57 protein-coding genes (2 of these 57 only partly in view) are annotated in these 55,566 nt (G+C 63.3%); 30 read left to right on the forward strand and 27 right to left on the reverse strand.

What is annotated here, in order from left to right; genetic code table 11:
* A protein-coding gene (locus H3V53_RS09080; RefSeq protein ID WP_336597670.1) for a LysR family transcriptional regulator crosses the window boundary here: on the forward strand, positions 1–592 show its 3' portion. 335 nt of this gene lie to the left of the window's left edge; the window shows 592 of its 927 coding nt (coding positions 336–927); its start codon lies off the left edge, out of view; the stop codon is at positions 590–592.
* A gap of 106 nt (positions 593–698) precedes the next feature.
* Positions 699–1,250 carry an RrF2 family transcriptional regulator gene (locus H3V53_RS09085; protein ID WP_336597671.1) on the forward strand — a complete coding sequence of 184 codons (552 nt, stop codon included), beginning with the start codon at positions 699–701 and terminating at the stop codon, positions 1,248–1,250.
* Between the two features lie 96 nt (positions 1,251–1,346).
* Here H3V53_RS09085 and H3V53_RS09090 read toward each other — a convergent pair whose 3' ends face one another.
* The 4 genes from H3V53_RS09090 to H3V53_RS09105 form a co-directional block, all read right to left on the reverse strand.
* Positions 1,347–2,015: an FMN-dependent NADH-azoreductase gene (locus tag H3V53_RS09090; protein WP_336597672.1), complete on the reverse strand. Its 669-nt coding sequence runs from the start codon at positions 2,013–2,015 to the stop codon at positions 1,347–1,349.
* A 503-nt stretch (positions 2,016–2,518) separates the two neighbouring features.
* The gene (locus H3V53_RS09095; protein WP_336597673.1) at positions 2,519–2,965 is read right to left on the reverse strand and encodes a DUF3331 domain-containing protein; all 447 of its coding nucleotides are present in this window, start codon (positions 2,963–2,965) and stop codon (positions 2,519–2,521) included.
* Positions 2,966–3,303: 338 nt separating this feature from the next.
* Positions 3,304–3,735, reverse strand: coding sequence for a cupin domain-containing protein (locus H3V53_RS09100; RefSeq protein ID WP_336597674.1), 432 nt, complete (start codon positions 3,733–3,735; stop codon positions 3,304–3,306).
* A 313-nt stretch (positions 3,736–4,048) separates the two neighbouring features.
* A complete protein-coding gene (locus H3V53_RS09105) occupies positions 4,049–4,771 on the reverse strand; it encodes an SDR family oxidoreductase (RefSeq protein ID WP_054923932.1) in 723 nt (240 codons plus the stop codon).
* Between the two features lie 206 nt (positions 4,772–4,977).
* Here H3V53_RS09105 and H3V53_RS09110 point away from each other — a divergent pair, with 206 nt between their 5' ends.
* A complete protein-coding gene (locus tag H3V53_RS09110) occupies positions 4,978–6,219 on the forward strand; it encodes a YbfB/YjiJ family MFS transporter (RefSeq protein ID WP_336597675.1) in 1,242 nt (413 codons plus the stop codon).
* Between the two features lie 193 nt (positions 6,220–6,412).
* The gene (locus H3V53_RS09115; protein WP_336597676.1) at positions 6,413–6,919 is read left to right on the forward strand and encodes a hypothetical protein; all 507 of its coding nucleotides are present in this window, start codon (positions 6,413–6,415) and stop codon (positions 6,917–6,919) included.
* 19 nt (positions 6,920–6,938) lie between these two features.
* On the opposite strand, the gene H3V53_RS09120 is transcribed toward H3V53_RS09115, so the two are convergent.
* Positions 6,939–7,832, reverse strand: coding sequence for a LysR family transcriptional regulator (locus tag H3V53_RS09120; protein ID WP_336597677.1), 894 nt, complete (start codon positions 7,830–7,832; stop codon positions 6,939–6,941).
* A gap of 90 nt (positions 7,833–7,922) precedes the next feature.
* On the opposite strand from H3V53_RS09120, the gene H3V53_RS09125 reads away from it, so the two are divergent.
* The 3 genes from H3V53_RS09125 (at position 7,923) to catC (ending at position 10,471) form a co-directional block, all read left to right on the forward strand.
* Positions 7,923–9,086: a muconate/chloromuconate family cycloisomerase gene (locus H3V53_RS09125; RefSeq protein ID WP_336597678.1), complete on the forward strand. Its 1,164-nt coding sequence runs from the start codon at positions 7,923–7,925 to the stop codon at positions 9,084–9,086.
* A gap of 92 nt (positions 9,087–9,178) precedes the next feature.
* Positions 9,179–10,081, forward strand: a complete 903-nt coding sequence (gene catA, locus H3V53_RS09130) for a catechol 1,2-dioxygenase (RefSeq protein WP_054923936.1) — start codon at positions 9,179–9,181, stop codon at positions 10,079–10,081.
* A 99-nt stretch (positions 10,082–10,180) separates the two neighbouring features.
* On the forward strand, positions 10,181–10,471 hold the full coding sequence (gene catC, locus H3V53_RS09135; protein WP_054923937.1) for a muconolactone Delta-isomerase: 291 nt from the start codon (positions 10,181–10,183) through the stop codon (positions 10,469–10,471).
* 105 nt (positions 10,472–10,576) lie between these two features.
* On the opposite strand, the gene hmpA is transcribed toward catC, so the two are convergent.
* Positions 10,577–11,758 (reverse strand): NO-inducible flavohemoprotein, encoded by a 1,182-nt coding sequence (gene hmpA / locus H3V53_RS09140; RefSeq protein ID WP_336597679.1) that lies wholly within the window; start codon positions 11,756–11,758, stop codon positions 10,577–10,579.
* A gap of 125 nt (positions 11,759–11,883) precedes the next feature.
* Between hmpA and norR the strand changes: the two genes are divergently transcribed.
* From norR to H3V53_RS09180, 8 genes are all read left to right on the forward strand, one after another.
* Complete coding sequence (norR, locus tag H3V53_RS09145) at positions 11,884–13,503, forward strand: nitric oxide reductase transcriptional regulator NorR (protein ID WP_336597680.1); 1,620 nt, start codon at positions 11,884–11,886, stop codon at positions 13,501–13,503.
* An 83-nt stretch (positions 13,504–13,586) separates the two neighbouring features.
* Positions 13,587–14,024, forward strand: coding sequence for a MarR family transcriptional regulator (locus H3V53_RS09150; protein WP_054923940.1), 438 nt, complete (start codon positions 13,587–13,589; stop codon positions 14,022–14,024).
* 151 nt (positions 14,025–14,175) lie between these two features.
* On the forward strand, positions 14,176–14,613 hold the full coding sequence (locus H3V53_RS09155; protein WP_336597681.1) for a MarR family winged helix-turn-helix transcriptional regulator: 438 nt from the start codon (positions 14,176–14,178) through the stop codon (positions 14,611–14,613).
* Positions 14,614–14,651: 38 nt separating this feature from the next.
* Positions 14,652–16,160, forward strand: coding sequence for an efflux transporter outer membrane subunit (locus tag H3V53_RS09160; protein WP_336597682.1), 1,509 nt, complete (start codon positions 14,652–14,654; stop codon positions 16,158–16,160).
* Between the two features lie 34 nt (positions 16,161–16,194).
* Positions 16,195–17,526: an HlyD family secretion protein gene (locus H3V53_RS09165; protein ID WP_336597683.1), complete on the forward strand. Its 1,332-nt coding sequence runs from the start codon at positions 16,195–16,197 to the stop codon at positions 17,524–17,526.
* A gap of 71 nt (positions 17,527–17,597) precedes the next feature.
* Entirely contained in the window at positions 17,598–19,157 is a 1,560-nt protein-coding gene (locus tag H3V53_RS09170) for a DHA2 family efflux MFS transporter permease subunit (RefSeq protein ID WP_336597684.1), read from the forward strand.
* A gap of 612 nt (positions 19,158–19,769) precedes the next feature.
* Positions 19,770–22,364: a bifunctional lysylphosphatidylglycerol flippase/synthetase MprF gene (gene mprF / locus H3V53_RS09175; protein ID WP_336597685.1), complete on the forward strand. Its 2,595-nt coding sequence runs from the start codon at positions 19,770–19,772 to the stop codon at positions 22,362–22,364.
* The gene (locus tag H3V53_RS09180) at positions 22,361–23,638 is read left to right on the forward strand and encodes a virulence factor family protein (protein ID WP_336597686.1); all 1,278 of its coding nucleotides are present in this window, start codon (positions 22,361–22,363) and stop codon (positions 23,636–23,638) included. Before mprF ends, H3V53_RS09180 begins: the two co-directional genes overlap by 4 nt.
* Before the next feature lie 95 nt (positions 23,639–23,733).
* Here the strand turns inward: H3V53_RS09180 and H3V53_RS09185 are convergent, their stop codons facing one another.
* A complete protein-coding gene (locus tag H3V53_RS09185; protein WP_336597687.1) occupies positions 23,734–24,042 on the reverse strand; it encodes a hypothetical protein in 309 nt (102 codons plus the stop codon).
* A gap of 163 nt (positions 24,043–24,205) precedes the next feature.
* On the opposite strand from H3V53_RS09185, the gene H3V53_RS09190 reads away from it, so the two are divergent.
* Both H3V53_RS09190 and H3V53_RS09195 read left to right on the forward strand, forming a co-directional pair.
* Positions 24,206–26,512: a xanthine dehydrogenase family protein molybdopterin-binding subunit gene (locus H3V53_RS09190; protein WP_336597688.1), complete on the forward strand. Its 2,307-nt coding sequence runs from the start codon at positions 24,206–24,208 to the stop codon at positions 26,510–26,512.
* Positions 26,500–26,961 carry a (2Fe-2S)-binding protein gene (locus H3V53_RS09195; protein ID WP_336597689.1) on the forward strand — a complete coding sequence of 154 codons (462 nt, stop codon included), beginning with the start codon at positions 26,500–26,502 and terminating at the stop codon, positions 26,959–26,961. The genes H3V53_RS09190 and H3V53_RS09195 overlap by 13 nt, the downstream gene beginning before the upstream one ends.
* 28 nt (positions 26,962–26,989) lie before the next feature.
* Here the strand turns inward: H3V53_RS09195 and H3V53_RS09200 are convergent, their stop codons facing one another.
* The gene (locus tag H3V53_RS09200) at positions 26,990–27,355 is read right to left on the reverse strand and encodes a BON domain-containing protein (RefSeq protein ID WP_054923949.1); all 366 of its coding nucleotides are present in this window, start codon (positions 27,353–27,355) and stop codon (positions 26,990–26,992) included.
* 217 nt (positions 27,356–27,572) lie between these two features.
* On the opposite strand from H3V53_RS09200, the gene H3V53_RS09205 reads away from it, so the two are divergent.
* The gene (locus tag H3V53_RS09205) at positions 27,573–28,745 is read left to right on the forward strand and encodes a 4-hydroxybenzoate 3-monooxygenase (RefSeq protein ID WP_336597690.1); all 1,173 of its coding nucleotides are present in this window, start codon (positions 27,573–27,575) and stop codon (positions 28,743–28,745) included.
* On the opposite strand, the gene H3V53_RS09210 is transcribed toward H3V53_RS09205, so the two are convergent.
* From H3V53_RS09210 to sapR, 7 genes are read right to left on the reverse strand one after another with little or no spacing between them, the layout of a single operon-like run.
* Positions 28,742–29,500, reverse strand: coding sequence for an ABC transporter ATP-binding protein (locus H3V53_RS09210; protein ID WP_336597691.1), 759 nt, complete (start codon positions 29,498–29,500; stop codon positions 28,742–28,744). The two genes, H3V53_RS09205 and H3V53_RS09210, sit on opposite strands and share 4 nt — an antisense overlap.
* Positions 29,497–30,378 carry an ABC transporter ATP-binding protein gene (locus H3V53_RS09215; protein WP_336597692.1) on the reverse strand — a complete coding sequence of 294 codons (882 nt, stop codon included), beginning with the start codon at positions 30,376–30,378 and terminating at the stop codon, positions 29,497–29,499. The genes H3V53_RS09210 and H3V53_RS09215 overlap by 4 nt, the downstream gene beginning before the upstream one ends.
* A gap of 1 nt (position 30,379) precedes the next feature.
* Positions 30,380–31,294 (reverse strand): nickel transporter permease, encoded by a 915-nt coding sequence (nikC, locus tag H3V53_RS09220; RefSeq protein ID WP_054923964.1) that lies wholly within the window; start codon positions 31,292–31,294, stop codon positions 30,380–30,382.
* A gap of 58 nt (positions 31,295–31,352) precedes the next feature.
* On the reverse strand, positions 31,353–32,423 hold the full coding sequence (locus H3V53_RS09225) for an ABC transporter permease (protein ID WP_336597693.1): 1,071 nt from the start codon (positions 32,421–32,423) through the stop codon (positions 31,353–31,355).
* 13 nt (positions 32,424–32,436) lie between these two features.
* Positions 32,437–34,041: an ABC transporter substrate-binding protein gene (locus tag H3V53_RS09230; RefSeq protein WP_336597694.1), complete on the reverse strand. Its 1,605-nt coding sequence runs from the start codon at positions 34,039–34,041 to the stop codon at positions 32,437–32,439.
* A 57-nt stretch (positions 34,042–34,098) separates the two neighbouring features.
* Positions 34,099–34,665: a D-alanyl-D-alanine dipeptidase gene (ddpX, locus tag H3V53_RS09235; protein WP_336597695.1), complete on the reverse strand. Its 567-nt coding sequence runs from the start codon at positions 34,663–34,665 to the stop codon at positions 34,099–34,101.
* Between the two features lie 5 nt (positions 34,666–34,670).
* On the reverse strand, positions 34,671–35,549 hold the full coding sequence (gene sapR, locus H3V53_RS09240; RefSeq protein ID WP_336597696.1) for a sap1 transcriptional regulator SapR: 879 nt from the start codon (positions 35,547–35,549) through the stop codon (positions 34,671–34,673).
* Positions 35,550–35,918: 369 nt separating this feature from the next.
* Here sapR and H3V53_RS09245 point away from each other — a divergent pair, with 369 nt between their 5' ends.
* Positions 35,919–37,382: a catalase gene (locus H3V53_RS09245; RefSeq protein WP_336597697.1), complete on the forward strand. Its 1,464-nt coding sequence runs from the start codon at positions 35,919–35,921 to the stop codon at positions 37,380–37,382.
* A 117-nt stretch (positions 37,383–37,499) separates the two neighbouring features.
* Here H3V53_RS09245 and H3V53_RS09250 read toward each other — a convergent pair whose 3' ends face one another.
* Both H3V53_RS09250 and H3V53_RS09255 read right to left on the reverse strand, forming a co-directional pair.
* A complete protein-coding gene (locus tag H3V53_RS09250; RefSeq protein WP_336597698.1) occupies positions 37,500–37,988 on the reverse strand; it encodes a GAF domain-containing protein in 489 nt (162 codons plus the stop codon).
* A gap of 135 nt (positions 37,989–38,123) precedes the next feature.
* Positions 38,124–38,795, reverse strand: a complete 672-nt coding sequence (locus H3V53_RS09255; protein WP_336597699.1) for a nitroreductase — start codon at positions 38,793–38,795, stop codon at positions 38,124–38,126.
* 190 nt (positions 38,796–38,985) lie between these two features.
* On the opposite strand from H3V53_RS09255, the gene H3V53_RS09260 reads away from it, so the two are divergent.
* Positions 38,986–39,642: a hypothetical protein gene (locus H3V53_RS09260; RefSeq protein ID WP_336597729.1), complete on the forward strand. Its 657-nt coding sequence runs from the start codon at positions 38,986–38,988 to the stop codon at positions 39,640–39,642.
* A gap of 314 nt (positions 39,643–39,956) precedes the next feature.
* Here the strand turns inward: H3V53_RS09260 and H3V53_RS09265 are convergent, their stop codons facing one another.
* Positions 39,957–40,715 (reverse strand): TSUP family transporter, encoded by a 759-nt coding sequence (locus tag H3V53_RS09265; RefSeq protein WP_054923969.1) that lies wholly within the window; start codon positions 40,713–40,715, stop codon positions 39,957–39,959.
* 75 nt (positions 40,716–40,790) lie between these two features.
* Between H3V53_RS09265 and H3V53_RS09270 the strand changes: the two genes are divergently transcribed.
* On the forward strand, positions 40,791–41,684 hold the full coding sequence (locus H3V53_RS09270; protein WP_336597700.1) for a LysR family transcriptional regulator: 894 nt from the start codon (positions 40,791–40,793) through the stop codon (positions 41,682–41,684).
* Between the two features lie 2 nt (positions 41,685–41,686).
* Here H3V53_RS09270 and H3V53_RS09275 read toward each other — a convergent pair whose 3' ends face one another.
* The 3 genes from H3V53_RS09275 to H3V53_RS09285 all read right to left on the reverse strand — a co-directional run bounded on the left by H3V53_RS09275 (position 41,687) and on the right by H3V53_RS09285 (position 44,645).
* Complete coding sequence (locus H3V53_RS09275) at positions 41,687–42,352, reverse strand: lytic transglycosylase domain-containing protein (protein ID WP_336597701.1); 666 nt, start codon at positions 42,350–42,352, stop codon at positions 41,687–41,689.
* Positions 42,353–42,469: 117 nt separating this feature from the next.
* A complete protein-coding gene (locus tag H3V53_RS09280) occupies positions 42,470–44,044 on the reverse strand; it encodes a phospholipase D family protein (protein WP_336597702.1) in 1,575 nt (524 codons plus the stop codon).
* A gap of 130 nt (positions 44,045–44,174) precedes the next feature.
* Positions 44,175–44,645 (reverse strand): response regulator, encoded by a 471-nt coding sequence (locus H3V53_RS09285; protein ID WP_336597703.1) that lies wholly within the window; start codon positions 44,643–44,645, stop codon positions 44,175–44,177.
* A 381-nt stretch (positions 44,646–45,026) separates the two neighbouring features.
* On the opposite strand from H3V53_RS09285, the gene H3V53_RS09290 reads away from it, so the two are divergent.
* Both H3V53_RS09290 and H3V53_RS09295 read left to right on the forward strand, forming a co-directional pair.
* Positions 45,027–45,245 carry a hypothetical protein gene (locus H3V53_RS09290; RefSeq protein ID WP_054923971.1) on the forward strand — a complete coding sequence of 73 codons (219 nt, stop codon included), beginning with the start codon at positions 45,027–45,029 and terminating at the stop codon, positions 45,243–45,245.
* A gap of 438 nt (positions 45,246–45,683) precedes the next feature.
* The gene (locus H3V53_RS09295) at positions 45,684–47,195 is read left to right on the forward strand and encodes a methyl-accepting chemotaxis protein (RefSeq protein WP_419539466.1); all 1,512 of its coding nucleotides are present in this window, start codon (positions 45,684–45,686) and stop codon (positions 47,193–47,195) included.
* Between the two features lie 130 nt (positions 47,196–47,325).
* On the opposite strand, the gene H3V53_RS09300 is transcribed toward H3V53_RS09295, so the two are convergent.
* Entirely contained in the window at positions 47,326–48,225 is a 900-nt protein-coding gene (locus H3V53_RS09300; RefSeq protein ID WP_336597705.1) for a hypothetical protein, read from the reverse strand.
* Positions 48,226–48,435: 210 nt separating this feature from the next.
* Between H3V53_RS09300 and H3V53_RS09305 the strand changes: the two genes are divergently transcribed.
* From H3V53_RS09305 to H3V53_RS09320, 4 genes are all read left to right on the forward strand, one after another.
* A complete protein-coding gene (locus H3V53_RS09305) occupies positions 48,436–48,969 on the forward strand; it encodes a carboxymuconolactone decarboxylase family protein (RefSeq protein WP_336597706.1) in 534 nt (177 codons plus the stop codon).
* A 154-nt stretch (positions 48,970–49,123) separates the two neighbouring features.
* Positions 49,124–49,528, forward strand: a complete 405-nt coding sequence (locus H3V53_RS09310) for an FKBP-type peptidyl-prolyl cis-trans isomerase (protein ID WP_054923976.1) — start codon at positions 49,124–49,126, stop codon at positions 49,526–49,528.
* 161 nt (positions 49,529–49,689) lie between these two features.
* Entirely contained in the window at positions 49,690–50,343 is a 654-nt protein-coding gene (locus tag H3V53_RS09315) for an arsenate-mycothiol transferase ArsC (protein WP_336597707.1), read from the forward strand.
* Positions 50,344–50,466: 123 nt separating this feature from the next.
* Entirely contained in the window at positions 50,467–51,300 is an 834-nt protein-coding gene (locus tag H3V53_RS09320; protein ID WP_336597708.1) for a CHAD domain-containing protein, read from the forward strand.
* A gap of 38 nt (positions 51,301–51,338) precedes the next feature.
* Here the strand turns inward: H3V53_RS09320 and H3V53_RS09325 are convergent, their stop codons facing one another.
* The 3 genes from H3V53_RS09325 to H3V53_RS09335 all read right to left on the reverse strand — a co-directional run bounded on the left by H3V53_RS09325 (position 51,339) and on the right by H3V53_RS09335 (position 52,553).
* Positions 51,339–51,530 carry a DUF3562 domain-containing protein gene (locus H3V53_RS09325; RefSeq protein WP_336597730.1) on the reverse strand — a complete coding sequence of 64 codons (192 nt, stop codon included), beginning with the start codon at positions 51,528–51,530 and terminating at the stop codon, positions 51,339–51,341.
* Between the two features lie 234 nt (positions 51,531–51,764).
* Positions 51,765–52,097 (reverse strand): hypothetical protein, encoded by a 333-nt coding sequence (locus tag H3V53_RS09330; RefSeq protein ID WP_336597709.1) that lies wholly within the window; start codon positions 52,095–52,097, stop codon positions 51,765–51,767.
* 36 nt (positions 52,098–52,133) lie between these two features.
* Positions 52,134–52,553 (reverse strand): secondary thiamine-phosphate synthase enzyme YjbQ, encoded by a 420-nt coding sequence (locus H3V53_RS09335; RefSeq protein ID WP_054923979.1) that lies wholly within the window; start codon positions 52,551–52,553, stop codon positions 52,134–52,136.
* Between the two features lie 164 nt (positions 52,554–52,717).
* Between H3V53_RS09335 and H3V53_RS09340 the strand changes: the two genes are divergently transcribed.
* Both H3V53_RS09340 and H3V53_RS09345 read left to right on the forward strand, forming a co-directional pair.
* Positions 52,718–52,984, forward strand: a complete 267-nt coding sequence (locus H3V53_RS09340; protein ID WP_054923980.1) for a cupin domain-containing protein — start codon at positions 52,718–52,720, stop codon at positions 52,982–52,984.
* Between the two features lie 110 nt (positions 52,985–53,094).
* Positions 53,095–53,958 (forward strand): oxidoreductase, encoded by an 864-nt coding sequence (locus tag H3V53_RS09345; protein ID WP_336597710.1) that lies wholly within the window; start codon positions 53,095–53,097, stop codon positions 53,956–53,958.
* A 12-nt stretch (positions 53,959–53,970) separates the two neighbouring features.
* Here H3V53_RS09345 and H3V53_RS09350 read toward each other — a convergent pair whose 3' ends face one another.
* The gene (locus H3V53_RS09350) at positions 53,971–54,645 is read right to left on the reverse strand and encodes an antibiotic biosynthesis monooxygenase family protein (RefSeq protein WP_336597711.1); all 675 of its coding nucleotides are present in this window, start codon (positions 54,643–54,645) and stop codon (positions 53,971–53,973) included.
* A gap of 26 nt (positions 54,646–54,671) precedes the next feature.
* Entirely contained in the window at positions 54,672–55,064 is a 393-nt protein-coding gene (locus H3V53_RS09355) for a RidA family protein (protein ID WP_336597712.1), read from the reverse strand.
* Between the two features lie 190 nt (positions 55,065–55,254).
* Between H3V53_RS09355 and H3V53_RS09360 the strand changes: the two genes are divergently transcribed.
* Positions 55,255–55,566 carry the 5' portion of an outer membrane lipoprotein gene (locus tag H3V53_RS09360; RefSeq protein ID WP_336597713.1) on the forward strand. It continues 165 nt past the right edge of the window, so 312 of the gene's 477 nt are visible here — the first part of the coding sequence; its start codon is at positions 55,255–55,257; its stop codon lies beyond the right edge, outside the window.

The following is a 55,566-nucleotide window of genomic DNA, read 5'->3' on the forward strand; positions in this document are numbered from 1 at the left end:
GTTCATGAGCCTGAATCCGCAGGTGCAGGTGTCGCTGCTGTTGACGGATGGTGTCGTCGATCTCATCGATCAGCATCTGGACCTCGCATTGCGCAACGGGCCGCTGATCGATGCGCGCCTTAAGGCGCGGCTGCTGTTGACCGGGCCGCGCGTGGTGTGCGCCGCGCCCTCCTATTGGGCGACGCATGGCAAGCCGACGCATCCGTCGCAACTGGCTTCGCACAACTGCCTGATCCTCGCGCCGCCTGATTCGCCGTTTGCCAACTGGCCGTTCGTCATCGATGGCAAGCAGATCGTGGTGCGCGTGTCCGGCAACCGTATCGCAAGCGACGGCAGCGTGCTGCGCGAATGGGCCGTCAACGGATACGGCGTGATACTGAAGAACCGCTGGGACATTTACCACGAACTGCAATCGGGCGCACTCGAAACGGCGCTGGACCCGTTCATCGGCGAGCGGGTGGATCTCTTTGCCGTGTACGCGGGCGCCATGCCCAGCCGGCGCGTGGGCGCGCTGATCGACTTCATCGCGCACGAGCTTTCCGTCGACGATTCGCTCGAACTCCATTCGCTCGACAGCATCCGTCCAATCTAGCGCGATACGCATTGGTTAGACCTTAATGGGGCGTGAATGGCGGGCCGGTTGCGAGCCTGGTCGAAAGCGGGTAGCCTAACTCCGATTGATTGTGTCGGAGTGGACTATGTCTCATATCAGTGCAGGCGTCGAATACGGACTGCATTGCCTGCTTTACCTGACGGAGGCCGCACCGGGCGGCGTGCCCGAGGCCAGCGTGCGGGATCTGGCGGCGTTACAAGGCGTGCCCGCCGATTACGTCGCGAAACTATTTACGAAATTGCACAAGGCCGGGCTCGTCATCGCAACGGAAGGCGCGAAGGGCGGGTTCGCGCTTGCGCGGCCGGCGAGCCAGATCTCGGTGCTCGACGTCGTCACGGCAGTCGACGGCGACAAGGCGCTGTTCGAATGCCGCGAAGTGCGTACGCGCTGCGCGGTGTTCGGCGACGCCGCGCCGACATGGGCGACGAGCGGAGTGTGCTCGATCCACGCCGTGATGCAGAACGCCGAGAAGCGAATGCGCGAGGCACTTGCGTCGCAATCGCTGGGAGATCTGGCCGTGCGCACATCGGCAAAGGCGCCTCGTGCGTTCGGGCCGCAAGTCGTGAAGTGGCTACGTGGGCGCGCGGCGGGCAGGCGGCGCGATCGCGGCGGTTCGCCTTCCGGCGCGCGTTCGTGAACGCGAAGCCACATGAAAGATTGAAGGCCGCGCACTGCGGCCTTTTTTCTGGCAGGCGGCGCTGACTCATTCCCGTTTCCGGCTTCGCGCGGACGCTTATGCCGTCTCGGCCTCCACACTGCCCACGCGCGCGAGTTCCGATGCGGCCCAATCGGCGGCCACGTCGGCGAGTTCCGTGTGTGCACGCTTTAACGCCTCGTTGCGTGCTTGCTGATCCGAAAACTGCAGCGGCTGCGCATCGACGAATCGCGGAGCGCTGACGCCGATAAAACCAAATGCCGCCCTGAGAGCGGGCGTCAGTGCGTCCATCGACGAAAACACATTGCCAGGGCGCAAATCGGCGCCGCGCGTGGTAATGAAGAGTACCTTCTGGCGATTCAGCTGCCCGACGATGTTTCCATTTTCGTTCTTGTAGGTGATGCCGGGACGCGTCACGCTGTCAATGAACGCCTTGAATGCCGACGGCATCGACCAGTTGTACATCGGCATGGCAAAGACCAGCGCATCGGCTTCAAGCAGACGCTTGCACAACGCGTCGGAGGCGGTCAAAGTCGCGCGCATCTCGTCGGTGCGCTCGTGTTCCTGGTGATACGTGGCAATCGCGAACGCCTCTGTCACATGCGGCGGGGTATCGACGGTGACATCGAGATAATCGACTTCGACATCGACGCCTTCGCGGCGCAGGTTCTCAATGAACTGGCGCGACAGCGCGCGGGAATTGGAACGCTCGCGCTTGGCGCTTGCATCGACGTGAAAGATCTTCATCTCGATTCTCCGTAACTAGGACTACATATGTCGTAGTTGTGAGGATAGTGAGTTTGCGAACGCCGCGCAACCGAGGGGACACTTGCGAACGCCCGCACAGAGTCCCGCGCACACAATGGTGCAGATCGCTGTGAGCCTTTTGCAGAAAGGTGGGAAGGCAGTCGAAGGCCGAATGCAAGGTCGCTATGCGCCGAATGTGAGACAAAGTGTTTCGCTTGCGGTACACGCGCATGACAAGAAGTGATATGCCGCGTCGTGACAATGACATTCCGGTTGCGACGTTCTGCTGAATGGTCGCGATGTGGGTGACACCGTCAATAAGAGGCGCGCGTTCCTATTCAGAGGCTGAATAGAAAAAGTCACGCGTGTGACAGTCCGACGCACGTGTCCAACAGGATGCGCAGAGGAAAAAGCGCCGGAACCTCACGGCCCGTGGCGCTTAAGCTTTGTTCAGATTGCGGGCGCGCAGGCAGGCGCGCGTATGAAAGGTCGCGAGTTCGAAACTAGTCGAGCACGATGCCGCTTGGACACGACGGCACGGCCGACGCGAGAATCATCCGGTCGCGATTGGCAGGGAAGTAGCTTTCGCATGCGCGTGGACGGAACACCGGGTCGCCGCGTCGGATCGGCATCCCTGTCAGCACGCAAAACGAATCCATACGCGCAAGGCCGATTCGCCATACCTGATCTGCGTAGTGGCCCGAACGTGGGTCGCTCCAGCAGACGCTGAGTGTCTTTGACGATAGTTGTTCAAGGATTGAAATATGCGCCGGCGGCGGCTCGACCTCGACGGGTTCGAGCGCTTCGGGAGGCGGTCGCTTTGTCATGCGGAATTTTTTCTTGGGACCGTATTGTGCTTTCCGGGTCGATTCAAGTGTATTGGGTGTGGGCATCAAGACGCCCACCAATGCGCGTCTAACGATATCTTCTTCAACCGGACGAGTCATCATTCACCTCCGTCACAGAGTTTGGCTGGCGGCACGCCCTGACGCGGCCGAGGTGCTGCTGCTGACGTGAACAGTGTTGTTCGGTGTGGCTCGCAAGGCAGTTCGAACGACTTGCCTGCATGGCGCATCGGCGCGTGAATTGGTTTTGCGCCATCAACGCGCCGTGGACTCTATATTGGACGTTCAGGCGCCCATAGAGCAAGTTAAGCGTTGTTAACCGGAATGTGCAATGGAATCTTGCAGCGCTTCAGGTTGCTGAATTGCACGGATGCTGAAGAAGAGCGCCAGGCTTGCCTGGTCGCCGCCATCAACGTTGCCGCCGCCTTAAACATGTACTGCCGTTACTTCTTGTCCCATGTGACGAGATCTTTGTCGTTGTCGTCAGCGACAAAGATGGCGAGCAGTTTCGCGGGCTTCGTCTTGCTCGCGTTCTCACTGACCCTGTGATGCACGCCGGGCGCTTCCGTCCAGCTTTCACCCGCGTGATACACCCGAGCCTCGCCGTCGTCGACCTTGCTGCGGATCTCACCTTGCAGCACGTAGCCAACGACGAAAGCCTGACCATGACGATGCGATGGCGAGACGCCACCCGGTTTGTAGTCGACGACGATGCCCGTCATGGTCTTGCCGGACACATTGGCAATGGGCGTCGCGAATGCCCGGCTGATCTGTTCGCGCGGACCGTCGACACCATGCGCATGCGCCGCGTGAGCAGCGCCCAGCGCTATGCAGGCGGCTGCCGTGGATGCCAGAACGGCATGGAAAAGATTCATCTTCAACTCTTCGAAAAAATATCGGCATGGCGTGGCGCCTGACGGCAGTACAAGTCAGAACGTCACGACTGCCTCGATGCATCACGCTGCTTTTAACTGCGACTATAAAAGTCGTAGTTTGAGAGTAACCATTTTTTAGCGGCCATGCAACGGAACGGGCAGGCGCGCGATGAAACGACGCAGTCAACGTCCGGCAGCGCAAAGCGATGAAGGGGAGAGCGAGCGGTTCTGCGTATTGGTATGAAATAAGCGCCCGGCAATTCGCGCGGGCGCGCCCGTTGCGCATGAGACGGTCCGGGCGCGGCGGCAAAGATCAGATCGCGGCTTTGCCGATCGAAGCGCCGCCGTCGACGAACAGCGTCTGTCCGGTGATGAACCCGGCAGGCTCGGAAAGAAAGAATTCGACACTTGCCGCCAGTTCGTCCGGCTTGCCGAAGCGCTTCATCGGTACGAGCGACAGAAAACGGCGTTCTGCTTCGCTGCCAACGGGCGTGTTCGCGCGGAACATTTCAGTTTCCGTCGGTCCCGGCGCGACCGAGTTCACGGTGATGCCGGTCTCCGCCAATTCGAGGGCCCACGTGCGCGTGAAGCTGATCATCGCGCTTTTCGCGGCGGCGTAAGCGCTGCGTTGCGCGACACCCAGCACGACAAGACTCGACAGATTGACGATGCGCCCCCAGCCCTTTTCCTTCATCTGCGGTAGCAGCGCTTGCGTCGTTTGAACGGTCGGGATCAGGTTGCTGCTGAACGTGCTGTCCAAGTCGTCGAGGTCGATCTCACCGAGCCGCGCAAGCTTGACGAAGCCGACATTGTTCACGACGCCGTCGAACGAGAAGCGCGACGTGAGTTCGCGCAGAGCCTCCGCCGTCGCGACGCGGTCGCTCAAATCGATGGAGACGAGCGTTCCCGGGAAGGTCGCGTCGCCGGTGCGGCGTGCGACACCGACCACATGATGGCCCGCTCGCGCGAGGCGTTCGGAAAGCGCGCGTCCAATGCCCCGGCTCGCGCCCGTGATCAGAAAAGTACGTTGTGTCATATCGGTTCCTTCATGCCGAAAAGTGGAAATGCGCGGTTTGCGCGCGAATGCGGATCGCCGTTCTTGCAACGAAACCGGAATGGGTTCTTGCTATCTTTGTCAGGCATGTCTAGAATGCGCGTCATTGACACAATTGTCAAGAATCGCGGGGCGAAACGCCTGGCAAACCGTCGTGCGTTGCACGCGCTTATGCGGAACCTTCAATCATGTCCACCGATGCATCTCTGCTGTCGACCGCCAACGCGGGCCGAGTCGCCGTGTGGCGGCATATCTTCGCGGGCTTCGCCGCGAGCCTTGTCGGGATCGGGCTTGCGCGCTTCGCATACACGCCGCTGATTCCGCCGCTGATCCAGGCACACTGGTTTGCCGCTTCCGACGTCGTGTATCTGGGCGCGGCCAATCTCGCTGGTTATCTGCTGGGCGCGCTGCTTGGCCGTCCCGTCGCGCATCGCGTAACGAATGTCCGCACGCTGCGCGCGATGATGGTGCTGGTGACGGCGGCCTTTTTTGCATGTGCGTTTCCCGTCTCCATTGCGTGGTTCTTTTTCTGGCGGCTGCTGTCGGGCGTCGCGGGCGGCGCGATCATGGTGCTGGTTGCGGCGACTGTCCTGCCGCACGTGCCCGCCGATCGCAAAGGCCTCGCGAGCGGCGCGATTTTTCTCGGTCTCGGTGTCGGCATCGCGGCGTCGGGCACGATCGTTCCGCTGCTGCTCAACCTTGGTTTGCGCGACACGTGGACCGGCATTGGCGTTCTCGCCGCCGCATTGACGCTTGCTACATGGCGCGGCTGGCCGCACGCGGCGAAGCCGCAAGCACCAGCGGCGCATGCGGCCCCGGCCGTGCGCGCACGCAGTGCGTCGACAGTGCGTGTGCTGTATGTCGAATACGCACTCATGGCGCTTGGCCTCGTTCCCACGATGGTCTTTCTCGTCGACTTCATTGCGCGCGGACTCGGCGCGGGCGCGCACGTCGGCGCTGCGTACTGGATTCTTTATGGCGTCGGTGCGATTTTCGGCGCACCCGTTTATGGCCTCATTGCCGATCGATTCGGCGGGCGCTTCGCGATACGCGCGTTGTCGTCGTTGCAGGTGCTGGTTGTCGCCGCGTTTGCGATGTCGGGCAATCACGTTGTGATCGGCGTGTTGACGCTTGTGATCGGCAGCTTTCCGCCTGGCATCGTGCCGATGATGCTCGCGCGCGTGCATGAAGTCGTGCCGCACGATCACGCGAGGCAGCACGCGGTCTGGAGCCGCGTGACGACGACCTTCGCCGCATGTCAGGCGATTGCAGGCTATTCGTATTCCGCGCTCTTTAATTCGAGTGGCGGAAACTACCGCCTGCTCTTCGTTATCGCTGCGGGCGCACTCGCGCTCGTCGTGATCGCCGACTGCGTGAGGCCGTGGCTGGCGCGAGAACGGCAAGCGCAACGGGAGACGAAGAACGGATAGTGTGTGCTCGCGTGCTGGTCAAAGGTGCCGCTCCTCTGCATTGAAAAGCGCAATTGGCGGAATCGTTTAACGAGGATGCCGCGCCGCGTTGCAATGCGCGTTAACAAGGATTAACTTCCACTCGCGCGCCCGGCGATCGACAATGCTGATATCCAGTTTTGCATGACGCCCTCATGCAGCTATCGACGCGGAGGTGTCGAACGTGAAGGCCGAAGCGGACCGTTCGTTCCGGAACGCCATGCGCGATGCAGACTCGCAGCGCGCGCACGGTACGTCGCTGCCGCAGGTGCAACGGGCCGCCGTGCAGCTCGCGATGACGCCACGTGTTCTGATTCTCGGCGTATGCGGATGGTCGCTGATCGAAATTCCCGCGGAGTTCGATCCGGCGGCGGGCGAGATGGGCATTGCGGCGCTCACGCTGGCGAAGCTGGCATGGACCGTGATCGGCATCGCGGCCGTGCGCGGAATGAGGCGCGCGCAGTGGATCTTTTCGTTTCTGTGCGGCTTGAGCCTGGTTGCGATCGTGCCCGCGTTGCCTGTCGAGCTGAGTGAGTCGGCATCCATCTTCACGCAGTCGCTGATCGAATGTGTGCTCAAGGCGGGCGCCCTGCTCGCGTTGTGCCTTCCGCGCGTTGCACGTCCCGCAGCGATGCAAACCGTCGCATGGGATGACGACGACAGCGAAATCCAGAAGCCTTGAAACCGCCGCGCTAGCGCCGTTATACGGTTAGCGGACGCTTGAACAGATCGCGCGCAATCGAACAGAACAGATCGGTGGTCGGGCTCTGGTCCTGTAGGCGCCGGCTCATGATGATGGGCGACGACACGTTCGTTTCGTCGATCGACCGGTACGTCACGCCGCGCGCTCTCAACCCCCTGACGCTTTCCGGCACGAGACATACGCCCACCTGCGCGGCGACGAGCCCCAGTGCCGTTTGCAGTTCGCGCACTTCATGAATCGCGGCCGGCTCGACGGCATGATCGCGAAAGGCCGACAGCTGCTGGTCGGCATAGCTGGGACGCGGCGTGGACGGGTAGATGATGAGCGTTTCTTTCGACAACGCTTCGAGCGTCAGCCGGCTCGCGTCGGCGAGCGCATGGCCCGCAGGCAACGCCGCGATCAACGGCTCCTCGACGAGCACTTCGCGCGCGAGCTGCGATTCGTCGAAACGCAGCCGTCCAAAACCGACATCGATACGGCCGCCCTTGAGCGCACTGAGTTGCTCGATCGTGAACATCTCGATCAGCGAAATCTGGATCAGCGGTGCCGCCTCTCTGAACGCGCGGATCACGTCGGGCAGCGGGCCATATAGCGTCGAAGGCACGAAGCCGATGACGATGCGCTCCGCCAGTTGCGCAAGGCGCCGGGTGAGCGGCAGCAACTCGTCGCTTTCTTCGATCAGCCGCTTGGCCTGCGCGTAGAACACGCGGCCGGCTTCCGTCAGCTTCAGCGGACGCGCGCCGCGTTCGAACAGCGCAAGGCCCACGCTGTCTTCGATTTGCTGGATCTGCCGCGACAGCGGCGGCTGCGTCATGTTCAGGCGCTCGGCGGCGCGGGTGAAGTTCCGTTCTTCCGCGACGGCCACGAAATAGCGAAGTTGACGCAGTTCCATCTATGCCCCGAAGGTATGGAAATAGACTCAATCGGTCTTGGACGGATTTCGCCTGCATCCCTAGTATGGGCACATCAGCAGGAGAGCCGTATGATACCAAGTCCCGTCCAGATACAAGCTGTAGAGACCATTCTCGTCGATGTTCCGACGATTCGCCCGCACCGCCTGTCGGTTGCGACGATGAATTGCCAAACGCTCGTGCTGGTCCGCATTCAATGCGCGGACGGTATGACGGGCTGGGGCGAAGCGACCACGATCGGCGGTCTCGCTTACGGCGAGGAAAGCCCCGAGAGCATCAAAACCAATATCGACACCTATTTCGCGCCGATGCTCAAGGGCATGGACGCGACCCGTCCCGGCCAGGCCATGGCGAAGATGCGCGAGTGCTTCCAGGGCAACCGCTTTGCGAAGTGCGCAATCGAAACGGCGCTGTTCGATGCGCAGGCGCAGCGCGTCGGCGTGCCGCTGTCGGAATTGTTCGGCGGCCGCGTGACGGACTCCGTCGAAGTGGCATGGACGCTCGCGAGCGGCGACACGGGCCGCGATATCGACGAGGCGCATCTGATGCTGGAAAAGAAGCGCCATCGCGTGTTCAAGCTGAAGATCGGCAGCCGCGCGCCCGCCGACGATGTCGCGCACGTCGCCGCGATCAAGGCGGCTGTCGGCGATCGCGCCGAAGTGCGCGTCGACGTGAACCAGGCGTGGAGCCAGAGGGAAGCGATCTGGGCGAGCGAGCGGCTCGCGCACGCGGGCTGCAATCTGATCGAGCAGCCCATCGCCGCCGACGATCGCAATGGGCTCAAGCGCCTCACGCGTCTGTCGAAGGTGCCCATCATGGCCGACGAAGCGCTGCACGGTCCCGTGGATGCATTCGACGTCGCCAGCGCGCACGCGGCCGACGTATTTGCCGTGAAGATCGCGCAATCCGGCGGTTTGACGGGCGCGGCGAGCGTGGCGGCCATTGCGCTCGCGGCGGGCGTCGATCTGTATGGCGGCACGATGCTCGAAGGCGCGGTCGGCACGATTGCTTCCGCACAGCTGTTCAGCACGTTTCGCGAACTGAAGTGGGGCACTGAACTCTTTGGACCGCTGCTTCTGACGGAAGAAATTCTGATCGAGCCGCTGCGCTACGAGAACTTCGCATTGCAGTTGCCGCAAGGACCAGGACTCGGTATTCAACTCGACCTCGACAAGATCGCGAGATTGCGCCGCGATTCGAAACACGGCGCGGGAGTAGTGAAAAGTTCGCTATGACGGTGCTGATGTAGCAGCAGCCTCGTAAAGCACATTTTGCATCGTCGTCAGTGATTGAAATGTCAGTGATTGAAATAAATGGAGACATCCCCATGGACATCAAAACCATCGACGCCCTGTTGAACAAGATCAACGAGAGTGCCACGCATGAAGGCAACGCCCGTACGAAGCAGGTGGTCAACCGCATCATTCGCGATCTGTTCATCACGATCGACGAACTCGATGTGACGCCGAACGAATTCTGGTCGGCGTTGAATTATCTCGGCGAGGCGGGTCAAAGCGGCGAACTCGGCCTGCTGGCAGCGGGTCTCGGCTTCGAGCACTTCCTGGACGTGCGTCTCGACGAAGCGGAGAAGAAGGCAGGACTCGGGGGCGGCACGCCGCGCACGATTGAAGGTCCGCTGTATGTGGCGGGCGCGCCGGAATCGACAGGCCATGCGCGCCTCGACAACGGCAACGAGCCGGGCGAAACGCTGGTGATGCGTGGCCGCGTACTGGGCGAAGATGGCCAGCCGCTGCGCAATGCGCTCGTCGAAGTGTGGCACGCGAACCATCTCGGCAACTACTCGCATTTCGACAAATCGCAGCCCGAGTTCAATCTGCGCCGCTCGATCCGCACCGACGAAAACGGCACATACAGCTTCCGCAGCGTGGTGCCCATCGGCTATAGCGTGCCGCCGGAAGGCAAGACGCAGCAACTGCTCGATCTGCTCGGCCGTCACGGCCATCGTCCGGCGCATATTCACTTCTTCGTGTCGGCGCCCGGCTATCGCAAGCTGACCACGCAGATCAATATCGAAGGTGATCCGTATCTGTGGGACGACTTTGCGTTCGCGACGCGAGAAGGTCTCGTGCCTGCCGTGAAGAAAGAAGAGGGCGCGGCGGGCAAGCCTTACGGTATCGACGGCAACTTCGCGTTGATCGATTTCGACTTCAGCCTCGTCAAGGAACGCAGCGACGTGCCGACGAGCGAAGTGGAACGCGTGCGTGCGTAAAGCGCTAAAAGTATGAACGCGGCTGCCATATCAGGCGGCCGTTTGCACGATCGAGCGGCAATCGACATACACGCCGCACAATCCTTAGAGAGAATCCAAATGCTTTTTCACGTGAAGATGATCGTCAAGTTGCCGCCCGACATGCCTGTCGAACGTGCCGACGAATTAAAGGCCAAAGAAAAGGCGATGGCGCAGCGTCTGCAGAAGGAAGGCATCTGGCGCCATCTTTGGCGCATTGCCGGACTGTATGCGAACTTCAGCGTATTCGATGTGGAAAGCCCGGCGCAATTGAATGATCTGCTAATGCAATTGCCGCTGTATCCGTATATGGAAATAACGGTGGATGCGATGTGCCGGCATCCGTCGTCGATTCATGAGGATGATCGCTAAGCTGTCTGGCGAAAAAAAGGAAGAGCGGTTAAATGAACCGTCTCTTCCAAAGCACTACCAGGGTAGCCCTAACAGACAACAACAACCACTAACAAAAGCGCACTATCAGTCGAGTGCCGAAGCCGGACCGAAGAACTCGAAACGGCTCTGTTTTTCCGGCACGCCGATCGCCTTCAGATGTCGCTTCACTGCCTTCATGAACGGCTTCGGTCCAAGGAAGTACACGTCGACATCGCGGGTCGCGGGCATCCATTCGATCAGACGCGCTTCGTCGATATAGCCTTCAGCGTGATGCGCGTCGTCGTCGTGACGCGGCTTCTCGTACACATAGAAGCGCTTGAGTTGCGGATGACGGTCCGCGAGTTCGTCGATGACGTCGCGGAACGCGTGCACGCCGCCGTGACGCGTCGCGTGAATGAAGTGAATGGGGCGCGACGTCTGCAGCGCTGCGTTCAGCATCGCGAGCGTCGGCGTGATGCCGACACCGCCGCTGATCAGCACGAGCGGCTTGTCGTTATGCTCCAGCGTGAAATCGCCTGACGGTGTGAACAGATCCAGCGTCGCGCCTTCCTGTACTGAATCGTGCAGATAGTTCGAAGCCTTGCCGTTCGGCTCGCGCTTCACGCTGATCCGGTATTCGCGGCCATTCGCCGCAGCCGACAGCGAGTAGTTGCGGCGAATCTCTTCGCCGTCGACGGTGAGGCGCAGACCAATGTATTGGCCCGGCTCGAAGCTGAGCAGATCGCCGCCGTCCACGGGACGCAGATAGAACGACGTGATCTCGTCGCTTTCCTTCACCTTGTGCGCGACCACGAAGGGCCGCGTGCCGCGCCAGCCGCCCGCTGCCGTTTCCTTCTCGACGTACACGTTTTCTTCAAGACCGATCAGCAGGTTCGACAACTGCCCGTACGCGGCGCCCCACGCTTCGATCACGGCGTCCGTCGCGATTTCGGCGCCGAGCACTTCGCGGATCGCACGCAGCAAACATGTGCCCACGATCGGATAATGCTCGGGCAGGATGTTGAGCGCGACATGCTTGTTGACGATCTGTGTGACGAGTCCGCCGAGCTGCTCGAGTTGATCGATATGACGCGCGTACATCAACACCGCGTTCGCGAGTGCGCGCGGCTGGTCGCCCGACTGCTGGTGCGCCTGGTTGAACAGCGGCCGCACGCTCGGATACTCCGACAGCATGGTTTTGTAGAAATGCGTGGTGAGCGCTTCGCCGCCGCTTTCGAGCAGCGGAACGGTGGCCTTGACGATTGCGCGATGTTCGGCTGACAGCATGTGATGTTTTCCTCATAGTGGGTGAGTGGGTCCGCTCACGGGCGGTTTCACTTATCTCTTTTGCAGGTATCGGGCCAGCTTTGAAACATCGTAAAATCAGTGAGTTAGAAATATCAGACGTGGATATGACAAGGGTCAAATCGACTGCGCATGAAGTCAGACTGACTGCATCGGAGGTGTTCGACGCGCTCATTCCGCTCGTCGAGGACCTGTCGCGCGATGTGCCGGAGCGCGAGCGCTACCGGCGTCTGCTCACGACGTTGCGCACGCTTTTCCCCGGCGATGCAGCGGCCCTGTTGCGTCTGGATGACGACACGCTCGTGCCGCTCGCGATCGACGGCCTGAGCAGCGACACGCTCGGCCGCCGCTTTCGCGTGAGCGATCATCCGCGTTTCGAAGCGCTGCTCTCGCGCGAGGCGCCCACGCGCTTTCCCGCCGACTCCGACTTGCCCGACCCGTACGACGGCCTCGTGCAGGGCGTGAGCGGTCATCTCGAAGTGCACGATTGCCTCGGCTGTCCGCTGCTGATCGGCGGCAGGCCGTGGGGTTTGCTGACGCTCGATTCGCTCGATCCCGCGCGCTTCGACAGCGTCGACATGCACACGCTGCAGGCGTTTCTGAGCCTCGCGGCGGCGACGGTGAGTGTCGCGGAGCGCATCGATACGCTCGAGCGCAACACGGAAGAAGAGCGCCAGCGCGCCGAGGCGTATCGCCAGGCGAGCGGGCAGGGCAACCGCGAACTGATCGGCAGCAGCACGGCACATCAGCAGCTGGTCAATGAAATCCGCGTCGTTGCCAATAGCGATCTGACCGTGCTCGTCGCGGGCGAGACGGGCGTGGGCAAGGAGCTGGTCGCGAATGCGATCCACGGCGGCTCGCCGCGCGCGAACAAGCCGATGATCAGCCTGAACTGCGCGGCGCTGCCGGATACGCTGGTCGAAAGCGAGCTGTTCGGACATGTGCGCGGCGCGTTCTCGGGCGCTTCTTCGGACCGGCGCGGCAAGTTCGAACTCGCTGACGGCGGCACGCTGTTTCTCGACGAGGTCGGCGAGTTGCCGCTCGGCGTGCAGGCCAAGCTGCTGCGGGTGCTGCAGAACGGGCAATTGCAGCGTATCGGTTCGGATAGCGAGCACAAGGTCGACGTTCGGCTCATCGCCGCGACCAATCGCGATCTCGCCGAAGAAGTGCGCGAAGGGCGTTTTCGTGCCGACCTGTATCACCGGCTGAGCGTCTATCCGCTGCGCGTGCCGCCGCTGCGCGAGCGCGGACGCGACGTGCTGCTGCTCGCCGGCTACTTTCTCGAAGAGAATCGCGCGCGGCTCGGGCTGCTCAGCATTCGGCTCGGACAGGACGCGCAGGCGGCGCTGCTGTCCTATAGCTGGCCGGGCAACGTGCGCGAACTGGAGCATATGATCGGCCGCAGTGCGTTCAAGGCGCTGTCGCGTCACCGCGAGCGGCCGCGCATTCTCACGCTGACGGCGGCGGACCTCGGGATATCGGCGAGCCACGGTGCCGAGTTGCCGCAGCAGGCGGCGAGCGCGAACGCGGCGAACGGAACCGATAACGCGACCGGGAACGGGACGGGTAACGGAACGGATTTCCGCAGCGCCGTGACGGCATTCGAACGAACCCTCGTCAGCGATGCGCTGGAGCGCAACAACCGGAATTGGGCCGCCGTCGCCCGTTCGCTCGGCATGGATCGTGCGAATCTGAACCGGCTCGCGAAGCGCCTCGGGTTGAAATAAGCGCTGAATGGGCGGGCCGGCCGGATCTGATTTGGTAGTATCTGATTTGTCAGTCAGATTGCCGATCGTTCAGGAGATTTCGCGTGCGTCACTACACCAAAGACAATTTCAGGCTCACGGAAAGCGTCGGCTTCCAGCTCGTGAAGGCGCGCAATCTGATCGTGACGGAGATGGACGCGGCGCTGAAGGACCTCGACATCTCCAGCCAGCAAATGGGCATCCTGCTGACGCTCCGGCAGAAAATGGCGTCGACACCGTTCGAATTGTCGAAAATTCTCGGCATCGACACGGGCCTGATGACGCGCATGCTCGACAAGCTCGAAATGAAAGGACTGGTGGTGCGCTCGCGCGACGAGCACGACCGCCGCGTCGTCAACCTTGCGATGACGAAAGCCGGCATCGCCGTCGCCGACCGGATTCCCGACATCGCCCCCGACGTGCTCAACGCGCGTCTCAAGCACTTCACCAAAGCCGAAGTCACCGAGTTGCGCCGCCTGCTGCGCAAGTTCGCGGGCGACTGAGCTTCCGTTCGTCTCTCTTCGCTGAACCTGCGCATTATCCGACTGGAAGTAAGGGATAGTCGCAGTTAGCGCAACAATGAGTTGCAGCCCGATGCTGTTGACTGTATCTGACCTGTCAACTATTGTTGCTGCAATTAGCGAGGAGTCAGAGATGTCGCACTATTCGAAGGAAGATTTCCATTTGACGGAGAACGTGGGTTTTGCGATCAGCAAAGCGCGCAATCTCGTGATGTCGCATATGGATTCGGCGGTGAAGGGCCTGAATGTGCGGGCGCAGCACATCGGCATTTTCATGGCGCTGCTGCGGGGCCAGGACACCACGCCCGCGATGCTGTCGCGCCATTTGGGCATCGATACGGGATTGATGACGCGCACGCTCGACAAGCTCGAAACGCAGGGCATGCTGACGCGCTCGCGCAACGGCGCGGACCGCCGTGTCGTGAATCTCGAACTGACGGAAAAAGGCCGCGAGGTTGCGCTGCGTCTCGCCGAGATCGCGCCGGACGTGCTGAACGAACGCCTGCAATGCTTTACGCCGGAAGAATTCGGCGAACTGAGCCGTCTGCTTCGCAAGTTTCTCGCTGCCTGAGCCGTTTTTTTTTACTCAAATATCTGATAGGTCAGACAATGTACGTTCAATCAAACGCGAGGCGCCACGCGTCTCGTGCGCTGAAAGTGGGTGTGTCGGCCATGTTCGCTGCGGTGCTGTCGGCATGTGTGAACTATGCGGGCATTCATAGCGACGCGAAGACGGCCGAGCCGCAGCAGTACGCCACGCAACAGAGCCTTCCCTCGGAGCAGGGCCACTGGCCTGCGGCGAACTGGGCTGACCAGTTCGGCGACGCGCAACTGAAGTCGCTCATCGACGAGGCCTTGAAGAGCAGCCCGACGCTCGACCAGGCGCGCGCCCGCGTCGCGTCGGCATCGGCTTTCAGCGAGACGGCGAAGGCGGGCACGATGCCGCGCGTCGACGCGAGCTATTCGCTGACGCGTCAGCAATTTTCGAGCACGGCGCTGGTGCCGCCGCCGTATGGCGGCTCCTGGCAGACGGAAAACAAGGGTCTGTTGAGCGCGTCATACGATCTCGACCTGTGGGGCAAGAACCGCGAGGCCCTAAAGGCGGCCGTTTCGCAGTTGCAGGCGAGCGAGGCCGACGCGGAAGTCGTCAAGCTGACGCTGACGACGTCGCTTGCGCGTACGTACAACCAGCTTGCGCGGCTCTATGCGCTGCGTGACATCGCGCAGGAAGAAGTCGCGCAGCGCGAGCAGATCGAGCGGATCACGGCGGGCCGCATCGCGACGGGCCTTGACACGGAAGTCGAACGCAAGACGGCGCAGGCCAATCTGGCCACGAGCCGCGCCGCGCTGAAATCCCTCGACGGGCAGATCCTGACGACACGTTATCAACTCGCCGCGCTGATGGGCGCGGGTCCGGACCGCGGCCTGCAGATCGCGCGCCCGGCGCTCGGCACGGGGGACGAAGTGCGTCTGCCCGACAACCTGCCTGCCGATCTCGTGAGCCGCCGGCCGGACATCGTCGCCGCGCGCTGGCGCGTCGATGCGACGACGCATGACGTGAAGGAAGCGAAGGCCGAGTTCTATCCCGACATCAACCTGAGCGCCGCCATCGGCCTCGACGCATTCGGCTTCGGCCGCTTTTTGACTGCAGCGAGCCGCACGGCGTCGGTGGGCCCGGCGATCCATCTGCCCATCTTCGATGCCGGCGAGCTGCGCGCGCAACTGAAGGGCCGCTACGCCGAATTCGACTACGCCGTCGCGACGTACAACCAGACGCTCGTCACTGCGTTGAGCGAAGTCGCGACGCAGCTCGCCGACGTGCGTTCGACCGACGGCCAGCTCGTCGATGCACAGACCGCACAGGATGCCGCGCGCAAAGCCGACCAGCTCGCGCTCGTGCAATACAAGGCCGGTCTGACGAACCAGCTGACGGTATTGAACGCCGACGTCAACGCGTTGAGCGCCGATCAGGCCGTCGCGAATCTGCGCATGGACCGCCGCGATCAGCAGATCGCGCTGGCCTCCGCGCTTGGCGGCGGTTTCGTCGATACGTCGAACGAAACGCAAAACACACCCGTGGGGTCCGCCACTGCAACGCCTGCCGTCGCCGCGCAATGAGCGGCGACCTATCGACCTGCCTGGAGAAATCGAAATGAGCGAAATCATCACCCCGGAGCGCGAGACGACGCAAGCGTCGCAGACGCAGCCCGAGGCAGCGCCGAAGGGCGCCGCCGCCGTCAGCGAGCCGGACACGCGCAAGCGCAAATTGCTGCTCTCGCTGCTTGGCGCCGCGATCGTCGCGTCCGCTGCGGCGTACGGCGCGTACTACATGACCTACGCGCGCTATCACGAGTCTACCGACGACGCCTATGTCAGCGGCAATCTCGTGCAATTGACGCCGCAGGTGACGGGCACCGTCGTTGCCGTGAATGCCGACGATACGCAGATCGTGAAGGCGGGCGACCCCGTCGTGACGCTCGACAACGCCGACGCCAGGATCGCGCTCGGCAACGCCGAAGCGACACTTGGGCAGACCGTGCGGCAAGTGAGCACGCTGTACGTCAACAACGATTTCTACGCCGCGAACGTCGCGCAGAAGCAATCGGATCTGGCGCGCGCGCAAGACGATCTGCGTCGCCGGCAGGCTGTTGCCGGCACGGGGGCCGTCTCCGCCGAAGACATCGCGCATGCGCGCGACACCGTGACGGCCGCGCAGGCCGCGCTCGATGCCGCGCGGCAGCAGGCGGAAGCGAACCGCGCATTGACGGATCGCACGACGATCGAACAGCACCCGAACGTGCAGGCGGCCGCCGCGAAGGTGCGCGACGCCTACCTCGCTTACGCGCGCAATACGCTGCCTGCGCCCGTCACGGGCTACGTCGCGAAGCGTTCGGTGCAGGTCGGTCAGCGCGTGTCGCCGGGTACGCCGTTGATGGCCATCGTGCCCCTCGACGGCGTGTGGGTCGATGCGAACTACAAGGAAAGCCAATTGCGAAACATGCGCATCGGTCAGCCCGTCACGCTGACGGCTGACGTGTACGGCGGCAAGGTGCAGTACCACGGCCGCGTGGTCGGCTTTTCGGCGGGCACGGGCAGCGCGTTTGCGACGCTGCCGGCGCAGAACGCGACGGGCAACTGGATCAAGGTCGTGCAGCGCCTGCCCGCGCGCATCCAGCTCGACCAGAAAGAACTCGAAGCGCATCCGCTGCGCATCGGACTGTCGATGGACGTCGACGTCGACACGCGCGACGACACCGGGCCGCAGCTCGGCGCCGCGCTGAATACGACCTACCGCACCGATGTGTTCGCGCAATACGGCGCACAGGCCGACTCCGAAATCGAGCGGATCATCGCCCAGAACATCGTGCCGACGCACCCGGCGCAAGCAGCGCAAGCAAGTAAAGCCGCATCGCTCCGGCCGATGGCCGCGCGCGAAGCAGCAGAAAAGCCTGGCCGCGCCGCACCGGCGCAACACGCCGGCTGATCGCCACGGAGGACGCGATGCATCGCGATCGCGTCCTCGCCCGTTCACTTAACTGACATGTCAGATAAACCATGAAACCCTCGCCGCAACTTGCGCCGCCGCAGCCGTTCACAGGCGGCAAGCTGGTCCTCGCGACGCTCGCCGTCGCGCTCGCGACCTTCATGAACGTGCTGGATTCGTCGATTGCGAACGTCGCGATTCCGACCATCTCCGGCAACCTCGGCGTGTCCGTCGATGAAGGCACGTGGGTGATCACGCTGTTTTCCGCCGCGAACGCCGTGTCGATTCCGTTAACAGGCTGGCTCACGCAGCGCGTCGGGCAGATCAAGCTGTTCGTCGCGTCGATCGTGCTGTTCGTATTCTCGTCGTGGCTGTGCGGCATCGCGCCGAACCTGACCGTGCTGCTGGCCGCGCGCATCTTGCAGGGCGCCGTGGCCGGCCCGCTGACACCGCTTTCGCAAGCGATTCTGCTCGGCACCTATCCGAAGGAGAAGAGTTCGACGGCGCTGTCGCTGTGGGCGATGACGGCCACGGTCGGCCCGATTGCGGGCCCGGCGCTCGGCGGCTGGATCACGGATAGTTATTCGTGGTCGTGGATTTTCTACATCAACATCCCTGTTGGCCTGTTCGCTGCCGCCGTGACGTGGATGCTGTATCGCGACCGCGAATCGCCGGCGCGCAAGCTGCCCATCGACAAGGTCGGCTTGCTGTCGCTGATCGTCTGGGTGGCGTCGCTGCAGATCATGCTCGACAAGGGCAAGGATCTCGACTGGTTCAACTCGCCCGTGATCTGGGTGCTCACGATCGTGGCGGTGGTCAGCTTCCTGTTCTTCCTGATCTGGGAGTTCACGGAGAAAAACCCGATCGTCGATCTCCGGCTGTTCGCGCAGCGCAATTTCCGCGGCGGCACGATCGCGATTTCGGTTGCGTACGCTGTGTTCTTCGCGAACCTGGTGATTCTGCCGCAGTGGATTCAGGGCTATCTCGGCTATCGCTCGGTGGACGCGGGGCTGGTTACGGCGCCGCTCGGCATCTTCGCCGTGCTGCTCGCGCCCGTGATGGCGAAGGTCATGCCGAAGTCCGATGCGCGCGTGCTCGCGACGCTCGCATTCATCGGCTATGCAGGCGTCTTCTTCATGCGCTCCAATTACACGACGGGCGTCGATGCATGGACGCTGATCCTGCCGACGCTGCTGCAAGGCATTCCCACCGCGCTCTTTTTCGTGCCGCTGACGGCGATCATCCTGTCGGGCCTGCCCGCCAACAAGATTCCGGCTGCAGCGGGACTGTCGAACTTCGCGCGGATCTTCGCGGGCGGCGTCGGCACGTCGCTCATCACGACGGGCTGGAACAACCGCACGATCCTGCACCATGCGCAGCTCGCGGAGCAGTCGGCCGCGACGAATCCCGCCTACACGGGCGCACTCGCCAACATTCACGCGACGCTCGGCGGCAGCATGGACCAGGCGCGAGCCTTCTTCGAGCAGTCGATGAACGCGCAGGCCGCGATGCTCGGGCTCAACGACATCTTCTGGCTGTCGTCGATGATCTTTATCGTCATTATTCCGTTGATCTGGCTGACCAAGCCGGGCAAGGGAGGCGGCGGCGGTGCAGCAGCGGGCGCGCATTGACCGCTGCGCATTGACGGTTGAGTTAAAAGGAGAAAGGCCCCGGTTCGCATCGCGACCGGGGCCTTTCTCGTTTCTGGGCCGCATTTGACGTTTGACGCTTGACGTTTGACATTTGGCGCTGCGCCCCTTTCACCCGCAGCATGCAGATGAAAGCCGTCGGAACATTGAATAAGGGTAAACGTAAGGGCAAATCTGGTATCGTGCGTCCCTGCCCGAAAGACGCGAGCGCACGCGACGCCGCCGTCAGGGTTTGTACGAACCGGTACACCCGTCGGGCGCGACAGGCCGCAAAGCGAGGAACCATGCGGGCTCGCAGCGCCCCGCCGACAAGTCCGGCCGATCCGCCACCATTTTTCCTCGCTGGAAAATCCGGCTCAATTTCATCCAGATTGTCAGCCGCATCAGGATTTCTTAAGCAGAAACTGCAAAAAATCGTTTTCGGGTCGCTCCCGATGTCAACCTTTTGGGCAAATTGCCGTTGTCCATTTGTAAAGAGTTGAAACAGCGAGGCTCGGACCGTGTTCGCGTCCGGATCGCTCCGAAATCCAACCGTATTCGATGCCACAGCAACGAGACCTTCGCTGCGGCGTCAGGCAACACCCGGATTCATCCATGTCTGACCATCCCCGTTCTTCTGGTGGCCGCGCCGCCGCGCTGCTCAAGCGAGCCTGCGCCGCCGCAGGCAGCAAGCGCCTGTTGTCGCCGGCGTTGTCGCTGGGCGTCTGCGTGCTGCTGCTGATCGTGCTCCAGCATCTGTCGCAGGCCGTCGATTACAAGTCGGTGATCCGGCACCTGCGCCATTTGACGGCAGGCGAATGGTCGGCGGCGCTCGGCGCGACGGTCCTGAGCTACATCGCGCTCGTGGGCCGCGATGCCGTGGGCCTGCGCTACGTCGGCAAGGCGGTGCCGCGCGCGGCGCTGTGGATCGGCGCGACGGCGGGCTCGGCGCTCGGCAACGCAACGGGCTTCGGCGCGCTGACGGGCGGCGCGGTGCGCGCGCGCGTCTACGCGGTCGCCGACGTGACGCCCGCGCAAATCGGCCGCATGACCGTTTTCACGAGCGTGTCGCTTGCACTCGCCCTCGTGTTGATGACGGCGCTCGGCATGGTGTGCGACGCGCCGACGCTCGCGCCCATGCTGCACAGCCCGACTGGCGCGCTGGCGTGGGGCGGCACGGCGCTGCTGACGGTGCTCGGACTGATGACGCTCGCGTGCGGCAGGAACGCGCGCGAGATTCGCACGCGCTGGAGCTGGCTGTCGTTCGACGTGCCCGCGCGCCGCGATTTCGTCGCGCAAGTGCTGTCGCTGCTGCTCGACGTCGTCGCGGCGGGGCTCGCGCTGTGGGCGCTGCTGCCTCACACGCACGTGAGCTTCGTGTCGTTCATCACGATTTACGCGGCGGCAATGCTGCTCGGCATGATCGGCCATACGCCGGGCGGCGTGGGCGTGTTCGAGGCGGCGATGGTGTTCGCGCTCGGCGGCAGCGTGCAGACGCACTTCATGGTCGCGGCGCTGCTCGCATATCGCGCGATCTATTTCGGCTTGCCGCTGATCGTGTCGGCGGGGTTGCTGGCCGGCTTCGAAGGGCGCGCGCTGAAGAAGCATCTGCCGCTGCATCACGCGGCGGCCGTGTCGCAGCTGGCGCCCCTGTTCCTGAGCCTCGTGACGTTCGTGGTCGGCGGGATGCTGGTGATTTCGAGTGCGACGCCCGCGTTCTGGCAGCGCATCGCGATCCTGCGCGATCTGGTTCCGCTGTGGGTGCTCGAAAGCTCACAGATGCTGTGCAGCATGGTCGGCGTCGCGCTGCTGTTCGTCGCGCGCGGTCTGTCGCGCCGACTCGATGCGGCGTGGTGGCTCACGCTCGGCCTCGCGGTGCTGAGTCTCGCGCTGTCGCTGGCAAAGGGTCTCGCGTTTGTCGAAGCGGGCGTGCTGACGACGTTGATCGTACTGCTGGTTTCGACGCGTTCGCGCTTCAATCGCCGCTCGTCGCTGTTCGCCGAGCGCTTCACGGCGGGCTGGCTCGTGTCGGTTGCGATGGTACTGATGCTCGCCGTCTGGGTGATGCTGTTCGCGTTCCGCGACGTGCCCTATACGCGCGACCTGTGGTGGCAATTCGCATTCGACGAACGCGCGCCGCGCGCGCTGCGCGCCACGCTCGCCGCGAGTCTCTTTGCCGCGACGTTCGCGTTCTGGCAACTGCTGCGCCCCGCTGCGGGCCGCTTCGAAAAGCCCGCCAAACAGGATCTCGACGACGCCGCGCGCATCTTCCGCGCGCAGGAGCGCAGCGACGCGGGTCTCGCGCTGATGGGCGACAAGAGCTTCCTGTTTTCCGAATCGCGCCAGGCGTTCCTGATGTACGCGAAGTACGGACGCACGTGGGCCGCGCTGCACGACCCCGTCGGTCCGCGCTGCGAATGGGCGGAACTGATCGGCAAGTTCGTCGCGCTCGCGCACGCGCACGGCGGCCGCGCGGCGTTCTATCAGGTGCGCGCGAACGCGCTGCCGCTTTATCTCGACGCCGGTCTCACGCTGATGAAGCTCGGCGAAGAAGCGCACGTGGTGCTCGACGACTTCGATCTGAAGGGCTCGCATCGCGCGCATCTGCGCTATGCGTTAAAGCGCGGCGAGCGCGACGGCTTCTCCGTCGAAGTGATCGAACCGTCGCGCGTGCGCGATTCGATCGACACGCTGCGTGCGATTTCCGACGACTGGCTCGACAGCCGCGATGCACGCGAAAAGAGCTTCTCGGTCGCGGCCTTCACGGAAGACTATCTCGCCGCGCAATCGGTGATGCTCGTGCGCCAGGGCGACGAGCCCGTCGCGTTCGTCACGTTCATGACGACGGACATGAATACGGAGGCCACGGTGGGCGTGATGCGCCACGTGCCGCAGGCTTCGCCGTACGCGATGGAGTATCTGTTCACGCAGCTCGCGCTGCATCTGAAGCAGGCGGGTTTCCGCTCGCTGAGTCTCGGTATCGCGCCGTTTTCCGGCATGTCGCCGACGCCGCTCGCGTCGCGCTGGCACCGCTTGGGCAACATCGTGTGGCGCTTCGGCGGCCGCTTCTACAACTTCCGCGGACTGCGCGCCTTCAAGAGCAAGTTCCAGCCTCATTGGGAGCCGCGCTATCTCGCTGCATCCGGTTCTGTCGGCGTGTTCTTCACGCTCGCGGACCTTTCGCTGCTGGCAGGGGGCCGGCGTTCATGATCATGCAAAAGTTTTACCGGCTCGCCGCACTGGCGAGCGTGTCGTTGTGCTCGCTCGTTGCCGTGACACCTGCGGCGCACGCCTATGAAACCGTGTCGGGCGGCCGCTATGGCGACGTCGCGGTGACCAGGCCGACGGGCGACGTACGCGGGTTCGTCGTGCTGTTCTCGCGCGAAACCGGCTGGCATCCCGCCGATCAGCAGGCCGCCGACGCGCTCGCGAAAAACGGGGCGATGGTGGTCGGCGTCGACACGGCGAAGTACGCAGCGAACCTCGCCGCGAACAAGGAGACGTGCCATCAGCTGGTCGGCGATGCCGAAGCGGTGAGCCATCAGCTCGAACGTCAGGTGCAGTCCAACCGCTATTTCATGCCGATCGTCGCGGGCACGGGACAGGGCGCGACGCTCGCGATGCAGGTGTTGAAGCAGGCGCCCGAGAATACGGTAGCGGGCGCGGTCTCCGTGGCGGCGCAGCGCGATCTCGACAAGCGCTTCAATCCTTGCCCGCCGGACCCGACGGTGACGCACGGCCCCGGCCTGCCCGGCTTTGCCGAAACGGACGCGAACGCTTCCGCCGGCACGCAGCGCATCGTCGAGCTGACGTCGCCGCATCTGCGCGCAAGCGCGATGAAGGAAGAGGACGTCTCCGACCTGCCGTTGATCGAACTGCCCGCAGCGCATCCGACGCGCCTGATGGCCATCGTCATTTCCGGCGACGGCGGCTGGCGCGACCTCGACAAGACGATTGCCGAAGAACTGCAGAAGGATGGCGTGTCCGTGATCGGCTGGGACAGCCTGCGCTACTTCTGGTCCGAGCACTCGCCGCAGCAAACGAGCCGCGACCTCGCTCGCGTGATTCAAACCTATTCGACGCGCTGGCATGCGGACCATGTCGCGCTGGTTGGTTATTCGTTCGGTGCCGACGTGATGCCGTTCGCCTACAACCGCTTGCCCGACGCCGCGCGCGCGAAGGTCGCACTGATTTCGCTGCTTGGCTTCGCGCCCGCAGCGGACTTCCAGATTCGCGTGACGGGCTGGCTCGGCATGCCCGCCGGCGACAAGGCGCTGCAGGTCAAGCCAGAGTTCGCGCGTCTGCCGCCGAAGATCGTGCAATGCTTCTACGGCGAGCACGAGGAAGACACGCTTTGCCCAACGCTCACGAAGACGGGTGTCGAAGTGATTCGGACGTCGGGCGATCATCACTTCGGGCACGACTACGTCGCGCTCGAAAAGCGCATTCTCAACGCATTGAAAAAGCAGGCGGGCGGAGCCTGACATGAGAAGCGGCGACTGTGCATCGATGCATGTACAGTCGCCGCGCCTGCGATGTCGTTGCACACGGTCGCAATGACCGCGATAGCTGTGCGTCCTTAGTGGAAAATCAGATACAGAATCACAAGGACGATAAGCGGCACACCTAGCAACCAACCGATCAGATAAGGCATCTCTTTCTCCCTGTGCGACTGCCGAGACCAAGAGGTCGTCGTGACACAGCGCTTGGCCTCTACTGATGCAAGCGATATGCCATTCGCTCCAGATTGCGCCGCAGCATCGCGGCAGACACACGCCAAACCCTTGCCGCGCAACGCTTTCCGCCGTTTTATCCGCGATGCGGACGAATGCGCTTTTTGCGCTCTGCGCGCTTTTTGCCCGAAGCGGCATTGCGGGAATTTGCGCATCGTCGCAATCTTTTCAGTCGGAATTTCTCATTGAATCGAATACGGCGATTTTCACTGCGCGCACTAATATGAACGTTGACGCGCACTGATTTTTCAGTGTTTCAGTTGAGCCGCGGCTGGTGCGTTTTACGGGTGTCCACGCTGGATTCCTCTGAGAGATGCCATGCTGAAGCGTCGAACCTTTCTGCTAGGCGGTGTGGGCGCCATGGGGGCGCTGGTGATCGGGTGGTCCGCGCTGCCGCCGCGCCAGCGGCTCGTCGCGTCGGCGCCGATGCCCGTGCGTGCCGGCGAAGCGGCGCTCAATGGCTACGTGAAGATCGCGGCCGACAACACCGTCACGGTGATGATGTGCAGGGCCGAAATGGGACAAGGCGTGCATACGGGCCTCGCGATGCTCGTCGCGGAAGAGCTGGATGCGAACTGGGCGGATATCCGCGTCGCCAACGCGCCCCTCGACAGCATCTATAACAACATCGAAAACGTGACGGGCGATCTGCCGTTTCGCCCCGACAACGACGGCGTCGCGAAGGAACTGGCCATCTGGTTCACGCGCAAGCTGGCGCGCGACTTCGGCACGATCATGACGGGCGGCTCATCGACCATCAACGACTTATGGCAGCCGATGCGCGAAGCGGGCGCCTGCGCGCGGTCCATGTTGATCGCGGCGGCCGCGCAGCGCTGGGATGTGAAGCCCGCCGATTGCCGCGTCGAAAAAGGCGTCGTGCTGCACGACGCGGGACACCGCGCAACGTTCGGGCAACTCGCGCCGGAAGCGGCGCGCCAGCCGATGCCGCGCAAGCCCGTGCTCAAAGATCCCGCCAGCTTCACGCTAATCGGCAAGCCGCTGGCGCGCATCGAGGCGGCGTCGAAAATGGACGGCAGCGCCGTGTTCGGCATCGACGTCGTGCCCGATGGCCTGCTTTACGCGAGCATCGCGATGTGCCCGACGCCCGGCGGCACCGTCCGGCGTTTCGATGGCTCGGCGGCGGCGGCGCTGCCCGGCGTGCACAAGGTCTTTGCCGTCGGCGCATTCAACGGCGGCACGGGCGGCGTCGCGGTGATCGCGGACAACATGTTTGTGGCGATGCACGCGCTCGACGTGCTGACGATCGAGTGGAACGATGGTCCGACCAGGGGCCTGACGGACGCCGAGGTGGACAGGCGTCTGTCGCAGGCGCTCGACGAGAGCGAAGGTCACGCGTGGTACCGCCACGGCGACGTCGAAGCAGCGCTGAGCCGGGCCGCACAAACGGTGACGGCGCAATATCGCGCACCTTACCTCGCGCATGCGGCGCTCGAGCCTGTGAACTGCACGGCGCAGGTGAAGGACGGCAAGGCGACCGTGTGGGCCGCCACTCAGGTGCCTGCCGTGGCGCGCATGCATATCGCGCGTCTGCTAGGCATCGGCACCGACGATGTCGATTTGCAGCAGCAGCTGATCGGCGGCGCGTTTGGCCGCAGGCTCGAAGTCGACTTCATTGCGCAGGCGGTTGCGATTGCGCGCGAGGGGCAGAGGCGTCCCGTGCAAACGCTATGGACCCGTCCGCAGGACATGCGCCACGACTTCTATCGTCCCGCGTGCCTGTCGCGCTTCAGGGCAGGGCTGGATGCGCAAGGGCGACTGATCGCGTGGCACAACACGTCGGTGAGCCAGTCGATTGTCGCGAAGTGGCTCGCGCGCAACTACGGCATTCCCGATCTCGGCTTCAATGTCGACAAGACAATGTCCGAAGGCGCATTCGATCAGCCCTATGAAATGCCGAACGTGTGGATCGGGCAGCGGCTAATCGAATTGCCCGTGCCCGTCGGCTTCTGGCGCTCCGTTGGGCATTCGCATCAGGCGTTCTTTGTCGAAAGCTTTATCGACGAACTGGCGGTGGCCGCGCGCAAAGACCCCGTTGCCTTTCGCGCGGGTCTGCTGACACACCATCCACGGCATCTCGCCGTGCTGCAGAAAGTAGCGGGCATGTCGGCATGGCGTGCGCCCGCAGTGTGGTCCGACAAAGGCGTGAAGCACGCGCGAGGCGTTGCGTTGCACGAAGCATTCGGCAGCGTGGTGGCGCAGGTCGCGGACGTGTCGTTTGCAGCGCGAAATACGATCAAGGTGAATCGCGTGTATTGCGCGATCGATTGCGGCATGCCCGTGAATCCCAATCTGATCCGGCAACAGGTGGAAGGCGGCATCGTGTTCGGTCTGTCCGCCGCGTTCAAGGAAGCCATCACACTCGACGACGGCGCCGTCGTGCAAAGTCTCTATAGCGCGTTCGACGTGGTGCGCATGGACGAATGTCCCGACATCGTCGTCGCGATCATGCCGTCGCAAGGTCATCCGCAAGGCGTCGGCGAAGCCGCTGTGCCGCCCATCGCGCCCGCTGTTGCGAATGCGCTGTTCGCGTTGACAGGTACGCGTTTTCGCAGCTTGCCGCTGCAGATGCCGTTGTATTCCGTGGAGGCGACATGTCCAGGCTGAACCTCAACGGCAAGACGATCGAGGTGCGCTCCGCTCCCGCCACGCCGCTGCTGTGGGTCTTGCGCTGCGAACTGAAAATGACGGGGACGAAATTCGGTTGCGGCGTAGGCGTGTGCGGCGCGTGCACCGTGCATGTCGGCAAGCAGGCGAAGACGTCGTGTCAGGAAACGCTCGCGGACATCGGCGCGAGCAGCGTCACGACGATAGAAGGTCTGCAGGGGCCGCACGTGCGCGCGCTCAAGGAAGCATGGTTGCGTATCGATGTCGTGCAATGCGGCTATTGCCAGAGCGCGCAACTGATGGCCGCGAGCGCATTGATCCGGCGCAACCCGAGGCCGAGCGTCGAAGAAATCGACTGCGCGATGCACGGCATCATCTGCCGATGCGGCACCTATCCGCGCATCAGGCAGGCGATTCTCGAAGCGACGGGGCAAGTCAGGAGCAGCTGAGCCGGCCCCGCCGTGTGCGGTCTACGCGTTACTGCTGATTGCCTTTCGAATACAGCGTGAGCTTGTTGCTCACCGACGAGACGCCTTGCACGCCTTGCGTCACTTGCGTTGCCTGCGCGATCTGCGAGCCGTCCTTCACCGAACCCGTCAGGAGCACGGCGCCGCCGCGCGCCTTGACGAACACATTCGACACATCGAAGTTCTGCGCCTTGGCCAGTGCCTTGCGGACATCGCGGGCCAGCTTCTTGTCCTCCGGCGTGGATTTCCCCTTCCACGTGCTCGCTGCCGGAGCCGACGCCATCGACATGGAATCGCTGGCTTGCGCGTAGACAGTGGATGTCAGCGCCACGCCTGCGAGTACGGCAACGAGTTGCAGGATATTGCGGGTCTTCATGATTGCTTCTCCTTGTTCGCCTCTGGAACCGCTCAGTCAAAGATAGCCAACAATCTACTTTCCACCAACGTTGCATGCGTTTTTAAGGGAAAACCCGTAGCACTCTATTATCGCGAATAGAGATAACGCTTATTCGTGCTATTGCGTTGCTCGATAAAAGCCTGGCCGGCACACTCTGACACACATCAAAAGCACGCGCATTTCAGGAGACAGACACATGCGTACTCAAGTCGGCATCATTGGCGCCGGTCCCGCCGGACTCCTTCTTTCCCATCTTCTCCACCTGCAGGGCATCGACTCCGTCGTACTCGAATCGCGCAGCCGCGAGCAGATCGAATCGACGATCCGTGCAGGCGTGCTCGAACAGGGCACGATGGATCTGCTGACGCAAACGGGCGTGGGCGAGCGCATGAAAGCCGAAGGCGCGCTGCATCACGGCTTCGAACTCGCGTTCGAGGGCAAGCGCCGGCGCATCGATCTCATGGATCTGACGGGCAAAGCGATCACCGTCTACGCGCAGCACGAAGTCATCAAGGATCTGGTGGCGGCGCGACTGGCCGCGCGCGGCGCCCTGCATTTCGACGTGTCGGACGTATCGCTGCACGATATCGACGGCACGACGCCGACTATCCGCTATCGCCATCAAGGCGAAGCGCATGCGTTGCACTGCGACTTCATCATCGGATGCGACGGCTCGCAGGGCATTGCGCGTCATTCGATTCCCGAAGCGCTGCGCCGCGATTATCAACGCGTCTATCCGTTCGGCTGGTTCGGCATTCTGGTCGAAGCGCCGCCTACGTCGGATGAATTGATCTATGCGCGGCATGAACGCGGCTTCGCACTCGTCAGCACGCGCTCGCATAACGTGCAGCGCATGTACTTTCAATGCGATCCGAAGGACACCGTGGACAACTGGTCGGACGATCGCATCTGGGCCGAAATGCACGCACGCGTCGATTCGGACGAAGGGCACAGGGTCGTCGAAGGCAAGATCTTCCAGAAGAACATTGTCGGCATGCGCAGTGCCGTATCGACGACGATGCAGCACGGCCGGCTTTTCCTTGCCGGCGACGCCGCGCACATCGTGCCGCCGACGGGCGCCAAAGGCCTGAATCTGGCCGTCTCCGATGTGCGCGTTCTGTCCGAGGCATTGCGCGCGTTCTACAAGGAAGATCGCGACGATCTGCTGGAACGCTATAGCGAAACGGCGCTCAAGCGCATCTGGCGCGCCGAGCACTTCTCGTACTGGATGACGCGCATGATGCATCGGCTCGACGATGCATCACCGTTCGAGCAGCAACTGCAAGTCGCGGAACTGGAGCACGTGACGACCTCGCGCAGCGCGGCGATATCGATGGCCGAGAACTATGTCGGCGCGGTGCCCGTTTAAGCGACGCCGGGTGCTTCGGCTGCATTGCGCCGATAGCCGCCCGTCGCGAGCAACAGGCTGCGCGAGTACTCGTTGTCCACCTGTTGCGCGCGAATCCGTTCCACATTCAGCGCTTCGACGATCTCGCCATTGCGCATGATCGCGACGCGCGAACACAGAAAGCCGACGACGGCGAGATTGTGGCTGACGAGAATCATCGTCAGATTGCGCTCCTGATGCAGGCGCTTGAGCAGGTTCAGAATTTCCGCCTGCACGGAGACGTCGAGCGCCGAAGTCGGCTCGTCGAGCAGCAGCACGCGCGGCTCGACGATCAACGCGCGCGCAATCGCGACGCGCTGCCGTTGTCCGCCAGACAGTTGATGCGGATAGCGAAAGCGAAACGACGCATTCAGTCCCACTTCGCGCAGCGCATTGACAATGCGCGCCTCGTGCTCGCCGATTCCGCTGATCCGCAACGGTTCGCGCAACGTCTGGTCGACGGTGAAGCGCGGATGCAGCGAGCCATACGGGTCCTGAAACACCATTTGCACATCGCGCCGTAGCGTCTGCGTGCCTTGCTGCGCGATACGGACCGTGCCGTGAGCGATCGGCGTGAGCCCGCTGAGCGCGCGCAGAATGGTCGACTTGCCCGAGCCCGATTCGCCGACGAGCCCGAACACTTCGCCCTCTCCGACATGAAAACTGGCGTTGCGCACGGCATCGACGGCGCCGGCCGCCGTCCTGAAGCGCACGGTCAATGCATCGACATCGATCATGAGCGGGCTCCTTGCGCGTCGTCGAGCCATGCGGGGTCGCGCGACAACACGGGCAATTCGGCGGGCGGATCGACAAGCGGCGGATTCGCGGCGAGCAGTCCGCGCGTGTAAGGATGCTGCGCATGCACGAGGTCGCGCGCCCCGCAGGTCTCGACGACGCGTCCCGCGTACATCACCACCACGCGATCGCAGAACGACATCACGAGGGGCAGGTCGTGGCTGATGAAAATGAGGCCCGTGTGATGCTTCGCGATCATCTCGTCGAGCACGGCGAGTACTTGCATCGACACGAGCACGTCGAGCGCGCTGGTCGGTTCGTCGGCGATCAGAAGGCGCGGCCCCGTCGACACCATCATCGCGATCATCACGCGTTGGCCCATGCCGCCCGACAGCTCATGCGGATATGAATCGGCGACACGCTCGGGATTGCGGATATGCACGGCCTCCAGCGCCGCGATGATTTTCTCGCGCATCGCGCGGCGGCCGAGCTTCGGCTCGTGCAGCGCGAACGCCTCGCGCATCTGCTGCGCAACCGTCATCACAGGGTTCAGCGAATACTTCGGGTCTTGCAGGATCATGCCCATCTGCTGACCGCACAAACGGCGCCGCTTGTCGGCGCGAAGGGCCAGCAGATCGTTTCCGTCGAAGCGCATCGCTTTCGCCGTGCAATGCGCGGTGGGCGGCAGCAGGCCGAGCAGCGCGCGGCCCGTCAGCGATTTGCCCGAGCCCGATTCACCGACGATGCCAAGCCGCTCGCCCCGGTTCAATGTCAACGAAAGTCCGCGCACGGCTTCGTTCATCTTGCCGTCGTGCGTGCGAAACGCGATGCGCAGATCGTCGATTTCGCACAGCGGTTCTGAAGTGTCGTTCGGGCGCATGTCAATCTCCGTGGCGCGGATCGAATACGTCGCGCAGTCCGTCGCCGAGCAGATTGAACGCAAGGCTCACCAGCAGAATCGCAATGCCGGGAATCGTCGCGACCCACCACGAATCGAGCAACACGTTGCGGCCCGAGGCCACCATGAAGCCCCATTCGGGACTTGGCGGCTGCGCGCCGAGACCCAGAAAGCCGAGACCCGCGACGGTCAGGATGATGCCCGCCATGTCGAGCGTCGCGCGCACGATCACCGACGACGAGCACAACGGCACGATATAGCGCAGCAGAATGCGCAGATTCGAAGCCCCTTGCAACCGCGCGACATGGATGAAGTCGGCTTGCACGAGCCGCAGTGTTTCGGCACGCGCGAGCCGCGCATAGGCGGGCCAGGCGGTAATCGAAATCGCGATCACCGCGTTGATCACGCCCGGCCCCAACGCCGCGGCGAAGGCGAGCGCGAGCACGATCTTCGGGAAGGCGAGCGCGATGTCGGTCACGCGCATCAGCACGTTGTCGACCCAGCCGCCGAAAAAACCCGCCGTCGTGCCGATCATCAGGCCGATGGGCACGACGACCACGACGACGAGTATCGCGATCGACAGCGTGATGCGCGAGCCGTCGATGATGCGCGAGAGGATGTCGCGGCCGAGCTGATCGGTGCCGAGCCAATGCGACGGCGAACCCGGCGGCAACAGGCGATCGGACAGCACCTGTCTGAGGGGATCATGCGGCGCGATCCACGGCCCGACGATCGCCACGATGACGAGCAGCACGAGAATCGCAAAACCGAACACCGATAACGGATTGCCCGCGAAGCGCCGCCAGCGCCTGTACGCGAGACCGAGGGCCGCCTGCCTGCGCGAAGCGGGCGTGTCGGTGAGCAGCCAGGCTTTCCACGTCGGACGGGGCGCGTTCATCGGCCAGTCCTGAGTCGCAGGTTCAACGGGTGGGCGCACGTCGGAGATCTCCGTTGCATCAGCGCGCGCGCGGATCGAACACGCGGTAGAGCGCATCCGTCAGCAGGTTCAACGCGATGAAAGTGATGCCGATCACGAGCGTGCTGCCAAGCACGGCGTTCATGTCGGCGTTGAGCAATGCGCCCGTCAGATACGAGCCGATGCCAGGCCATGCGAACACGATCTCCGTCAGCACCGATCCTTCAAGCAGAAAGCTGTACGACAACGCGATCACCGTGAGCAACGGCACCGCGATATTGCCGAATGCGTGCACCCAAACCACGCGCCGCTCGGACAAGCCCTTCGCGCGCGCGGTGGTGATGTACTCCTGGTTCAGCTGTTCGAGCATGAACGAGCGCGTCATCCGGCTCAGATACGCCACCGAGTAATAGCCGAGTATCGCGGCGGGCAGCGCGATATGCGAGAGCGCGTTGAAGAACACATCCCATTCGCCTGCAAGCATTGAGTCGATCAGCAGGCTGCCCGTGTGCGTATCGACCATGCCGTCGAATACAGGATCGAGCCGCCCCGGCCCCGACACCCAATGCAGCTTCGCGTAAAACAGCAGCAGCCCCATCAGCCCGAGCCAGAACACGGGCACTGAACTGCCGATCAAACCGACGAACCGCGCGACATGATCGATCCAGCGATTGTGGCGCGTGGCCGCAACGACGCCGAGCGGCACGCCGATCAACACGCCGATGATCGTCGACAGCGTCGCGAGTTCGAGCGTTGCGGGGAACACGCGCCGGATGTCGTCGATGACGGGATTGGCCGTCAACAGCGACACGCCCAGATCGCCATGCAGGACCGCGCTCACGTACAGATAGAACTGCTCGGCGAGCGGCTTGTCGAGGCCGAGCTGGATGCGCGCGGCCGCGTAAGCGCTCGCCGACGCGCGATCGCCGAGGATCGCGAGTACGGGATCGATGGGCACCTTGCGGCCGATCACGAAGGTCACGGCCAGCAGGCCCGTGAACGTGATCGCGAGCGTGAAGACCCAGCGCAGCACGCGCAGCGTCCAGCGCACGGTTGCGCGATGCGCGGACGCGGCGCGGATGCGGTCGATGGGAGTGGGCGTCGTGGACATGTCGCGTGGCGCGTTACTGCTTCTTCACGTGCTGATACGACACGAGATCGTTGATCGGACCGACTTCGAGACCCGACACGCCCGGCCGCATCGCCACTTGCGACACCTGCTGGAACATGATGACGAACGGCGACTTCGCGAGCATCTCTTTCTGCATCGTCTGGTAGAGCTGCGCGCGTTTCGTCGTGGACGACTCGGCAAGCGCCGCGTTGGTCTCTTTCGTCAGATCGGGGATGTCCCACGAATTGCGCCACGCCAGCATCTTGTACGCGGACTTGTCCGAGTTATCGGGATTCCACGCATAGCCTTGCGCATTGCTGTGCGGGTCGATGTAATCCGCCGACCATTCGCCGATGTAGATATCGTGCTGACGCGCGCGATACTTCGCGAGCGTCTGCTTGTTGTCGCCGGGAATGATCTCGACCTTGATGCCGCCTTGCGCGAGATTGGCCTGAACGGCCTGCGCGATTTCGTTGTACGGGTAGGCGCTGCGAACGTCCATCGTCACGTTGAAGCCGTTCGGCAAGCCGGCTTTCGCGAGCAGCGCCTTCGCTTTCGCCACGTCCTGATGATACGGATTGCTGTTCAGCGCGCCGAGAAAGCCTTCGGGCAGGAAGGTCTGGTGAACCTTGAAGGTGCTCTTCGTCACGTTCTTCTGAATGCCGTCGTAGTCGATCAGCCACTTCATCGCTTCCTGCACTTCAGGCTTCGCGAGATTCGGGTTCTTCACGTTGAGGCCGAGATACAGCAGCGTCGCTTGCGGCACGGAATTGACGGTGATCTTGTTGGCCTTGGTCAACGCGGCGAGATCATCGGGGCTCAGATTGCGCGCGACATCGGCATCGCCGTTTTCGAGCAGCAGGCGCTGGCTCGACGCTTCCGGCACGTGACGCATCACGATGCGTTTCATTGCGAGCGGCATGCGATAGCCGTCGTACTTCTGCAGGATGATGCTGTCGTTGGCCGTCCACTTGACGAGCTTGTAGGCACCCGACCCCGCCTCGTTCGTGCGCAGCCATTCGTTGCCGAAGTCGTTGGCCTTCTGATGCGACATCAGGAGCGTCTTGTCGAGCACGGATGCCGGCCACGCGCCGAGCACGTTCAGCACGAACGTCGGCGCATATTTCTGATCGGTCGTGATGCTGACCGTCGAGTCGTCGATCTTCCTGATATTTTGCAGCGCGTTATCTTTCGTCAGGCCGATGCCTTGCAGCACGGCGGCCGCGCCCTTGTCGAGCAGCACGCAGCGCTGGATCGACCACGCGACGTCGTCGGCCGTCAGCGGGTTGCCCGAATGGAACTTCAGTCCCGAGCGGATCTTGAACGTGAACGTGAGCCCGTCCGGGCTGACGGTCCACGATTGCGCAACGTCGCCATTGAATTTCGACGGGTCTTTCAGATCGACGCGCACGAGGCGGTCATAGGTATTTGCCACATATTCTTCGGGCACCAGCTCGTATACTTCGCCTGGATCGAGCGTCGAAAATTCATCGAGCGTGGTGGCGATCACCAGCATGTCTTTCGGCGTCGCAGCCAATGCCGTGCTTGTTGTCATTGTCAGCGTCAGGGCCGAGACGACGGCCACTGCCGCTAGCGCATTGCGCAAAACCAGATTCATACCCGCTCCGTGTGTAAAGTGTGAGACCTGCAAACGGACAACCATGAACCAACGCAGTTACATCAGTTTGAAAGGACCGCTTTCGCTGTTGTCGATGACAGGCAGCGCGCGCGAGCCCGGCATTTCGTAATGCCACCATTCGTTCGCAATGTGCTTGAACCCCGCCGCGTGCATGATGCCGAGCAGCAGCAGACGGTTGCGCTGCACGTGCTGCGGCAGCCCTTTGTGAAAGTGCTCGGACTCCTTGACCATCGCGTCGAAGCCCGTGCCCATGTCGAGCGGCTCGCCGCTGCTGTCGACGAGCGTGAGATCGATGGCGGTGCCGCGGCTGTGATTCGAGCCGCGCCCGAGTTCGGCGATGAAGTTCGGATCGGGCAGAAAGTCCCACAGCACCTTTTGCGCCTGCGGCGGACGGTACGCATCGAAAATGCGCAGCTTCATGCCGACGCTGTCCGCGAGTTCGATGGCTTTGCGCAAGGCCGCTTCGGCGGACGCGAGCAGCAGGCAGTGCGCTTCCTTGTAGATCCGCTTGCCCGTGAAATTGTTGTCGGTCGCATAGGCGAGATCGAGTTCGACGCCGTGCGTTTCGGGCGTGATGTGGACGAGTTGTGGCTTGTCGGTCATGGCTATCAAAGGTCGAATTGATCGAGTTCGCGCTGCAACTCGCGGTTGCGTGCGACGCGTACGTCGATGGTCGGGCCCAGCCGTTCGACAATCGACGTGATCAACAGGTTGAACAGACACGTGAGCGGCGCAAGCGAATCCCAGAACTGACCGACGTCGGTCTTCACCTGGATCAGGTCGCAAGCGAACTCGCGAGCCCACGGACAATAGAGATCGGTGACGAGCGTGAAGGGCAGGCCGCGCCGCGCGGCCGCCTCGCAATAGCGGCGCGCGATGCGCGAATACGCGCGCGTGTCGGTGACGATCAGATACGGCGACGCGAACTCGGAGTTCAGCGAATCGACATACGAGCCCGACATGCCGTCGGAGTAGAACACGCGCGGCCGCAGGTATTCGAGGTAACTGTAGAACGCGTTCGAGATGCCGCGCGTCGATTGAATGCCGAGAATGAAAACGGCATCCGCTTCGGCAATGCGCTGCGCAATGCGCGCGAACACCTCGCCTTGCGCCAGCTGATAAACGTAGCGGATCGCGTCGAGTTCGAGATCGAGCGAGTGGACGGGCGCCGTGTCGCGCGAGTCACCACAGTCCGCGCCAGCGTGCTCGCGCTCGTTGCGCCAGGCGTCGAGACGGTCGGTGATGAACCAGGGGCGCGTTTGCGCGCCGCGCAGCTCGCGCTTCAGGTCGTCGAGATTGCGATAGCCGACGCTGCGCAGAAAGCGCCCCACTGAAATGCCGCTCGTGCCCGTCTGCTGCGCGATCTGATCCGCCGTTTCGAGGCCGAGGCGTTCGAGATTCGCCAGCATGTAGCTGGCGATGCGCTTGGCGGTGGGCGTGAGCGTCGCAAAGCTCGCTTCGACGGTGTGGGCGAACGCGGAGGACATCGGCGGTATCGTTGCGGTCTTTGGTTAGTTATCTGTCATTCGGCAGCAACCTGATATGTATATGACAAGGACAATAAAGCAGGCGCTAACTTAATTTTTTTTATCGAATCGTCCAACCTCATAGGGCCGCCCCTTCCCTGCTTGCTCTTGCGAATGGGACTAAGATCGCTTCCGTAGTAACGGGTCCGCGCGCCTTGTGCGTCGCGCGGCCCGCTTCCCGACTTGCACCAGACGGCCGCCGTGCCGTCTTTTTTCGTCTCCGGAACACGGTCGCCGCCCAGGCGTTGCAGCCGTTGCGTCTGGAGGAACCCACCGTACGATCCGGCGGCATGGCGCCGGATTCATCCGATAAGTGTTGGAGGGCTCAACGTGAACAAGCTGACGACTGCTTTTGGCGCACCCGTCGTAGACAATCAGAACATTCAGACGGCGGGGCCGCGCGGTCCCGCATTGCTGCAGGACGTGTGGTTCCTCGAAAAGCTCGCGCACTTCGACCGCGAAGTGATTCCCGAGCGCCGCATGCATGCCAAGGGCTCGGGCGCATTCGGCACGTTCACGGTCACGCATGACATCTCGAAGTACACGCGCGCGAAGATCTTCTCGCAGGTGGGCAAGAAGACGGAACTGTTCACGCGCTTCTCGACAGTCGCGGGCGAGCGCGGTGCCGCCGACGCCGAGCGCGACATTCGCGGCTTCGCCGTGAAGTTCTACACGGAAGAAGGCAACTGGGATCTCGTCGGCAACAACACGCCCGTGTTCTTCCTGCGTGATCCCCTCAAATTCCCCGACCTCAATCACGCGATCAAGCGCGACCCGCGCTCGGGTCTGCGCAGTGCCGAGAGCAACTGGGATTTCTGGACGCAACTGCCCGAAGCGCTGCATCAGGTGACGATCGTGATGAGCGATCGCGGCATTCCGAAGTCTTTCCGGCATATGCATGGTTTCGGCAGCCACACGTTTAGCTTCATCAACGCGGACAAGGAACGCTTCTGGGTGAAGTTCCATCTGCACACGCAGCAAGGTATCCAGAATCTGACGGATGCGGAAGCGTCGGCGTTGGTCGGCGTCGACCGCGAGAGCTCGCATCGCGATCTGTACGAAGCGATCGAACGCAAGGAATTTCCGAAGTGGACGATGTTCGTGCAGATCATGCCGGAAAAGGACGCGTCGAATACGCCGTACAACCCGTTCGACCTGACCAAGGTCTGGCCGAAGAAGGACTATCCGCTGATCGAAGTGGGTGTGATGGAATTGAACCGCAACGCGGACAATCACTTCGCGGATGTCGAGCAGTCCGCGTTCAATCCCGCCAACGTGGTGCCCGGCATCAGCTTCTCGCCGGACAAGATGCTGCAGGGCCGGCTGTTTTCGTATGGCGACGCGCAGCGTTATCGGCTTGGCGTAAATCACAGCCTGATTCCCGTCAACGCGCCCAGGTGTCCGACGCATAGCTACCATCGCGACGGCTTCATGCGCGTGGACGGCAACATGGGCGGCACGACGCCGTACAACCCGAACACGCGCGGCGAGTGGCTCGACCAGCCGGATTTCAGCGAGCCGCCGCTGTCGATCGAAGGCGCCGCCGATCACTGGAACCATCGCACCGACGACGACTATTTCTCGCAGCCGGGCGCGCTGTTCCGCCTGATGAGCGCCGAGCAGAAGCAGGCGCTGTTCGATAACACGGCGCGTGCATTGGACGGCGTCTCGGAGCCGATCCAGAAGCTGCACATCGAGCATTGCACGAAGGCCGATCCTGCCTACGGGCAAGGCGTCGCGGCCGCGCTGGAGTCCGCGAGCAAGGGTGGCGCGACGCCCAATCGCGCGCTGTAACGCCGCGCTTGCGCGAGGCGTCCATGCAAAACGGGCCGCTGTTTAGCGGCCCGTTTTGCAAATCCTTCCACACGTCTGCTACGCGTGTCCGTTACACGTGTCCGTTACACGTGTCCGTTACTTCAGCGACGCGACGAAAATACGCGCCACTTCTTCCAGCCCGCGACGGTCGTCTTCATCGAAACGCGCGAGCACCGGACTGTCGATATCCAGCACGCCGATCAGTTCGCCATTGGCCTTTTGCAGCGGAATCACGATTTCCGAGCGCGACGCCGAATCGCACGCAATGTGACCCGGAAATGCGTCGACGTCGGGCACGACTTGCGTTTCGCGCGAGTCCGCCGCGCGTCCGCATACGCCGCGGCCGATCGGAATGCGCACGCAGGCGGGCTTGCCCTGAAACGGGCCGACCACGAGTTCGCCGTCGAGCAGGAAATAGAAACCCGCCCAGTTCAATTGCGGCAGGCTGTGAAAGATCAGCGCCGACAGGTTCGCCGCATTGGCAGTCTGATTCGCTTCGCCCTCGAGTAGCGAGCGCGCCTGCGAGGCCAGTTCCCGATAGAAGTCGGCCTTGGGCAGCGCGGTGTTGATGGTGGCTTCGAACATCGGATGCACTCACGTTTGGCTGCAATGAAAGCGTGATTTTCGCATCAACGCGCAAATCGTGACGGCGCGGTGACGCGCGCGCTTTCGGTCGCGCGCGATTCGACGCAAAGCCGGTGCGTGCATGGCCGTCGCGTTTCAGATGCCGATGAACTGCGCGAATTCGTCGAGCGGCGTGCGCTGCGCGCGCCACTGGTTGATCGCGGCGTCCGTGTCCTCGTAGCCGATCGCCATGCCGCTGAACAGCATGCGGTCGTCGGGCAGATCGAGAAACGCGCCGATGGTCTGCGGATATTGCGCCCAGCATTCTTGCGCGCAGCTATGCAGTCCTTCTTCGCGCAGCAGCAGCATCACCGTCTGCATGAACATGCCGAGGTCGGCCCATTGCGGCGGACCCATCCGTCGATCGACGGTGCAAAAGAGCGCGAGCGGCGCATCGAAGAACGCGAAGTTACGCGCGAACTGCGCGAGCCGCCCTGGCCGGTTTTCGCGCGCGATGCCGATGCTGTTGTAAAGATCCTCGCCGACCTGAAAGCGCCGCTCGCGATAGGGCGAGTGAAGGGCGGGCGGATACACGTTGTACTCCGTCTCTTCGCCGCTGGGCGCATCGACGATGCGTTCGCGCATGATGTGCTTGAGCCGCGCGAGCGCTTCGCCGCCCACGACATGGATATGCCACGGCTGTAGATTGCCGCCCGAAGGCGAGCGCGCGGCGGTGGCGAGCACGCGGCGGATCACGTCGGGGGCGACGGGCGTGGGAAGAAATTGTCGGACGGATTTGCGGGACGTGACGGCGTCACTGACGTTCACGCTGTTCTCCTCGGCATGGCATGAGCGGTTGTCGATGTCGCGAAGCGGGATGCAATACGGGCAATGCAAGACACTCGCCGATGATACAGGCGCCCGCGTTGCGCCTGTCGCGCTAAAGCTTCCGTAAGACTTGCCGTTAATGCGGGCGAATCAGAACGACCACATAAACGGGGAGCCGCATTTGAACACGATGAAGCTGGCCACACATGTCGCGGCGCTCGCCGCGTTCGCCGGGCTTGCCGGTTGCGTCACCAGCGAGCACCAGATCGCGACGGCGGGCGTGCCTGCGAAGCCGCGTCCCGCCGTCGTCGCGGTGCAGCCACCGCCGCCTGTTGTTGTCGTGCGCACGCCCGCGCCGCCGCCGCCCGTGTACGTGGCCGCGCCGAGCGATGTCTATATCGCGGGCATTGCGGATCGCGATGTGGTGTTCGTCGGCGGCAGCACCTACCTTTGGGTGGTGGGAGCGGACGGCAGGCGGCATCGGCAGTTCTATGCGCGCGGCGACCGGCGCGCGGAAGTGTTCCGTCGGCGCGAGCATCTGCGTGTCGAGATGGCCCGCCATGGCGGGCATCCGCCCGTTCATGCGATGGCGCCGCATCACGGCGAGCATCGACCGCAGCATGCCGGGCGGCCGGCGTACGCGCATCAGCCGCCGCATCGGCCGCAACACGGCGATGGCTCGCATGTCGGTCATGCCGACGCGGGACATCGCCCGCAGCCGGGAACGGCGCGCGTCGCGGAGCAGCGCGGGCATGAGGGATCGCAAGGACCGCGCGATCACCGCCAGGCGCCGCGCGTCGACGAGGCGCAGCAGCCGCAGCATCGGCAGGGGCACGCGGGCGCATAAGCGCGTGGCGGGCGCATAGCGGGATATGCGGGCGCGTAAGCGCGCGGCGGGCATGTAGCGGAATATGCGGGCGCGTGAGCACATAGCGCGTAAAGCAGGATTTCTGGACGCATAGCAGGCGATTTGCGCCCGAGGCGAGCGAGTCGCCATCGCCCGTCGCGCATTGCCCTCAAGTGATGCCCTTTTTCATGCCCTTTTTCATGCCCGCTCGCATGCCAGCGTCACGCCCGAGGGGCATGCTCCCATCGACACGACCGTACCCGTGCGCGTCACGCCTCGAGACGTTGCGCGCAGCGTTTGCGCCGCACGCGCGATTACCTTCCCGACCCGTAGGCGCGCACGAAAAACGCGACCGTGATGCACGCGGTCAGCGCCAGCGTGCCGTAGCGGATGACGCGCGCGGGCGCGCGCCGGCCCACCTGCGCGCCGCCGTAGCCGCCGACTATCGCGCCGACCAGCATCGCGGCTGTTTCGGGCCAATGCACAACCTGCGCGACGACGAATGCGACCACGGCCATCGTGTTGGCCGCGCTGACGAGCAGCGTGCGCGGCGCGTTCAAGAGCTTCAGCTCACGGCTGTCGAGCAGTCCCCACACAGCCATCATCATGATGCCGACCGCGCCGCCGAAGTACCCGCCATACACGCCGAGCGCGAACTGGACGACGAGCACGGCCGTCTGCCCGATCTGCCAGCGCTCACGCATCCATTCGCCGAAGCGCTTGCCGAACGCGAGCGCGAACGTCGCGACGAGCAGCAGCCAGGGCACGATGAAGTCGAAGGTCCTGGCGGGCGTGAGCAACAACAGCAGCGCGCCGCCTATGCCGCCGACGACCGTCGTGACGAGCAGCGCGCGCAACGGAACGGGGCCGACGGGGCCGAGCCCGTCGCGATACGCCCATGCGCTTGCGAGACCGCCCGGATACAGCGCAACGGTGCTCGACGCGTTCGCCTGGACGGACGGCACGCCCGCCGCGATCAGCGCGGGCAACGTGACGAACGAGCCGCCGCCCGCCAGCGCATTCATGCCGCCCGCGAGCAGCCCGGCGCCCGCCACGAGAAGGAGATTGTTCATGCGACGCATCATAGGCGTGCACGCTTCGCGGATACAATCGGGATTCTCCGATGCCAGCGTTCGCCACAACCGAAGATGACGACGTCGCGTTTCGATCTCACCGACCTGCGGCTATTCCTGATGGTCGTCGAGCAGGGCAGCCTCACGCGCGGCGCGCAAGCGATGCATCTCGCGCTGGCGTCGGCGAGCGAGCGCATCTCGGGCATGGAGTCGGCGCTCGGCACGCCGTTGCTCGAGCGTACGCGGCGCGGCGTGCGCCCCACGCCCGCAGGCGAGGCGCTCGTGCGCCATGCGCGGCTGATCGTCGGACAGGTCGAGCAGATGCGCGGCGAGCTGCGCAGCTACGCGAAAGGCCTCAAGGGCCGCGTGCATCTGATGTCGAACACGGCGGCGCTCGCCTCGTTTCTTCCCGAGCAGATCTGCCGCTTTCTCACTGCGCATCCCGATCTTTCCGTCGATATCGACGAGCGCCCGAGCGCGGACATCGTGCGCGCCGTTGCCGAAGGGCGCGCGGATCTCGGCATCGTCGCGGATATCGCGGACCTCGCCGCGCTGCAGACGCACATGATCGCCGACGATCAACTGGTGGTGGCGGCGAGCCGCGCACATCGCGTGGCGGGCAATGCGCGCGTCGCATTCGCCGATATCGTCGACGAGGCGTTCGTGGGGCTGTCGGATGCGGCGCTCGAGCGTCATTTGACCGAGCGCGCGTCGCGGCTTGGCAGACAGATGCAGTATCGTGTGCGCCTGCGCAACGTCAGCGATCTGGGGCGGCTGATCGCGGCGGGCGTCGGCATCGCGATTCTGCCCGCCGCCTGCACGCAGCCGCTGCACGACGCGGATCTCGTCGTGCTGCCATTGTCCGAAGCATGGACGACGCGCCGTCTGCATCTTTGCGCGCGCGACTTTGCGGCGCTTACGCCGCATGCGCATGCACTTGCGCAGCAGTTGATGACGCTTTGCGAATGACGCTACGGCAGCGCGCGCGGCGACATCCGTGCAAGCGCGGCCGGCTCCGTGCGCAACACCGAATTGAAGCGCCGCATGTGCAGCGCGACGCGGCGCGCATAGCCCTTGCCGCCGCCGCTATAGCGCCACAACGCGGCGTCGATGTCGCCGCCCGACTGCACCAGATAGTCGCGCAGGATCGATGAGCCGATGCGCACGTTGATGGCGGGATCATCGAGTTCCTTCACGTTGGCGAACGCGCGCGGATGCGCGGCGGGCAGCACCTGCATCAGCCCGCGCGCGCCGATCGCGCTGACCGCGCGCGGATCGAAGCCCGACTCCACGGCCATCACCGACAACAGCAGCACGGGTGACATCGAATAGCGGTTGGCTTCCGTCAATACGGCTTGCGCGATCTTCAGCGCATCGGTGGCGCGGACGCGGAACTGCGCGCGCAGCGTCGCGACGATATCGGCGGGAGACGGGAGGGCGGGCGAAGCAGGCGCGGGCGTGTCAGCCGCTGCCGATACCGCTGCCGATGGCGATGCCGCTACCGTTTGAGCGTTGGGCGCAGCCTCGGCGTGCGCGGGCGGCAGCGCACTGCAGAGCGCGAGGCTCGCGGCCATCAGCGCGAACTTGAAGAGCGTGGATTTCCAGCGTGCTTTAACGAGGTCATGATGTGCTTGCATATCGTCAGGAACGAGCCCGGATGCAAGCACTGTAAAAAAGTTGCCGTCGAGAATTTCAAAAGAAACGCGCGCTACGCGTTAACGCCGCGTAAACAAGGCGCGGCTGTTCAGCCTTCGTCAAAGCTGCGATTCGATGGGCAGAATGCCGAGGAACCAGATGCCCGTCTTGCGCAGCGCCGACACGTCGGGCTCGCTGTCGAGCACGGTCACCGTGCCGTCGGGTGCCGTATCGATCCACACGATGCTGCTCGTGCCGTTCGCATTCGGGCGCAATTCGAGCCGCCATGCAATGCGATCGAGGCCCGGTTCCACGGTGTCCGCGACTTGCGCCGCCGCCTCGGGACTGTCGCAGAACACGCCGATTTCCGTATTCAACTCGACGGAGCGGGGATCGAGATTCATCGAGCCGATGAAGATGCGCTTTCGATCGAACACATAAGTCTTGGCATGCAGCGATGCCTTCGACGAACCGAACACATGCTTCTTGTCGTTTGCCTTGTCGTCCTTGTCGGTTGCTTTGCCGCTGTTCGTCGGCTTGAGTTCGTAGAGCCGCACGCCCGCTTCGAGCAGCGCCTTGCGGTAGCGCTGATAGCCCGCGTGCACGGCAGCGACATCCGTGGCGGCGAGCGAGTTCGTCAACACCGTCACGCGCACATGCTTTTGCGTGAGACCGGCAAGCCACGCGACGCCCTCTTTGCCGGGCACGAAATAAGGCGAAATGACGAGCAATTGCTGTGCAGGCTGCAAAGCGAGCGCCTTGAATTGCGTCATCAGATGGCCTCGCGAATCGCCGGGCGAGCGCGTGATTTTGGCGGGGTCGTCGTAGAGCAGCGTGGCCTTGCCCCACGAGAACTGCGCGTCGGGCGAATGGATCACGTGTGTGAGTCTGTCGCGTGCGTTCACGACGTAGGGGTTGTTCTCCTCGGAGGCGAGATAGGCGTCGAGCTTGTTGCGCACGGCGGGAAGCGCGTCGCTATCGGCGTTGCGGCCCATCAGCCGGTCGATGGGATAGGCGGCATCGGAATTCCAGAACAGGTCGAACGCCGACGATACCTCGTTCACGACGGGGCCATGCACGAGCACATCGAGATCGCCGAATGCGACATCGGCCGATGCGCCGAAGTACTCGTCGCCGATGTTGCGCCCGCCGAGTATCGCGCCTGCGTTGTCGGCGATCATCGACTTGTTGTGCATGCGCCGGTTCACGCGGAAGAACTCCGTGGCCATGCCGATCTTCTTGAACGTGCGATTGGCGACAGGGTTGAACAGGCGGATCTGCACGTTCGGATGGGAGTCGAGCGCGAGCAGCATGTTGTCGTCGGCATTGGTGCCGAGGTCGTCGAGCAGTATCCGCACGCGCACGCCACGATCGGCGGCGCGCAACACGGCGGCGCCCAGTTCGCGGCCCGTCAGGTCGTCGTGCCAGATGTAGTACTGGAGATCGAGTGTGCGGTCCGCGGCTTCCGCGAGCACGAGCCGCGCGACAAGGGCATCGACGGCATCGGGCAGCAGATGAAATGCCGTCTCGTCGGGATGGCCCTTCTCCTGCTGCGTGAAGGCGACGGCGAGGCGCGTGTCCTGCGCGGGCGGGATGGCGTGCGTCTGAACGCGATCCGTTTGCGGCGGCAAGCTCGCGCACGAAGTCAGCAACGCGACGGTGAAAGCCGCAATCAGACTTCGTAGCATGACCATGGGCGCACTCCGCGATGGGGATGCGCGTCAGATTAACGGGACTGAACGTCCCTTACAAGCGACGGCGAATCGCGCGTCGTGCGAGTGCCTGATTCGAACGAGCGCGAGCGGGCGCGAACGATCGGCACGCCTACGAATGCAACGTCCGGGCGCGTTTCAACGCGGCTGGGCCGAGCAGCGTCGTCAGGATGTTGACGACCATCAGCGGATCGGTCGGCTTGGCGCACACGCCGTCGAAGCCGCCCGCGCGCAACGCCTCGTAGTCATCGTCCGCTTCGTACGCGGTGTAGGCGAGGAGCGGTACGCGAGCCGTCGACGCCGTCTCGCGCAGCGTGCGCGCGACCGCGAGGCCCGACAGGCCCGGCATCGCGATGTCGAGCACGATGCCGTCGGGCCGCCATTCGTTGGCGATCTTCAAGGCGTCGCAGCCGTTGTATGCGACGCGTGTTTCGAAGCCGGCATTGTCGAGAAACGCGGCGAGCGCGTCGGCGCTATCGATGTAGTCGTCCACGATGAGGATGCGTGGCGGCATCGATTGCGCGGCGACGCGCGTTGCCGTCCAGACCTGACTTCGAGTCGGTGAGAAGGGTGTGCTGCGCATTGCGATGTCCCCCTGATTTTCTGAACGCTGACGTCGACCGTCTCGTAAGTAAACGCAGCAACAGGTATTCCAACCGGCGTGCTACCTACATGCCGGCTCGCCCGAAGCCGGCTACAGGCGGCGCGCGGGCCGGTTCGCGAGACCGCAAGACTGTGCCGCTGGCGACGAAACCCTACGGGCGATGGGGAAAGCCCGCGCATTTTGTTGCAGCTTTTTCACACGAAAGCGCCGCCCGCGAGACGGGCAGCGTCCGCCGATGCGTGCAGTGCAGCGCAAATCCACGGGACCAGCCTGTTATTTGCCATGCTAGGATTCGACCATTCGCCGGGAGAAACCCAGACCCGCATTGCATCGCACTTTCTTCGCTACAGGAGGTTTGCCATGCATTTCGACTACAAGGGATTCCATATCGACTGCCGGGCGCGGCACGACGAAGACGGCCACTACGTCGCCCAGGCCAAACTCACCCGGCCGGCAGCGGCCAATGCCCCGGCCGAAGTCCATCAATCGGGCGACATCGATTCGTTCGTCGACGAATCCGACGCCATGACGTGTGCGCGAACGTGGGCGATCGAATGGATCGACGAGAACTGGGACTAGCGCGGCCGCTTACCCACACGCGCCCCCATTTACCGAACATTGCTTAGTTTGCCCTCCGGCGGAATTCGCCGGGACGTGCGCGTGCGGCTCTGGCCCCGCGCCCGTCGTGCGCGTTCCACCGCCGTTGTGCGCCCGTTCAAAAACTTTAGGGGGGAATTCCCCAGATTGTGGGTCATCGGCTTGGCACCTACCCTTTGCTAGCCTTCAAATGTTAAATGCTGGGCGGGCGCGACGAGCGCATCGCTGGCTGAAGGAAGAACCGCGCGGTGCGCCATGAGCGTCGCTGGCGGTTCGACAGGCGCCCGGAAGCTACCTGAGAGCGGGCGTTCTCTGCACGAAAACATTCATCGAAGTTACCAATTCCGACGTTCGTACCGGGGGCCAGCAGTGAAAAACACTTTGACCATCAAGACGAGGCTATTCATCGGTTTTCTTTCGATGGCGGCCATTGCCGTCGTCATATCCGTCGTCGCGCTCTTCAGTCTGGCGGACACGACGCACGCATTCGGCGAGTATGTGCATGGCATCGACGCGCGCGCGCAGGTGGCAGCCGAAGTGCGCGCGGCCGTCGATCGCCGCGCGATTGCCGCGCGCAATCTTGTGCTCGTCACGACGGCCGCCGATTTCGAACTCGAGAAAGCCGCGGTCAATCGCGCGCACGAGGACGTCGGCATCAAGCTCAAGCAGCTCAACCACATGATCGACAGTGCGACCGACACGAGCGAAACGGCTCGTTCGCTGGTCGCCGAAATGAATCGCGTCGAAGCGCTGTACGGTCCTGTTGCGCTCGACATCGTGAATCTCGCGCTGACCCATCGCCGCGACGAAGCGATCAGAAAGATGGACGACCAGTGCCGCCCGCTGCTGGCCGCGCTCGTCAAGGCGACGGATGCCTACGCGAGCTATACGCGAAGCCGTCAGGATGCGACCGTGCAGAGCTTCGAGGCGCGCTATGCGCTGCTGCGCGGCGTGATTCTCGGCGTGAGTGCGCTGGCGATTGCCGTGTCGCTGGTATTGAGCGTGCGCATGGTGCGCTCGATCACGCAGCCGATCACGCGCGCCGTCGAAGTCGCGCGCACGGTCGCGATGGGCGATCTCACGAGCCGCATCGTCGTGGATCGCAACGATGAAGCAGGCGAGCTGCTGAAGGCATTGTGCGAGATGAACGACAGGCTCACCGAAACGGTCGACCGCGTGCGCTCCAGCAGCGCGAATGTGTCGACGGCAACGGACGAGATTGCGACGGGCAACAGCGACCTGAGCCGTCGCACGGAAGCGCAGGCTGCGTCGCTGCAGCAAACGGCCGCGAGCATGGAGCAGCTGACATCGACGGTCAAGCAGAACGCGGAGAGCGCGCAGCATGCGAAGGCGCTCGCGACGAATGCATCGGCGATCTCGCAACGCGGCAGCGATACCGTCGAACGCGTGGTGACGACGATGGAAGCGATCAGCACGAGCTCGAGCAAGATCGCGGAGATCACGGGGATCATCGAGGGCATCTCGTTCCAGACGAACATCCTCGCGCTGAATGCCGCCGTCGAAGCAGCGCGTGCAGGTGAAGAAGGGCGCGGCTTCGCAGTGGTCGCGGGCGAAGTGCGCAGCCTCGCGCAACGTTCCGCGCAAGCGGCGAAGGAGATCAAGGAACTGATTGCGCGCTCCGTGCAGGAGGTCCAGAACGGCTCGTCACTTGCCGACGACGCGGGGCGCACGATGGCGGACGTGAAGCTGGCCGTCGCGCGCCTGTCGGAGATTGTCGAAGAGATCGCGGCCGCTTCGGCAGAGCAGGGCCGCGGCATCGAACAGGTCAACCAGGCGATCTCGCAGATGGACACGGTGACGCAGCAGAATGCCGCGCTCGTCGAACAGGCGTCCGCTGCATCGCGATCGCTGCGCGACCAGGGCCGCGAACTCGACGATACTGTTTCCGCATTCAAGCTCGCTGCCGTCTGAAGTTATTGCGTTGCACATCGAATCGCCGTGCGTGGAATGCGAATGCGCGCGGATGAACGGCGCGGCTTCAGTGCACGCGGGTTTGCGCTGCGGCATGCGGCGCGCCTGAGCCCGCGAAGAGAATCCCGAACTATTGCGCCGTTTGCTGGCGCTGATACTCGTTCTTCTTCATCTGCAGGTACGCTTGCCGGTCGAGTTCGTGCAATTGACGCGGATACTGCTCGGTCGCATCGAACCACGTGGCGAAGCGTTGATCGACGCGTTTGTCTGCGGGGGCGGCAAGCGAGCCGAGGTAGGCGTCGATTGCGAGGTAATAGCGCATCGTATTGCGCTCGACGAGCCCGCGCACGCCGCCGATATAGTCGCCATCCGGGCTCTTCGAGAAGCCGACTTTCGCGCTGCCGATGGTCGCGAGATAGGTCTTCATCGCGAGGCGCCCAGCCGTGCCGAAACCATACGAGTACGTCAGATGGAGAAACGTGCGCCCTTTGCCGATGTCGACGGCTTCGAGCATGATCCGATAGTCCTTCGTGCTGAGCGGTCCCGTCGCTGCGCTGAGATCCACCTGGAAATAGTCCGGGCTCGTCGCCACCGAGCGGTAATTGAATTGCACGCGGTACGTATCGGAGATGTCCTGTTCCGTTTTTTTGCCGACGTTCATGCTGATCGTCGCGCCGCTGCCGCTCACCGACGCACGACAATACTTCGTGTTCAGATGCAGGATCAGCACGTCGCACCAGTTCGACGGACCTTGCTGCGGATCGTTGAAGGCGCTGTTGACGGTGGCGAACGGATAATCGACGACTGCGTAGATATCGCCTTTTAGCGTGTTCGACGTTTCTTCCGAGTCCAGATGGATCGGGCGATGGAACGCGTTCGACTTGAGCTGCGGCGCGAGCGCGTCGTATTTGTCCTTGAGCGCCGCGGCGTTGTCGTCGGCCCAGCTGAGCGCGCCGAGCGACAGGCCCAATAGCGCGAGCATGACGATCGCGAACCGACGCATGGTTTGCATGACCCCGTGAGTGCTCATGACAGGCTCTCCCGTGACGACGCTGTTATCGGACTGTTATCGGGTACATCCCGCACGAATATAGCAGAGCGGACTCGCGCGCCGATGAGCCGATCGAGCATAAACGTGATTTGAACCAGCATTCACCGAAGCAACCACCGTTCCTAGAATGACCTCCATGCGCTGACCCAGTCGCGCAAGCCAACCACCTTAATGAATCTGGAGAACATCATGGAACGTCTGAATCGCCAACCCGTCAGCGAAGCTACCGGCCAGGCAGCCGATCTCTTTGCAGGTATCAAGCGCGCTGTCGGCATGGTGCCGAATGCTTACGCCGGCATCGGCTCGAACAGCCCCGCCGCGCTGCAAATCGTGCTCGCAACGGGCGACGCGCTCAGCAAGGGCGCACTGTCAAGCAAGGATCTCGAAGCGATCAAGCTCGCGATCAGCGGTGCGGTGGATTGTGACTACTGTCTCGCGGCGCACTCGCTGATGGGCAAGAAAGCCGGCATCGCCGCCGACGACGTCGTCGCGCTGCGCGAAGGACGCGGCGCGGCCGACGCGCGCCTGAACGCCCTCGCAACGTTTGCGCGCACGGTGTTCACGTCGCGCGGCACGGTGCCCGCCGGCGTCGTCGATGCCGTGAAGGCAGCGGGTTATAACGATCAGCAGATCGTCGAGACGCTGCTCGCGATCGCCGACATCACCTTCACGAACCTGTTCAACCGCGTGAACGACACCGTCGTCGATTTTCCGAAGATCTGACGAACGCCATCTGTTTCGCGTTCATTGCCGCGCATCGCGTGAGATCACGCGATGCGCGGCGACCGTTTCATTTGTAGCAAGTTGATTCAGCTCGCCTGCGCTGAAGAGTCGATCCGCTAGAATGGGGCTCGCTTTTCAACCCAAGGAGATACGCGTGAAATCAGTTGTTGCCCTGCTCGCCGCGGCCGCGCTCGCATCGGTGGCGCTTAACGCTAACGCTGCATCGACGGAGAAATTGCCCTCCGGCGTCGTCGTCGAACACCTGACGCAGGGAAGCGGACCGCAGCCCACGGCCGCCGATGTCGTGCGCGTCAACTATCGCGGCACGCTTGCGAACGGCACCGAGTTCGACAACTCGGCCAAGCACGGCGGCCCCGCGGAGTTTCCGCTCGGCCGCGTGATTCCGTGCTGGACGCAAGGTGTCGCGACGATGAAAGTGGGCGAAAAAGCCAAGCTGACCTGCCCGGCCGCGACGGCTTACGGCTCGCGCGGCGTCGGCGTGATTCCGCCGAACAGCGACCTGACGTTCGAAGTCGAATTGCTCGCGATCGTCAAGTAATCAACGCGTAAGGCGCGTCGAAATAACCCTACCCCTGACCCGGCGATACATCCGCCGATTTTCGATTCTGCAGCGCCCGGTGCGGCGCTGCATCCCGCTCGAAGCCGCGCCACGAGCCGCTTTGCGCGGAATCTGCAAGCGCAGAACCGGCCGCCGCGATCTTGATTATCGTTAACGCTGGCTGGCTGAACGCAAATTGTCGTGGTACCAAAACGGTCTTGCGGCGAATCGTTTGGCGATTGGGATTCTGTCACCAATATGAAAAACTGTGCGCTCAGAATCCCGCAAAAAATAAAATCGGCATGACGGGGTGTAGGGTGACCAGAAAACAAAGAGTGCTGTTCCTCTGCCGGGACAACGCGACGCTTAGCATCTTGGCCGAAGCCTTGCTACGCGAGCTGGACGGATTGCATTTCGACGCATTCAGCGCAGGTCTCGAACCCGCCGACAAGGTTCATGCAGCGGCAATGGGAGAGTTGCGCCATGGTTTTTCGAGTCTGGATCTGCTCAATCCCAAGAGCTGGCTGGAATTCACCAGCGAATGGGCGCCGCAGATGGACTTCGTCGTCACGCTGTGCGAGGAGTCGGCGTGCATCGACGTGCGCGCTTTTCACGGCGAGCCGCAATTGCGCCATTGGACCTTGACGGCGTCGGCGTACGGCGCTGCCGGCGCGATCGAAAACGCGTTCTGGCAGATTCTCAAGCGCGTTGAGGATTTCATTGCAGCCGAGCGCCGTCCGTGGCCGCCGCTGACCCTGTCCGCTACCGCCGGCTGCGAGCCGGACGCGTGCGACCTTCTGCTGAGCGGTCAATAGCCTTCACGCGTCGGCCATTCGCTGCGGCATCGTGCGCCGCAGCATCGTGCGCCGCCGACGCCTGGCAGGAACCCTGCTTGCTGCTCCGAACACGATAGGGTCAGCAGACAGTCAGGGAGCACGATGAAAGCCGACAGACAAAACGGCCTGCCGCACGATGGCAACGCACAAGCCCACTTCTCGCATTACGCCGCACCGCTGATCGACAATGCGGTGTCCTGCGTCGCCGCGCTGCAACGCGATCACGATGCGGAAGTGCTGCACAAGATGCGCGTTTCGTTGCGGCGGCTGCGGACGTTGCTGTGGGCGTATCGCCCGCTGCTTGACGAAACGTTCGACGAGCAGCAGCGCGCGCTCTTCAAGTTCTTCGCCAATGCGGCCGGCAAGACGCGCGACTGGGACATCCTGATCGGATTGCTCGACAGCACAGCAGATGCCCGCGACCAGGCGCGCGACGCGCTGCGGGCCGCGCGCGCAGAGACATTCGAAGCCAGCCGCGAGACCATCGAGAGCGCAAACGTGAAGACCGCGCTGCGCGAGGCGCTCAAGGAAGCGAACCGCGAGTTGAACACTGCGCACGAACGCACGCCGCTACCGAAATTCGCCCGCAAGCGGCTCGGCGCCGCGCAAAAGTCGATGGAAAAGCGGATGAAGCGCGCGGCACACGCCAAGCGCTCCGACTACGCATCGTTCCATGAGGTTCGCAAGGCGGGCAAGAAGCTGCGCTATCTGACGGAGTTCTTCGAGCCGATGCTGGCAAAAAAGCAGCTGAAGTCCATCAAGGGACTGAAGAAACTGCAAAAGCGCTTCGGCGAGTTGAACGACGTCGTGGCGAGCGAGCAATTGCTGCGCGATCACCTGAACGTATTCCCTGACGAAGCAGCCAGCGCGCGCGCGCTCGACGCGCTCGCGAAAGAGCGCAAGCGCCGCATGCGCGCGGCGGCGAAGCTGCTATGACAATGTGGAACCGCGCGGCGAGCGTTCAGCCCGAAGCGTCACTTTGACGACCGCGAACGCAACGTGTCGCGTACGCGCTTGGCCGCAAATAGCGGCACATAGTCAAGAATGCGCGCGTCGCGCTGATACGCCGCGAGGGCATCCGAGTACATCTGCGATACGACTTCTTCTGGGCTGTCCGTGGATTCCGCGATTTCATGCACGATCTTTGCCGAGTCAGCCGTCTTCATCCAGGTTTCTCCGTCAGGCCAGTCAATTATCGGAACCCTGAATTGAAGGACATTCAATGCACGGGTGCCAATAGAACTTCGCAATCGTTGGCGTCGTCGATTGCTGTTTGATGGAAGCGCATCAGGAATGCCTGATTCTTCAGACAGATAGCGCGTGTGCCCGGTACTTTTCCACAGGTCTTTCAACAGAATCTGTGGATAACATGCGGGCGCGCCGAACCGCTCGGGAACGGATCATTGCAGCCACTTGCGCACGTCCTGTTCCCATTCCGGATCGCCACAGCCCTTCGGATTCTCCGGTCCGAGCACGGTGATGTAGCCCTTGCTCTTCATGCACGATTCGTAAGCGCGCACCTTCGTGCATCGCCCCGGCCCCGCGTTCAACGAGACCGTCTTGCACTGCGCGATGGTGCGGTCCATCGGGCCGAAATCCATGTCGCTCGACGCGTTGAGCGTCGGCGCGTCGGCACCCGATACCGAGAACTCGACGGGCCCCGTGTGAGTGCAGCCCGCCGTCAGCACGGCGAGCGATGCCGCCGCGAAAAGTAGATGCGCACGCAAGCTCATGAGTCGTTTTCCTCGTTGATGATCCTGGTTTATTGGTCACTCGCCGATCAGATGCAGCACGATGTCGCGTTCCTGCGGCCGCGCGCGATGCTCGAACAGATAAATGCCTTGCCACGTGCCGAGCGCGAGGCGGCCATGCTCGACGGGTATCGACAGTTGCACCTGCGTCATGGCGGTGCGCAGATGCGCGGGCATATCGTCGGGGCCTTCCGTGTCGTGCTCGTAACGCGCGGAGTCTTCGGGCGCGAGCATCGCGAAGTGGCGCTCGATGTCGCGCTGCACGGAAGGGTCCGCGTTCTCCTGAATCAGCAGCGACGCCGACGTGTGACGGCAGAACACCGTGAGCACGCCCGTCTGTATCGATTCGTCCCGCACGAATGCGGCAACCTGCGAGGTGAAGTCGAACAGTCCGCGAACGCGCGCCCGCACGTTCAGATGGCGAATGGCCTGGCGCATGAAGGAATCTCCGTGTGGCGTGGAAATGAGGCAGGTTCGCCCGCGAGTTTACCGCGCGCGAGGCGGCCGGTCCCGCGACGCGAAAAGGTCTATGCTGGTAGGGCTGCCGCGCCGCGCAAACCGCACGCAATATGCACGCGATGCAGGCAATACGGGAGGACATCATGGAACGCGACGAATTCATCGAAGCACTGAAGCGCGAGGGCTTCGAGGAAATCGTGACGGTGACGCGCGACCCGAATGGCGTGCTCGACCATCACGAGCACCCTTTCGAAGCCAAGGCGCTGATCCTGCATGGTCGGCTGACGATCCGCATCGGCGCAACGGATCACATGTACGAGACGGGCGACGTGTTCCATTTGCAAGCCAATGTAAGGCATTCGGAATACTACGGGCCTGAAGGCGTCCAATATCTGGTCGGCCGCAAGTGAGACAGGCGCAATTGGTCAGTCCACCTGCACGCTGCGCGTCTAGCAGCTAGTATTTTCGGTCGTTGCGCGTTCAACGACACATCGCCCATTTCACTTCGAGGAGGTTTCGCATGCCCACGTCCACGACGCCCGTCTGGTTCATCACTGGCTGTTCAACCGGCTTCGGCAAGGAACTGGCTCGCGCGGTGCTCGATCGGGGCTGGCGCTGTGTGGCGACGGCGCGCAATGTGGCATCGCTCGACGAGCTCGCCGAGCCCGGCAGCGACGCCGATGCGCGCCTGTGCCGCGTGAAGCTCGATGTGACGGATGCCGCGCAGATCGCCGCCGCCGTCGATGCTGCGCAGCAGCGCTTCGGCGCGATCGACGTGCTCGTGAACAATGCGGGCTATGGCTACCAGGCGTCGGTGGAAGAAGGCGAGGAAGCAGAGATCCGCGCGCAGTTCGACGTGAACGTGTTCGGCCTCTTCGCGATGACGCGCGCCGTACTGCCGGGCATGCGCGCGCGGCGCCATGGGCATGTGCTCAACATCACGTCGGTGGCGGGGCTTGCGGGCTTTCCTGGTTCGGGCTATTACGCGGCCAGCAAGCATGCCGTCGAAGGCTGGTCCGACTCGCTCGCGACGGAAGCCGGGCCGCTCGGCATCCACGTGACGTGCATCGAGCCGGGGCCGTTTCGCACCGACTGGGCGGGCCGCTCGCTGAAGCAGACGCCCAACCGCATCGGCGACTATGCGGATACGGCGGGCAAGCGCATGCAGACGACGGCGCAGTACAGCGGCCACCAGCCGGGCGATCCGGCGCGCGCCGCGCAGGCGATGATCCGCATCACCGAAACGCAGCACCCGCCGCGCCACCTCGTGCTGGGCGCGTTCGGCGTCGATGCCGTTTCGAAGCGGCTGCATGCGACGCTCGCCGATATCGAAGCGTGGCGCGAAACGAGTGTCGGCGCGGACTTTCCGGAAAGCGAGCGCTAGCCGCGTGGCGCGTCATTCGACTTGCGGCGCGTCCGGATAGTATTGCGGCGCCTCGCGTCGCTCGTACATGCCGTAGTCGCGCACCACGCGCACGATCCGCAGCCGCGCACCGTCAGGCAACGCCAGCGCGTCCGCATAAGCCTCGGCGGCCCGGGCGTCGCGCCATGCGGTGAGCAGGATGACGTCGCCGGGCGTCAGCACGGCGTCGAACACATCCCACGATACGAGCCCCGCCGCATCGGCGCGCAGGCCCAGCGCGCCGGCCACTTCATGCGCGCCGGACCGCTTGGCCCAGTCGGCGGCGCGACGCGCGTCGATCAGCACGATGGTGGTGGCGTCGCCCGTTTCGGTTTCGTCGAGCCGTTGTTCGCGCAACGTGTGGCCGTCGGGCAAACGCGTGTCGTGCGTCAGTTGGCCGACGCGCAAGCGGTAATCGCGAAACGTCTGCGAGCGACCTTTTTCCTGCACGCCGTGATGCGTCGCCTGCGTGCGCCAGCGCACCAGCGCTTTTTCGTCGCGCCAGCCGGACAGCGACAGCAGCCAGCCGTTGCGCGTGAGGCTCGCATAGCGGACGTTGTCGACGAAGCCGTCGATCTGCTCCAGTTCGGGTTTGAGCATCTTCGCGTAGCCGAGGTACGTGTCCCATCGGTCGCCGCGCGGCTGCACTTCGAACAGCACTGAAAACATCGTGTTCTCCCAGGGCGCGGCGCGGATCAAACGGCTGCGATGCAATCGATTTCGATGTCGAAGCGTCCCGGCCACGCGGGCACGCAGACAAAAATGCGCGCGGGCGGATCATGCGGAAAATAGCGCGCGTAGATCGCGTTGACGGCGGCGAACTGCTCGACCGACGTGCAGTAGACGTTGCACTTGAGCACCTTGTCGAGCGACGAACCCGCCGTCTCGGCGCATAGCTTCAGTTGTTCGAGCACGAGTTCCGTCTGCCGTTCGAGCGGCACATCGGCGACCTCGCCTGTCGCGGGATCGAACGGCGGCAGGCCCGACACGTAGATCGTGTCGGAGTGCCGCGTGACGACGGAAGTCGGCGCCTTCCATCGCTCGAGCCAGCCGGACAGCGGTTCGACCCGGATCACTTCGCGTTTCATTGCAGCGCTCCTCAGAGGATGTCGAAGCTATCGTAGCGCCGTTTGCGGCAGCGACGTTTCAGGCTGGACCGAAATGACGCGAGCGCAAGCGGCCCTCATTTTTCCCTCATTCTGCGCGTGCAAGATGCACCCATCGAACAGCACGCAGCGCGCCAGACACAGCGATCCGCCGCACCTTGAGGGGAACATCATGAACAGGTCATTCGTTACAGCATGTGCATCGGCACTTCTCGTTTCCGTCGCGCTGAGCGGTTGCGCGAGCATGGGCGGCTCGGCGGACGTCTACAGCGCATCGCAGGCGCAGCGTGAGTCGTCGGTGCGCTTCGGCACCGTCGAAAGCGTGCGCGGCGTCATGATCGACGACAGCAACGGCCGGCCCGGTCTGCTCGGCACGATCGGCGGCGGCGCGCTGGGCGGCATCGCTGGCAGCGCAATCGGCGGCGGACGCGGCTCGATCCTCACGGGGATCATCGGCGGCCTGGCGGGCGCGGTGGCGGGCAAC

This window comes from Paraburkholderia bengalensis, from assembly GCF_037126505.1.
Lineage (GTDB): Bacteria > Pseudomonadota > Gammaproteobacteria > Burkholderiales > Burkholderiaceae > Paraburkholderia > Paraburkholderia bengalensis.

Coding starts and splice junctions, on each gene's coding strand:
- H3V53_RS09160 (WP_336597682.1), top strand. CDS start 14,652: ATGTACGTTCAATCAAACGCGAGGCGCCACGCGTCTCGTGCGCTGAAA.
- catC (WP_054923937.1), top strand. CDS start 10,181: ATGCTTTTTCACGTGAAGATGATCGTCAAGTTGCCGCCCGACATGCCT.
- H3V53_RS09330 (WP_336597709.1), bottom strand. CDS start 52,097: ATGAGCTTGCGTGCGCATCTACTTTTCGCGGCGGCATCGCTCGCCGTG.
- H3V53_RS09215 (WP_336597692.1), bottom strand. CDS start 30,378: ATGCGCCCGAACGACACTTCAGAACCGCTGTGCGAAATCGACGATCTG.
- H3V53_RS09165 (WP_336597683.1), top strand. CDS start 16,195: ATGAGCGAAATCATCACCCCGGAGCGCGAGACGACGCAAGCGTCGCAG.
- H3V53_RS09290 (WP_054923971.1), top strand. CDS start 45,027: ATGCATTTCGACTACAAGGGATTCCATATCGACTGCCGGGCGCGGCAC.
- H3V53_RS09340 (WP_054923980.1), top strand. CDS start 52,718: ATGGAACGCGACGAATTCATCGAAGCACTGAAGCGCGAGGGCTTCGAG.
- H3V53_RS09225 (WP_336597693.1), bottom strand. CDS start 32,423: ATGTCCACGACGCCCACTCCCATCGACCGCATCCGCGCCGCGTCCGCG.
- H3V53_RS09250 (WP_336597698.1), bottom strand. CDS start 37,988: ATGTTCGAAGCCACCATCAACACCGCGCTGCCCAAGGCCGACTTCTAT.
- H3V53_RS09095 (WP_336597673.1), bottom strand. CDS start 2,965: ATGATGACTCGTCCGGTTGAAGAAGATATCGTTAGACGCGCATTGGTG.
- H3V53_RS09355 (WP_336597712.1), bottom strand. CDS start 55,064: ATGAAACGCGAAGTGATCCGGGTCGAACCGCTGTCCGGCTGGCTCGAG.
- H3V53_RS09295 (WP_419539466.1), top strand. CDS start 45,684: ATGGCGGCCATTGCCGTCGTCATATCCGTCGTCGCGCTCTTCAGTCTG.
- H3V53_RS09345 (WP_336597710.1), top strand. CDS start 53,095: ATGCCCACGTCCACGACGCCCGTCTGGTTCATCACTGGCTGTTCAACC.
- H3V53_RS09270 (WP_336597700.1), top strand. CDS start 40,791: ATGACGACGTCGCGTTTCGATCTCACCGACCTGCGGCTATTCCTGATG.
- H3V53_RS09100 (WP_336597674.1), bottom strand. CDS start 3,735: ATGAATCTTTTCCATGCCGTTCTGGCATCCACGGCAGCCGCCTGCATA.
- catA (WP_054923936.1), top strand. CDS start 9,179: ATGGACATCAAAACCATCGACGCCCTGTTGAACAAGATCAACGAGAGT.
- H3V53_RS09285 (WP_336597703.1), bottom strand. CDS start 44,645: ATGCGCAGCACACCCTTCTCACCGACTCGAAGTCAGGTCTGGACGGCA.
- H3V53_RS09110 (WP_336597675.1), top strand. CDS start 4,978: ATGTCCACCGATGCATCTCTGCTGTCGACCGCCAACGCGGGCCGAGTC.
- H3V53_RS09335 (WP_054923979.1), bottom strand. CDS start 52,553: ATGCGCCAGGCCATTCGCCATCTGAACGTGCGGGCGCGCGTTCGCGGA.
- H3V53_RS09320 (WP_336597708.1), top strand. CDS start 50,467: ATGAAAGCCGACAGACAAAACGGCCTGCCGCACGATGGCAACGCACAA.
- H3V53_RS09325 (WP_336597730.1), bottom strand. CDS start 51,530: ATGAAGACGGCTGACTCGGCAAAGATCGTGCATGAAATCGCGGAATCC.
- H3V53_RS09200 (WP_054923949.1), bottom strand. CDS start 27,355: ATGAAGACCCGCAATATCCTGCAACTCGTTGCCGTACTCGCAGGCGTG.
- H3V53_RS09230 (WP_336597694.1), bottom strand. CDS start 34,041: ATGAATCTGGTTTTGCGCAATGCGCTAGCGGCAGTGGCCGTCGTCTCG.
- H3V53_RS09280 (WP_336597702.1), bottom strand. CDS start 44,044: ATGGTCATGCTACGAAGTCTGATTGCGGCTTTCACCGTCGCGTTGCTG.
- H3V53_RS09275 (WP_336597701.1), bottom strand. CDS start 42,352: ATGCAAGCACATCATGACCTCGTTAAAGCACGCTGGAAATCCACGCTC.
- hmpA (WP_336597679.1), bottom strand. CDS start 11,758: ATGCTGTCAGCCGAACATCGCGCAATCGTCAAGGCCACCGTTCCGCTG.
- H3V53_RS09305 (WP_336597706.1), top strand. CDS start 48,436: ATGGAACGTCTGAATCGCCAACCCGTCAGCGAAGCTACCGGCCAGGCA.
- H3V53_RS09090 (WP_336597672.1), bottom strand. CDS start 2,015: ATGAAGATCTTTCACGTCGATGCAAGCGCCAAGCGCGAGCGTTCCAAT.
- H3V53_RS09170 (WP_336597684.1), top strand. CDS start 17,598: ATGAAACCCTCGCCGCAACTTGCGCCGCCGCAGCCGTTCACAGGCGGC.
- sapR (WP_336597696.1), bottom strand. CDS start 35,549: ATGTCCTCCGCGTTCGCCCACACCGTCGAAGCGAGCTTTGCGACGCTC.
- norR (WP_336597680.1), top strand. CDS start 11,884: ATGACAAGGGTCAAATCGACTGCGCATGAAGTCAGACTGACTGCATCG.
- nikC (WP_054923964.1), bottom strand. CDS start 31,294: ATGAACGCGCCCCGTCCGACGTGGAAAGCCTGGCTGCTCACCGACACG.
- H3V53_RS09190 (WP_336597688.1), top strand. CDS start 24,206: ATGCTGAAGCGTCGAACCTTTCTGCTAGGCGGTGTGGGCGCCATGGGG.
- H3V53_RS09265 (WP_054923969.1), bottom strand. CDS start 40,715: ATGAACAATCTCCTTCTCGTGGCGGGCGCCGGGCTGCTCGCGGGCGGC.
- H3V53_RS09085 (WP_336597671.1), top strand. CDS start 699: ATGTCTCATATCAGTGCAGGCGTCGAATACGGACTGCATTGCCTGCTT.
- H3V53_RS09205 (WP_336597690.1), top strand. CDS start 27,573: ATGCGTACTCAAGTCGGCATCATTGGCGCCGGTCCCGCCGGACTCCTT.
- H3V53_RS09105 (WP_054923932.1), bottom strand. CDS start 4,771: ATGACACAACGTACTTTTCTGATCACGGGCGCGAGCCGGGGCATTGGA.
- H3V53_RS09155 (WP_336597681.1), top strand. CDS start 14,176: ATGTCGCACTATTCGAAGGAAGATTTCCATTTGACGGAGAACGTGGGT.
- H3V53_RS09260 (WP_336597729.1), top strand. CDS start 38,986: ATGAAGCTGGCCACACATGTCGCGGCGCTCGCCGCGTTCGCCGGGCTT.
- H3V53_RS09300 (WP_336597705.1), bottom strand. CDS start 48,225: ATGAGCACTCACGGGGTCATGCAAACCATGCGTCGGTTCGCGATCGTC.
- H3V53_RS09125 (WP_336597678.1), top strand. CDS start 7,923: ATGATACCAAGTCCCGTCCAGATACAAGCTGTAGAGACCATTCTCGTC.
- H3V53_RS09185 (WP_336597687.1), bottom strand. CDS start 24,042: ATGCGCAAATTCCCGCAATGCCGCTTCGGGCAAAAAGCGCGCAGAGCG.
- H3V53_RS09350 (WP_336597711.1), bottom strand. CDS start 54,645: ATGTTTTCAGTGCTGTTCGAAGTGCAGCCGCGCGGCGACCGATGGGAC.
- H3V53_RS09120 (WP_336597677.1), bottom strand. CDS start 7,832: ATGGAACTGCGTCAACTTCGCTATTTCGTGGCCGTCGCGGAAGAACGG.
- H3V53_RS09210 (WP_336597691.1), bottom strand. CDS start 29,500: ATGATCGATGTCGATGCATTGACCGTGCGCTTCAGGACGGCGGCCGGC.
- mprF (WP_336597685.1), top strand. CDS start 19,770: ATGTCTGACCATCCCCGTTCTTCTGGTGGCCGCGCCGCCGCGCTGCTC.
- H3V53_RS09180 (WP_336597686.1), top strand. CDS start 22,361: ATGATCATGCAAAAGTTTTACCGGCTCGCCGCACTGGCGAGCGTGTCG.
- ddpX (WP_336597695.1), bottom strand. CDS start 34,665: ATGACCGACAAGCCACAACTCGTCCACATCACGCCCGAAACGCACGGC.
- H3V53_RS09195 (WP_336597689.1), top strand. CDS start 26,500: ATGTCCAGGCTGAACCTCAACGGCAAGACGATCGAGGTGCGCTCCGCT.